The organism is Nostoc sp. (assembly GCF_036919555.1).
Taxonomy (GTDB): domain Bacteria; phylum Cyanobacteriota; class Cyanobacteriia; order Cyanobacteriales; family Nostocaceae; genus Nostoc.
Genome location: NZ_JBALCS010000091.1, coordinates 57,672 through 115,342, shown reverse-complemented (window position 1 = coordinate 115,342; position 57,671 = coordinate 57,672). Strand labels below are relative to the sequence as shown.

At 43.2% G+C, this 57,671-nt stretch carries 54 protein-coding genes and 4 pseudogenes (1 of these 58 only partly in view); 34 read left to right on the top strand and 24 right to left on the bottom strand.

What is annotated here, in order from left to right:
- The 8 genes from topA to V7K36_RS25445 all read left to right on the top strand — a co-directional run.
- On the top strand, positions 1–751 hold the final stretch of the coding sequence (gene topA / locus V7K36_RS25475; protein ID WP_335120466.1) for a type I DNA topoisomerase. 1,901 nt of this gene lie to the left of the window's left edge; only the last 751 of its 2,652 coding nucleotides appear in the window; its start codon lies beyond the left edge, outside the window; the stop codon is at positions 749–751.
- Positions 752–1,173: 422 nt separating this feature from the next.
- Entirely contained in the window at positions 1,174–1,314 is a 141-nt protein-coding gene (locus tag V7K36_RS25470) for a hypothetical protein (protein WP_300411872.1), read from the top strand.
- A 22-nt stretch (positions 1,315–1,336) separates the two neighbouring features.
- Positions 1,337–1,783 (top strand): type II 3-dehydroquinate dehydratase, encoded by a 447-nt coding sequence (gene aroQ, locus V7K36_RS25465; protein ID WP_335120486.1) that lies wholly within the window; start codon positions 1,337–1,339, stop codon positions 1,781–1,783.
- A gap of 86 nt (positions 1,784–1,869) precedes the next feature.
- On the top strand, positions 1,870–2,814 hold the full coding sequence (locus V7K36_RS25460; protein WP_335120464.1) for an ADP-ribosylglycohydrolase family protein: 945 nt from the start codon (positions 1,870–1,872) through the stop codon (positions 2,812–2,814).
- A 138-nt stretch (positions 2,815–2,952) separates the two neighbouring features.
- Positions 2,953–5,673, top strand: coding sequence for an HD family phosphohydrolase (locus V7K36_RS25455; RefSeq protein ID WP_335120462.1), 2,721 nt, complete (start codon positions 2,953–2,955; stop codon positions 5,671–5,673).
- A gap of 115 nt (positions 5,674–5,788) precedes the next feature.
- Positions 5,789–5,965, top strand: a complete 177-nt coding sequence (locus V7K36_RS34305) for a DUF6888 family protein (RefSeq protein ID WP_442946547.1) — start codon at positions 5,789–5,791, stop codon at positions 5,963–5,965.
- Positions 5,965–6,189, top strand: coding sequence for a DUF6887 family protein (locus V7K36_RS25450; protein ID WP_335120460.1), 225 nt, complete (start codon positions 5,965–5,967; stop codon positions 6,187–6,189). The genes V7K36_RS34305 and V7K36_RS25450 overlap by 1 nt, the downstream gene beginning before the upstream one ends.
- A gap of 5 nt (positions 6,190–6,194) precedes the next feature.
- Complete coding sequence (locus tag V7K36_RS25445; RefSeq protein WP_335120458.1) at positions 6,195–6,482, top strand: hypothetical protein; 288 nt, start codon at positions 6,195–6,197, stop codon at positions 6,480–6,482.
- A 290-nt stretch (positions 6,483–6,772) separates the two neighbouring features.
- On the opposite strand, the gene V7K36_RS25440 is transcribed toward V7K36_RS25445, so the two are convergent.
- The 3 genes and pseudogenes from V7K36_RS25440 to V7K36_RS25430 form a co-directional block, all read right to left on the bottom strand.
- Positions 6,773–7,216, bottom strand: coding sequence for a DUF4145 domain-containing protein (locus tag V7K36_RS25440; protein ID WP_335120456.1), 444 nt, complete (start codon positions 7,214–7,216; stop codon positions 6,773–6,775).
- A 123-nt stretch (positions 7,217–7,339) separates the two neighbouring features.
- Positions 7,340–7,579 (bottom strand): annotated as a pseudogene (locus V7K36_RS25435) (type II toxin-antitoxin system VapC family toxin); the annotation flags it as partial.
- Complete coding sequence (locus V7K36_RS25430; RefSeq protein ID WP_335120492.1) at positions 7,576–7,746, bottom strand: hypothetical protein; 171 nt, start codon at positions 7,744–7,746, stop codon at positions 7,576–7,578. The pseudogene V7K36_RS25435 and the gene V7K36_RS25430, both read right to left, overlap by 4 nt.
- Positions 7,747–7,827: 81 nt before the next feature.
- On the opposite strand from V7K36_RS25430, the gene V7K36_RS25425 reads away from it, so the two are divergent.
- Positions 7,828–7,980: a hypothetical protein gene (locus tag V7K36_RS25425; protein WP_335120454.1), complete on the top strand. Its 153-nt coding sequence runs from the start codon at positions 7,828–7,830 to the stop codon at positions 7,978–7,980.
- Positions 7,981–8,056: 76 nt separating this feature from the next.
- Complete coding sequence (locus V7K36_RS25420) at positions 8,057–9,421, top strand: cytochrome P450 (protein ID WP_335120452.1); 1,365 nt, start codon at positions 8,057–8,059, stop codon at positions 9,419–9,421.
- Positions 9,422–9,655: 234 nt separating this feature from the next.
- Here V7K36_RS25420 and V7K36_RS25415 read toward each other — a convergent pair whose 3' ends face one another.
- Together V7K36_RS25415 and V7K36_RS25410 are read right to left on the bottom strand one after the other, a co-directional pair.
- A complete protein-coding gene (locus tag V7K36_RS25415; protein WP_335120450.1) occupies positions 9,656–9,859 on the bottom strand; it encodes a hypothetical protein in 204 nt (67 codons plus the stop codon).
- Positions 9,843–10,109 (bottom strand): hypothetical protein, encoded by a 267-nt coding sequence (locus V7K36_RS25410; RefSeq protein WP_335120447.1) that lies wholly within the window; start codon positions 10,107–10,109, stop codon positions 9,843–9,845. The genes V7K36_RS25415 and V7K36_RS25410 overlap by 17 nt, the downstream gene beginning before the upstream one ends.
- 420 nt (positions 10,110–10,529) lie before the next feature.
- Between V7K36_RS25410 and V7K36_RS25405 the strand changes: the two genes are divergently transcribed.
- On the top strand, positions 10,530–11,105 hold the full coding sequence (locus tag V7K36_RS25405; protein WP_335120445.1) for a Uma2 family endonuclease: 576 nt from the start codon (positions 10,530–10,532) through the stop codon (positions 11,103–11,105).
- A 73-nt stretch (positions 11,106–11,178) separates the two neighbouring features.
- Here the strand turns inward: V7K36_RS25405 and V7K36_RS25400 are convergent, their stop codons facing one another.
- The 3 genes from V7K36_RS25400 to V7K36_RS25390 all read right to left on the bottom strand — a co-directional run bounded on the left by V7K36_RS25400 (position 11,179) and on the right by V7K36_RS25390 (position 14,305).
- The gene (locus tag V7K36_RS25400) at positions 11,179–12,414 is read right to left on the bottom strand and encodes a DUF445 domain-containing protein (RefSeq protein WP_335120443.1); all 1,236 of its coding nucleotides are present in this window, start codon (positions 12,412–12,414) and stop codon (positions 11,179–11,181) included.
- A 141-nt stretch (positions 12,415–12,555) separates the two neighbouring features.
- Entirely contained in the window at positions 12,556–13,260 is a 705-nt protein-coding gene (ubiE, locus tag V7K36_RS25395) for a bifunctional demethylmenaquinone methyltransferase/2-methoxy-6-polyprenyl-1,4-benzoquinol methylase UbiE (protein ID WP_335120440.1), read from the bottom strand.
- An 88-nt stretch (positions 13,261–13,348) separates the two neighbouring features.
- Positions 13,349–14,305: a response regulator gene (locus V7K36_RS25390; RefSeq protein ID WP_335120438.1), complete on the bottom strand. Its 957-nt coding sequence runs from the start codon at positions 14,303–14,305 to the stop codon at positions 13,349–13,351.
- Positions 14,306–14,734: 429 nt separating this feature from the next.
- Here V7K36_RS25390 and V7K36_RS25385 point away from each other — a divergent pair, with 429 nt between their 5' ends.
- The 4 genes from V7K36_RS25385 to V7K36_RS25370 all read left to right on the top strand — a co-directional run bounded on the left by V7K36_RS25385 (position 14,735) and on the right by V7K36_RS25370 (position 20,568).
- Positions 14,735–15,823 carry a RuBisCO accumulation factor 1 gene (locus tag V7K36_RS25385; protein ID WP_335120436.1) on the top strand — a complete coding sequence of 363 codons (1,089 nt, stop codon included), beginning with the start codon at positions 14,735–14,737 and terminating at the stop codon, positions 15,821–15,823.
- Positions 15,824–16,261: 438 nt separating this feature from the next.
- Entirely contained in the window at positions 16,262–17,299 is a 1,038-nt protein-coding gene (locus V7K36_RS25380) for a calcium-binding protein (RefSeq protein ID WP_335120434.1), read from the top strand.
- 402 nt (positions 17,300–17,701) lie between these two features.
- Positions 17,702–20,134: an ATP-dependent helicase gene (locus V7K36_RS25375; RefSeq protein WP_335120432.1), complete on the top strand. Its 2,433-nt coding sequence runs from the start codon at positions 17,702–17,704 to the stop codon at positions 20,132–20,134.
- Positions 20,135–20,400: 266 nt separating this feature from the next.
- Positions 20,401–20,568: a hypothetical protein gene (locus tag V7K36_RS25370; RefSeq protein ID WP_335120430.1), complete on the top strand. Its 168-nt coding sequence runs from the start codon at positions 20,401–20,403 to the stop codon at positions 20,566–20,568.
- 143 nt (positions 20,569–20,711) lie between these two features.
- On the opposite strand, the gene V7K36_RS25365 is transcribed toward V7K36_RS25370, so the two are convergent.
- On the bottom strand, positions 20,712–21,380 hold the full coding sequence (locus V7K36_RS25365) for a DUF1345 domain-containing protein (protein WP_335120428.1): 669 nt from the start codon (positions 21,378–21,380) through the stop codon (positions 20,712–20,714).
- Positions 21,381–22,089: 709 nt separating this feature from the next.
- Between V7K36_RS25365 and V7K36_RS25360 the strand changes: the two genes are divergently transcribed.
- A complete protein-coding gene (locus V7K36_RS25360) occupies positions 22,090–22,245 on the top strand; it encodes a hypothetical protein (RefSeq protein ID WP_335120426.1) in 156 nt (51 codons plus the stop codon).
- Between the two features lie 845 nt (positions 22,246–23,090).
- Positions 23,091–24,239 carry an alanine--glyoxylate aminotransferase family protein gene (locus V7K36_RS25355; RefSeq protein ID WP_335120424.1) on the top strand — a complete coding sequence of 383 codons (1,149 nt, stop codon included), beginning with the start codon at positions 23,091–23,093 and terminating at the stop codon, positions 24,237–24,239.
- A gap of 171 nt (positions 24,240–24,410) precedes the next feature.
- Here the strand turns inward: V7K36_RS25355 and V7K36_RS25350 are convergent, their stop codons facing one another.
- On the bottom strand, positions 24,411–25,496 hold the full coding sequence (locus tag V7K36_RS25350) for a WD40 repeat domain-containing protein (protein ID WP_335120422.1): 1,086 nt from the start codon (positions 25,494–25,496) through the stop codon (positions 24,411–24,413).
- A gap of 872 nt (positions 25,497–26,368) precedes the next feature.
- On the opposite strand from V7K36_RS25350, the gene V7K36_RS25345 reads away from it, so the two are divergent.
- Entirely contained in the window at positions 26,369–26,701 is a 333-nt protein-coding gene (locus V7K36_RS25345; RefSeq protein WP_335120420.1) for a nucleoside triphosphate pyrophosphohydrolase family protein, read from the top strand.
- Positions 26,702–26,777: 76 nt separating this feature from the next.
- Positions 26,778–26,957: pseudogene (locus V7K36_RS34300) on the top strand (DUF3850 domain-containing protein); the annotation flags it as partial.
- A 219-nt stretch (positions 26,958–27,176) separates the two neighbouring features.
- On the opposite strand, the gene V7K36_RS25340 reads toward V7K36_RS34300, so the two are convergent.
- The 3 genes from V7K36_RS25340 to V7K36_RS25330 all read right to left on the bottom strand — a co-directional run bounded on the left by V7K36_RS25340 (position 27,177) and on the right by V7K36_RS25330 (position 28,706).
- On the bottom strand, positions 27,177–27,617 hold the full coding sequence (locus V7K36_RS25340) for a hypothetical protein (protein WP_335120418.1): 441 nt from the start codon (positions 27,615–27,617) through the stop codon (positions 27,177–27,179).
- Positions 27,618–27,654: 37 nt separating this feature from the next.
- Positions 27,655–28,179 (bottom strand): tyrosine-type recombinase/integrase, encoded by a 525-nt coding sequence (locus V7K36_RS25335; RefSeq protein WP_442948516.1) that lies wholly within the window; start codon positions 28,177–28,179, stop codon positions 27,655–27,657.
- Positions 28,180–28,562: 383 nt separating this feature from the next.
- Complete coding sequence (locus V7K36_RS25330; RefSeq protein ID WP_335120417.1) at positions 28,563–28,706, bottom strand: hypothetical protein; 144 nt, start codon at positions 28,704–28,706, stop codon at positions 28,563–28,565.
- An 88-nt stretch (positions 28,707–28,794) separates the two neighbouring features.
- Here V7K36_RS25330 and V7K36_RS25325 point away from each other — a divergent pair, with 88 nt between their 5' ends.
- Both V7K36_RS25325 and V7K36_RS25320 read left to right on the top strand, forming a co-directional pair.
- Complete coding sequence (locus V7K36_RS25325) at positions 28,795–29,028, top strand: EF-hand domain-containing protein (RefSeq protein WP_335120415.1); 234 nt, start codon at positions 28,795–28,797, stop codon at positions 29,026–29,028.
- 497 nt (positions 29,029–29,525) lie between these two features.
- Complete coding sequence (locus V7K36_RS25320; protein ID WP_335120413.1) at positions 29,526–30,248, top strand: class I SAM-dependent methyltransferase; 723 nt, start codon at positions 29,526–29,528, stop codon at positions 30,246–30,248.
- A gap of 8 nt (positions 30,249–30,256) precedes the next feature.
- On the opposite strand, the gene V7K36_RS25315 is transcribed toward V7K36_RS25320, so the two are convergent.
- The 3 genes from V7K36_RS25315 to V7K36_RS25305 all read right to left on the bottom strand — a co-directional run bounded on the left by V7K36_RS25315 (position 30,257) and on the right by V7K36_RS25305 (position 32,604).
- Complete coding sequence (locus tag V7K36_RS25315) at positions 30,257–30,814, bottom strand: YidH family protein (RefSeq protein WP_335120411.1); 558 nt, start codon at positions 30,812–30,814, stop codon at positions 30,257–30,259.
- 337 nt (positions 30,815–31,151) lie between these two features.
- A complete protein-coding gene (locus tag V7K36_RS25310) occupies positions 31,152–31,814 on the bottom strand; it encodes a hypothetical protein (protein WP_335120409.1) in 663 nt (220 codons plus the stop codon).
- 79 nt (positions 31,815–31,893) lie between these two features.
- Positions 31,894–32,604, bottom strand: coding sequence for a cadmium resistance transporter (locus V7K36_RS25305; RefSeq protein WP_335120407.1), 711 nt, complete (start codon positions 32,602–32,604; stop codon positions 31,894–31,896).
- 200 nt (positions 32,605–32,804) lie between these two features.
- Here V7K36_RS25305 and V7K36_RS25300 point away from each other — a divergent pair, with 200 nt between their 5' ends.
- Positions 32,805–33,767: a LysR substrate-binding domain-containing protein gene (locus V7K36_RS25300; protein ID WP_335120405.1), complete on the top strand. Its 963-nt coding sequence runs from the start codon at positions 32,805–32,807 to the stop codon at positions 33,765–33,767.
- Between the two features lie 115 nt (positions 33,768–33,882).
- On the opposite strand, the gene V7K36_RS25295 is transcribed toward V7K36_RS25300, so the two are convergent.
- The 3 genes from V7K36_RS25295 to V7K36_RS25285 all read right to left on the bottom strand — a co-directional run bounded on the left by V7K36_RS25295 (position 33,883) and on the right by V7K36_RS25285 (position 34,988).
- The gene (locus V7K36_RS25295) at positions 33,883–34,251 is read right to left on the bottom strand and encodes a pentapeptide repeat-containing protein (RefSeq protein ID WP_334945237.1); all 369 of its coding nucleotides are present in this window, start codon (positions 34,249–34,251) and stop codon (positions 33,883–33,885) included.
- The gene (locus V7K36_RS25290) at positions 34,241–34,555 is read right to left on the bottom strand and encodes a hypothetical protein (protein WP_335120485.1); all 315 of its coding nucleotides are present in this window, start codon (positions 34,553–34,555) and stop codon (positions 34,241–34,243) included. Before V7K36_RS25290 ends, V7K36_RS25295 begins: the two co-directional genes overlap by 11 nt.
- Before the next feature lie 109 nt (positions 34,556–34,664).
- Positions 34,665–34,988 (bottom strand): hypothetical protein, encoded by a 324-nt coding sequence (locus tag V7K36_RS25285; RefSeq protein WP_334823795.1) that lies wholly within the window; start codon positions 34,986–34,988, stop codon positions 34,665–34,667.
- Between the two features lie 16 nt (positions 34,989–35,004).
- On the opposite strand from V7K36_RS25285, the gene V7K36_RS25280 reads away from it, so the two are divergent.
- A complete protein-coding gene (locus tag V7K36_RS25280; RefSeq protein ID WP_335120403.1) occupies positions 35,005–35,442 on the top strand; it encodes a hypothetical protein in 438 nt (145 codons plus the stop codon).
- Here the strand turns inward: V7K36_RS25280 and V7K36_RS25275 are convergent.
- Positions 35,426–36,022: a hypothetical protein gene (locus V7K36_RS25275; RefSeq protein WP_335120401.1), complete on the bottom strand. Its 597-nt coding sequence runs from the start codon at positions 36,020–36,022 to the stop codon at positions 35,426–35,428. The genes V7K36_RS25280 and V7K36_RS25275 overlap by 17 nt on opposite strands.
- A gap of 203 nt (positions 36,023–36,225) precedes the next feature.
- Positions 36,226–37,578 (bottom strand): helix-hairpin-helix domain-containing protein, encoded by a 1,353-nt coding sequence (locus V7K36_RS25270; protein WP_334823790.1) that lies wholly within the window; start codon positions 37,576–37,578, stop codon positions 36,226–36,228.
- Positions 37,579–38,141: 563 nt separating this feature from the next.
- On the opposite strand from V7K36_RS25270, the gene V7K36_RS25265 reads away from it, so the two are divergent.
- The gene (locus V7K36_RS25265) at positions 38,142–39,107 is read left to right on the top strand and encodes an SGNH/GDSL hydrolase family protein (protein WP_335120399.1); all 966 of its coding nucleotides are present in this window, start codon (positions 38,142–38,144) and stop codon (positions 39,105–39,107) included.
- Between the two features lie 51 nt (positions 39,108–39,158).
- Here V7K36_RS25265 and V7K36_RS25260 read toward each other — a convergent pair whose 3' ends face one another.
- The 3 genes and pseudogenes from V7K36_RS25260 to V7K36_RS25250 form a co-directional block, all read right to left on the bottom strand.
- On the bottom strand, positions 39,159–39,548 hold the full coding sequence (locus V7K36_RS25260) for a response regulator (RefSeq protein ID WP_335120397.1): 390 nt from the start codon (positions 39,546–39,548) through the stop codon (positions 39,159–39,161).
- Positions 39,549–39,604: 56 nt separating this feature from the next.
- The gene (locus V7K36_RS25255) at positions 39,605–40,714 is read right to left on the bottom strand and encodes a response regulator (protein ID WP_335120395.1); all 1,110 of its coding nucleotides are present in this window, start codon (positions 40,712–40,714) and stop codon (positions 39,605–39,607) included.
- Between the two features lie 2,035 nt (positions 40,715–42,749).
- A pseudogene (locus V7K36_RS25250) lies at positions 42,750–43,115 on the bottom strand (hypothetical protein); the annotation flags it as partial.
- A gap of 1,382 nt (positions 43,116–44,497) precedes the next feature.
- On the opposite strand from V7K36_RS25250, the pseudogene V7K36_RS25245 reads away from it, so the two are divergent.
- From V7K36_RS25245 to V7K36_RS25200, 10 genes and pseudogenes are all read left to right on the top strand, one after another.
- Positions 44,498–45,861, top strand: a pseudogene (locus tag V7K36_RS25245) (LLM class flavin-dependent oxidoreductase).
- Between the two features lie 111 nt (positions 45,862–45,972).
- The gene (locus tag V7K36_RS25240; RefSeq protein ID WP_335120393.1) at positions 45,973–47,340 is read left to right on the top strand and encodes an LLM class flavin-dependent oxidoreductase; all 1,368 of its coding nucleotides are present in this window, start codon (positions 45,973–45,975) and stop codon (positions 47,338–47,340) included.
- A gap of 143 nt (positions 47,341–47,483) precedes the next feature.
- A complete protein-coding gene (locus V7K36_RS25235; protein WP_335120391.1) occupies positions 47,484–49,022 on the top strand; it encodes an amidohydrolase family protein in 1,539 nt (512 codons plus the stop codon).
- A gap of 89 nt (positions 49,023–49,111) precedes the next feature.
- Positions 49,112–50,554, top strand: a complete 1,443-nt coding sequence (locus tag V7K36_RS25230) for an FAD-dependent oxidoreductase (RefSeq protein ID WP_335120389.1) — start codon at positions 49,112–49,114, stop codon at positions 50,552–50,554.
- A 168-nt stretch (positions 50,555–50,722) separates the two neighbouring features.
- A complete protein-coding gene (locus tag V7K36_RS25225; protein WP_335120388.1) occupies positions 50,723–51,427 on the top strand; it encodes a dienelactone hydrolase family protein in 705 nt (234 codons plus the stop codon).
- Positions 51,428–51,433: 6 nt separating this feature from the next.
- Entirely contained in the window at positions 51,434–52,108 is a 675-nt protein-coding gene (locus tag V7K36_RS25220; RefSeq protein ID WP_335120386.1) for a methyltransferase domain-containing protein, read from the top strand.
- A gap of 77 nt (positions 52,109–52,185) precedes the next feature.
- Positions 52,186–53,184: an aldo/keto reductase gene (locus tag V7K36_RS25215; protein ID WP_335120384.1), complete on the top strand. Its 999-nt coding sequence runs from the start codon at positions 52,186–52,188 to the stop codon at positions 53,182–53,184.
- A gap of 155 nt (positions 53,185–53,339) precedes the next feature.
- Positions 53,340–53,978: an ABC transporter substrate-binding protein gene (locus V7K36_RS25210; RefSeq protein WP_335120484.1), complete on the top strand. Its 639-nt coding sequence runs from the start codon at positions 53,340–53,342 to the stop codon at positions 53,976–53,978.
- 358 nt (positions 53,979–54,336) lie between these two features.
- Positions 54,337–56,217 (top strand): ABC transporter ATP-binding protein, encoded by a 1,881-nt coding sequence (locus tag V7K36_RS25205; protein ID WP_335120381.1) that lies wholly within the window; start codon positions 54,337–54,339, stop codon positions 56,215–56,217.
- Positions 56,218–57,400: 1,183 nt separating this feature from the next.
- Entirely contained in the window at positions 57,401–57,658 is a 258-nt protein-coding gene (locus tag V7K36_RS25200) for a type II toxin-antitoxin system RelN family antitoxin (protein WP_335120379.1), read from the top strand.
- The last annotated feature ends 13 nt before the right edge of the window (positions 57,659–57,671 follow it).

Below are 57,671 nucleotides of genomic sequence, written 5' to 3'. Positions count from 1 at the left end.
AGACCTGACACCAGCAGACCTCGACCCCAAGCAGGTAGAAGTATTGCTGCGACAAAAAATCACAGGCCCTGACCAAGTAGGTCGGCATCCCGAAACTGGCGAACCGATTTATGTGAAAATTGGCGCTTATGGGCCCTATGTCCAATTGGGTGACAAAACCGACGAAAACCCCAAGCCAAAACAAGCCTCCCTACTCAAAGGTGTCACCCCGGAAACCGTTACCCTGGAAATGGCTGTTGGTCTGTTGGCATTACCCCGGACATTGGGAGTTCATCCAGTCACTGGTGGCAAAATCCAAGCAAGTTTGGGGCGCTTTGGCCCTTATGTTGTTCATGACCAGGGTAAGGAGGGGAAAGACTACCGCTCCCTGAAAGTTGCTGATAATGTATTGACAATTAGCCTAGAGCGTGCAGTGGAATTGTTGTCCGAGCCAAAAAAGGGACGCAGTTCCACCAACAGCAAGTCCAAGGCAGCCTTACGCGAATTAGGCCCACATCCAGAGGACGAGGAAACAATCAACATCTATGATGGTCCTTATGGACCTTACATTAAGCATGGCAAAACTAATGTGAGTATCCCAGAAGGTGAATCGGTAGAAGATATAACGCTGGCTGCGGCGCTGAACTTGTTGGCAGCTAAGGCATCGACAGCGAAATCGACTCGCAAAACGAGTAAATCAACGAGTTCCAAATCGAAGTCAACTGCTAAGTCATCAACGACTGCTGCGAAAAAAAAGGCCACGGAAGGTTAATTGCAAGTCAAACAATTTTAGATTTTAGATTTTAGATTTATTTCGCCTACCTTTCTCTACGAGACGCTCTGCGTAGCTTGCCTCCCTGTAGGGGTACGGCAAGCTCAGGGCATCGCAAAGGGCGGGGCATGAACCCCAAAATTCTTTTAATCCAAAATCTAAAATTAGTAGTCAAGAGTCAAAAGTCTGACCCTTTACTCTTGACCCTTGATCTCCATCCTTGATAGGATGAAGTTCGGTAGGTTGCAAGTGTGATACTCTAAAAAGTAAGGGAGAACACAACGCCAAATTTTAGAAGTGACTTATATCCCAAATAAGGGATTGTATTTCAGTCAGGTTGGAAGCCAGAGGTGCGGAAATATACCATTTTCTGCGTACCTGTTAATCAAAAATTGAGGTAGTATCTCAGGAGCGGTCAGTTCATGGACTATATAGAAAAGGTGCTGGAAAAGCTTAAGGAGTTAGCACGTAGACTAATTGAGAGCTTGTTAGGGCCAGAGGTTGAGCCAGAACCGGAACTGATTCCGATTCCTGTAAACGATCGCTCGCGCCGTCGCCACTAGCCCCAAAGTGCTGAACTCGACGTTGCAACCCTTAAGCATTCTGGCACTGCATGGGCCAAACTTAAATTTGCTAGGACAGCGAGAACCAGGAATTTATGGTTCGTTGACACTAGCTGAAATTAATCGCCTGTTAGAAGAAGAAGGATTCAAGCTACAGGCGAAAGTTTTTTCTATGCAGTCAAACCATGAAGGAATTTTGGTGGATACTATTCATGGCGCATTAGGACAATATCAGGGAATTTTGATTAATGCCGGGGCATATACCCACACAAGTGTGGCATTGCGAGACGCGATCGCTGCCGTTAACTTGGCCACAGTAGAAGTACATCTGAGTAATATTTACCGCCGGGAAGATTTTCGCCATCATTCGTATATCGCCCCAGTCGCGATCGGGCAGATAAGTGGTTTTGGTGTCCAAAGTTACCTATTGGGCTTACAAGCACTAGTGAATCATTTAAGAAGCAGTTAGGAATTAGGAGTTAGGAATTGGTAGTAAAGTTAGGAATTAACAATCTTTAATTAACTCCTCACTCCTCACTTTTAACTACATACTTTATGCGTTACTCTCCTATAAGTCGGTTTAGAGGTACTTTGCTGGGAGCATTTCTGGGGGAAAATTTAGCCTCTGGTGGTGAAATACTATTTCAGAGTTACCTAGATTTGGGCAGAATGGCGGTTCTGGGTACCCAGAGTTTGATTGCGTTGGGTAGATTAGATTTAGATGATTGGATCGGGCGTCAGCAACAAGAATCTCTTCATTTAGTAACAACTGATGATATATCAATAAAAATAATTATTGCCACACTACCAGTAGCACTTTTTTTTCACGAAAATCCAATTAAGCTCCGACAAAACTTGCTGCATGTGCTAAAAATCTGGGAGGATGACCCAGTAGTACGGGATGGAACACTAGCAGTGGGATATGCGATATCTCTTGCCCTCACTGAAAAACTCGACCCCTCAACCCTCATCCCGCAAATAATTTCTTTTATCGGAGAAACACCGACATCAATACCAAAAAATTTATTAAGAGTCCAGAATTTATTAGAGCAAGGGGCTGGATTGTCAAGGGCGCAAGCTGAGTTTGCTAGGGAAGAAAAACTCAGTAACATTATTCCTATGGCATTCTACTGCTTTTTAAGTACCTTGGAAGACTTTCGCCTTGCAGTTTTGCGGGCTACTGACAATGGCAATTTTAAAGTGCAAGATGCTACGCCTCTAAGCTCACAGGCTACAGGTGCAATTACTGGTGCTTTATCAGGAGCATATAACGGTAGAGGTGGAATTCCCATAAATTGGCAAGTCTTACTCTTGCAGAAGAATTCTCCAGTATGGGGACTAACTAGCTTTTCCCAAATGTTAAAATTGGCTGATGCATTTGTGGCGGTATGGTCAGGAGTGTATGATCTTACCTTAAATCCAAGCGAGTTAACAGAGGAGGGATCTGAGGTGGCTTTGCTTTCAGTTTATGCAGCTCCTCGCGTTATTCGGTCGCGTTAACAATAATTACGAATTACGAATTACGAATTACGAATTATGAATTAGCCCCGCCACCCTAGTTGCAACAGCCGCAGAGCAAACTTCCCTGATGATTGTCTTTTTTTGAGCTATCAAAGTCGGCAATTGCAGGCAAAGATAATGAAAATGCAGCAATTTTTGCAGTTCTTCACCCAGCAATTGACTAACTGGCGGCGACAATACAAAGCACTACGCCGTAAGGGAAAGTTAATGAGAAGTCCCAAAAGTATAAGCCATAGAAGGGAACTTCTAAGGACTATGCTGAAGAATGTACTTCTGTTTTTATCAAAAACCAATGATAAAAGCGTAGGCGTAGCCCGCCGTACACATCGCCGAAAACAAGAAAGAGCGCTCCAGTCAAAAGCAAAATTGGTCAAAACTAAGAATAGTATTTATGTAGTCTGTTTAGACTGGATGCATGAACAACGTTCTTCGGTAATTTTGGCGATCGCTATAGTGTCCCTCACTGGTGTTATTGGGCATAAATTATACAACCAGACTCAACTCCAAGTAGGAAATCTCGCACTCCAGACAATTAGAGCGCCTTACACAGCTAGCATCGAAGATCAGAAAAGAACACAAGCCGAGCGCAAAGCCGTCAGTAATAGCTCCTTACAAATGTTGATGGTTGATGCGCGCATGAACGAACAAATTAACAAAAATTTGCAAGAACTTCTGGATGATGGCAACAAAATTCGCTCTATTGCTGGAGCTTTTCCTTTTTTTGATCCTGTAGTTTTGTCCATCTCTACTCAACGTTACCTCCGCTCTTGTCCTGACTCGGAATGGCAAGCATTGCTATTGGCTATAGAAAATAGTAAAAATCAGCAGAAGAAAGGAACAAGACGAACCACCGCGTCATCCCGTCCATCATCTATAGCTGCACCTAATCAGGAACGCAAAGAGCGCACAACACCAACGCCACAGAAGACACAGCCAGTTGATTTTTCTCAAAACACCGGCTTTACTCAAGCAGTAGCAGAACTAGAATCTTACCGCGTTACAACTTCTGAAAAAAACTTGTCCTTACTGATTGCCAAAATTTTTCAAACACGCCAAAGATACACCCAAGCTACTGGCAAACTTTTACAGTTAGAGACTGTTAACCCAGAAGCAGTATACGAGGAATCTGTCCTCTTGAATTTGTTGGATGTGGATTGGGAAAAAACACAAATGGGAATCCATCAGAGTACAGAGCGGATTCTCACCCAAGGTATCCCACAAGGACTGCCAAAAAATATCTTACAAGATGCGGTGAGTTTACAATTACAGACCTTTGTACCAGAAGACGCTGAAACTTTGGCAAGCAAACTGTTGTTAGCTGTACTGAAGCCGAATCTGCAAAAAGATGAAGAACAAACGAGACAAAATGCTCAAAAGGATGCTGCTGGGGTGCCAACCGTGATGGTGAAGGTAGGGTATGGTGAGGTGATTGTCAAAAAAGGAGAGCAGATTACTGCATGGAACTTTGAGGTGCTGGAGTATTATCACCTGATTCGCCGAGAGGTAAAATGGCTGGAGTTGGTGAAGTTAAGCGGCATTATTGCGATCGCCATTGGCATTTTTGTCTGGGTAGAACGGCATATCGATTACGAATTGCGAGAACGCGATCGCCTATTGGTATTATTGCTGACTTTGAGTGTGCCCGGAGTGATCACGATCGGATTGCCTTATACAACCTGGAGTGCCCTTAGTTTATTGTTGGGAAGCTTCTACGGCCCGACTTTGGGGTTGACAGTTGTCGGACTGCTGTTGCCGATATTAGGCATTAGCTTGGATATGAGCAAGGCTGCCCTTTTAGCTGGTGTCGGGGGAGGAATATTAGGTAGTTACATCGCACAACGATTGCGATCGCGTGAAGAATTGGCATTATTAGGTATTGCGATCGCCTTAACTCAGGGCGGCATTTACCTGGTTGTTAAAATCTTAATTGGTCAAGCATTTGGTTCAACCTGGTATATCGTTTTCCGAGAAGCCGCGTTATTTGCTTTATCAGGTTTAGGCTGGAGTGTTGTAGCTTTGGGCTTGAGTCCTTATCTAGAAAAAGTTTTTGATTTAGTCACTCCAATCCGCCTAGCAGAACTGGCGAACCCTAACCGCCCTTTATTAAAACGACTCGCTACTGAAACTCCTGGAACTTTTCAACATACGTTACTTGTGGCTACCCTTGCCGAAACTGCTGCCAAAGAACTAGGATGCAATGTTGAACTAGTCAGGGCTGGTACATTATATCACGATATTGGCAAAATGCACGACCCCCTTGGCTTTATTGAAAATCAAATGGGGGGGCCGAATAAACATGATACTGAGATTAAAGACCCTTGGAAGAGTGCAGAAATTATTAAAAAGCACGTAACTGAAGGGTTGGTGATGGCGCGTAAACACCTTTTGCCCACGGCGATTCAAGATTTTATTCCAGAGCATCAGGGAACGATGCTGATTGCCTATTTCCATCACAAAGCCCAGCAAATGGCTCAGGAAGATCCAAGTTTAACGGTAGACGACGCAGATTTTCGCTACGATGGTCCAATTCCCCAATCACGGGAAACAGGAATTGTGATGTTAGCAGATTCTTGCGAAGCGGCGCTGCGATCGCTGCAAGCATCGACTTCAGCAAAGCATTTGGGAGAAAAGCGATCGCTCAAAGATGTCTCGACTGAACAAGCTTTAACAATGCTGAATAATATTCTGCGTGCCAAATGGCAAGACAATCAACTCGTAGATTCAGGACTAACACGAGAAGAAATGTCACAAATTGCCCAGATATTTGTGGATGTTTGGCAGCAATTTCATCACAAACGGATTGCTTATCCGAAATTGAAGGCTAGTAGCACTCTCTGACAGAATAGAAATAACAGAGCTTGTAGCGCGATGATGCAAACATCCACATAATTTGCGAGAAAAAGCTTAAAGCAGTTATGGAATAAAATAAAGAGGTGTTGAGTGAGTGCCCTGAATGCCGACTGATGCCCAATTGAGAGGTCTATATCGTCTTAGCTACTGGCTAACGTATATTACGCTTCAGCCCATACATCTTGTATGCATAGATGATCGAACTAGCAATCTTTATGTTTTGGCTGGAAGCACTGAGAATCTTGAGTTCCAAATTACGCCGGATGGAGAGGTGTTCTAATGAGTCAAGTCAATTATGCAGCTATGTCTGATGGGGAATTGAGGCAATATTTTCTCCTACATCGTGAGGACAAAATAGCTCTTCGAGCATATCTCGATAGACTTGGCGATCGCCCACGCAATATTATAACAACTGTAGATGATCCCGACTTTGATGCCAAAATCCAAGCAGCAATTCGAAAGCAGATGCAAGCAGCAGGCAATAATGGTGAGACGGCGGTCTAACAATCTTGGTGCAGCAAACAGTGGAGAAAAAAACACAACTAAGCAAAAGTGTTGCGAGGTGTGGCTTAATCTCCCCCAATTACCACATCTACGACGGGCTATTCGGCGTCGTATATCTGTTGATAATCTTGGTGAACTACTCAGACTTGCCTGCGGCTGAAGTTGATCGCTCCCAATTCATCGGGAATAGCCATCAATTACTCCGTAGTTTTTTTGGTCTGACATTCCCTCCTCTTGTCAGGAGTCCTGGTTCCCAAGACCCAAATCTTTCTCTTGCTACATATACCTATTAGCTTGGTTTTCGCTTGTGGCATTGATGGTCAAGACATTACCTATCTTACCAGAAAATCCTGGGGATTCGTCATACATCCAGAAGAGAGTTTTTACTCTTCGTTTAAAATCAATTCCAGATGCAATCCTAAAAGCTTGGCTCACAATCCCCACTTGTGCGTGTACATTGAGGGCGAGGACTTCCGCGTTACGTTAAGAGGTTTTTTTGAGGTGCGATCGCGTATCTCCTAATTTAGCGATCGCTTTCATCTTCTCATCCACTGTTACCTCGACTTACCCCAAAAAATCAAGATTATTTCTCTGTCGTAGGGTCAGTATCGTGAGTGGGTAAAGAATTTTTAGATTTTTTCCTTTCTATAAATAAAATAATTTTTTCTCTATAGGTAAAAACATATTCAATTATGGCATACGTAAATTCAATAATATCTTCAGCATCTTCCAAAGAAAAAGTAACATCTAAATCATGAGCAGCATGGTTACCAGAAAGCCTTAAAGCATCCGCCCAATAAAAAATATTTTGGTCTATTATTCCCTCTTTTTTCATTAAGATTAGTTTGTCTTTAAGATTTCCCTTTTCAATTTTATGTTCTTTACATACACCTTCGATAGCTTTTCTACATATAATCACACCTGCTGTAAATGTTTTGTTTTCAAAACAACAAAGAGCTTCATCAAATGCTTTTTTTATAGAAATAGATACCTCTGAATTAATAGTCTTATCAGATACGGGATACAAAGTTATAAATTTTAATTTTTAATTTTCTAAATTCATGCTCATAGTCATTGTTGTAAATTAAACAATTAAGAAAAGGTTTCAAACATAAAGGACATTTTAAAAATGTATATTCTTCATATGTAGCAGTGTCAAATTTAATAGCTGTACTCCTAGATAAGCCAAAGCTGTTTCCAGCCATTCATTAACTTAACAAGAAAAAACAAGTCGATTTTTCTCGACTAATTTGGCGACCTCCCAACAAGAAACAATACTTACTCCTAAACCCTGAGATTGATATGCTTCTATATATTCCCGATATTTTTTAGTTAATCGCTCGTTATCGTCAACCCACCAAACCCAGATATGTGTATCAAGTATAATCATTGCAAAACTTCCCAATCTGACAAAGCGACGGGTTCTGTTGGGTCATCATAACGGAGTAGTTTCCCGCGCATTGGATAAAGATTGGTTTCTAACTGGCTAGGTGGTGCTTCTTGAGGCTGTGGAGTTTTAGCTTCGAGAATAATTTTGGTGATATTGCTCAAATTCATATTCTCTACCCTGAAACAGAAAAAATCACCAAGACGTTTATTTTGATGTATGCCAAAGTAGTCAATCCTTTAATGAAATTTATGTTTAAAAATTCAGTTTTACAAGTAGCATCGACTGTTATTGAACAGGATACAGGTGTAGTTGAAAGTTTGTATCCTCGGCAAAAATCAAAAATTAGATTGCCAAATGAAGAGATCATGTTCTACGCAGAAAAACTGTACCGTGATTGGTAATTTGGATTTATAAAGCCTAACTGCGCTTTACAATTAAGTAGATACTGTAGCTAATTACTGCTGGAGGTACTCAAATATGCGGCAGCTAAAATCCGCCGAGTCAATGCCTGGTAGCTATGGCTTGCCCATCTTGGGGGAGACTTTAGAAATATTCCGGGATTTAGAACTGTATATATGGCAACGATTCCAGCAACATGGTTCAGTTTTTAAGACGAGCGTCATGGGACGTAAACGTGCTTATTTAATTGGCCCTGATGCTAATCGGCTGGTGCTGGTGGAACAAGCGGAAAATATGTCGTCGCGGATAGGGTGGTATTTCCTAGAATCAACATTTGGCAACAATATTTTATTACAAGATGGGGAAGAACATCGGCTAACTCGCCGCTTAATGTATCCAGCATTTCACGGAAAAGCGATCGCGACATACTTCGACACGATTCAAAATATTGTGCAAGACTTCCTCAAAGATTGGGGAGAGCGGCGAACGATTCCCTTAAATTCTAGTTTCCGCCAGCTTACCTTGATGGTTGCAACTCGCCTCTTTTTGGGAAGTCAAAACAAGAGCGAAGTTGAGCAAACCAGCCAGTGGTTTACACAACTGATAGATAGCAGTCTGGCAATATTCAAATGGAATGTCCCTTTTACTTTATATGGTCGTGGTCAAAATGCTAGGGGTAAGTTAGTGGCTTTCTTGAATCAAGCGATCGCCCAACGTACCCAGCAGGGTAACTTAAAGGAATCAAAAGATGTTTTGGGATTGCTGCTAGCAGCTGTTGATGAAGACGGCAATAAGTTGAGCGAAAAACAAGTAATCAACGAGGCATTACTACTGCTGTTTGCTGGACATGAGACGACAGCCTCCTTGCTGACTTGGGTAATATTTGAATTAGGTAATCACCCAGAGTGGCGAGAGCGACTGCGTGAAGAACAATTAGCAGTTGTGGGAAATAATCCCCTTAGCCTGTCCCATCTCAAACAACTTCCACAGTTAACCAACGTGCTAAAAGAAGCAGAAAGGCTCTATCCCCCAGTGTATGCCTATAATCGTGGCGTCCTCAAGGATATTGAGTATGCAGGCTATCGCATCCCAGCCGGTTGGTTTGTGACTATTTCGCCGATGTTGACTCACCGCTTACCAGAACTGTACACAGATCCCGATCGCTTCGACCCCGATCGCTTTGCACCACCTCGTGAAGAAGATAAGAAACATCCCTTAGCACTAGTAGGTTTTGGTTATGGTTCGCACAGTTGTTTAGGCATGGAATTTGCCCAGATGGAAATGAAAATTGTGCTTTCCACACTGCTTCGCCATTATGACTGGACAGTAAAACCGGATTATTCTGCGATCGCTCCAGTTCGTCAGCCTTCTAAAGTTAAAGATACTCTACAAGCATATATTGAGCCTTTGGTGACAAAGCATCCCTTGCAGAGTCAAACATAAATCTTTGATGAAACAAATCGATTTTCCACATCTAGCATGAAGTCATAAGTATTTAGAAAATCAGAACTAAAGGAGCCGAGCTACTAAAATTGCTATAATTTGTTGTTTCCAAGAACAAGCTTTGCAGAATAGCAATTTCAGCTATTGTTGTTTTTCCTAAACCTGTAGGGGTACAGAGCGCAAATGATTCTGCTGTTGCTAGTCGTTCAATTCCACAAATTTGAGAACGCCATGCTAAAGCTTTCGGTTTTGATAACTTTGGCGTAAATAACGCCCCAAGAAAGTTTTACCACTTTGGGTAATCATCTGATAAAGTGCTTCTAGATGATGTCGTAGAGAAGTTTCTATAAATACAGAAGCAACTTCAGCACATAACTTACCTAAAAGCCAAGAATAAGTGTCATGTCCATGAAGAAGCACCTTAGCAATAATAGCCATCGCTTGGAGCGTTGTCTGAAAAATCTCCAAATGGAGTCAGAGAATTTCCTGCTAACTTACGAAGGCGATATCGAGCATCTTCATGGACTTTTTGAACGATTAATATTAATTCATCGATAATTACATCTCGTTGGCTTTTATCTTCTGTTAGTAGACGATGTGTGTATCGCTTATCTTCAGATTCACTAACTGAGTTAGATAACCACTTTGATATTCCGTTAAACCTAGTGATTTTTTGCCTTTCTTTCATTTAATATACTCTCTAATATTAATCAGATTTACAATATAAGCCTTTAACTAAGATAATTCTAAACTATATGTAAGATTTAATACTAAAAGAGTAATAGCATAGGAAAATGATGTCATAAGCATTGAACGATAGCTATAATGCTTTCTCTGTTTTACTTTTGGGCGAGGGTAGGTTCTGAAACTTAGACCTAATTCCCCAAGTGAATAGAACAATAATATAGTGTGATTAAATACATCATTCGGTTAGTATAAGCTGAGAGAAAAAACATCACCTCTCATCTGCTGTTATCAGACAGATAACAGTGAAACAAATTTTTATATGACTGAAAATAGCTCTCTACTAAGCATGGTAATTATTAGATGGTCAACCTACTATGTTAACCAAGTGCTACCCTACAGTTAGCAAGATTGAGAGGCAACTATGACTGCCCTGATTCTGAACCTTAGCCCCACCATTGAACTAACAGATGAGCAGTTCTTCCAACTGTGTCAAAATAATCGAGATTTGAGACTTGAGCGCACGGCAGAGGGAGAATTAGTTATCATGCCACCAACTGGATGGGAAAGCGGAAATCGCAATAGTAGACTGACACAGCGCTTAGGTAATTGGGCTGATGCTGATGGCACAGGTTTGGCTTTTGACTCCTCAACTGGCTTCAAGCTTCCTAATGGTGGAAATCGGTCTCCTGATGCATCCTGGGTGAGCCGGGAGCGATTAGAAGCCCTGAATCCAGACCCCGCAACATTCCAACCACTCGCTCCCGATTTTGCGGTAGAATTACGCTCTGCTTCAGACAGCTTAAAGACTGTACAACAAAAAATGCAGGAGTACATTGACAACGGTGTGCGTCTGTGCTGGCTGATTGACCCCCAGAACCAACAGGTGGAAATTTACCGCCCAGGACAGGATGTCGAGGTTTTGCGCTCGCCAACTAGCTTATCAGGAGAGGATGTATTGCCTGGGTTTGTGCTGGATTTAGCACAGATTTTGAGTTAGGCGATCGCTCAATTTCAGAATCTAAGCAACTTAAAACTATAATTTGATAAAAATTTACAGGAAAAACAAAAAATTAATATTTACTTAATATTAAAAACACTGTCTGCAATAACCCGATGACAAGACCCAAAACACCGCCTAAAGTCACAATCGCCTGCAATTCATTTTTGACAATTCCCTCAATAGCAGCTTCTAACTCAGCCGGTGAAGTTGATTTTACACGGTCAACTATCATTTCATCGATCGACAAGATCGGAATCACCTGCGCCACAATTACTTCTAAATCTTTTTCCAAATATTTATCTAAAATTAGAGCCAACTCTTGACTCATCACTTCTAAAGAAGTACTGACAACAGGTGAAGTACTAAGACGATTCAGCAGCACTCCAGCAATATTTTCCCAATCAACAGAATCAGTTAATCCTTGTAAAAAATCGCTGCTACTGTTTTGCAGGTAATGGCGGACACTTTCGCGGGTGGTCTTTCGTAGTTGGCGCACCGTACCCATTGGCAAGTTTTGTAATGATAAATTTTGCAGTAATTTCCTAATGCGATCGCGCATTTTCAAATCTTGAGTCAATTCCTGCAAGCGACTATTGGTAGCCTCCTTTTCATCCAAGCAAAAAGTTCGTAACCGCGTCAGAGTATTACGTAAGCCAAATAAATTCGCTACTACCCAATAAGTACCACTGGTTTTTTCGCGGAAGCCTTCATCAATAATTTGAATTGTGCGATCAGTCAAAAAATCGACTATCGCTTGGCGTAGTACATCCGGCGGTAGAACTACTTGCAACAACCAATCAGCAAGCCGCGTGGCTTGTTCTTCACTCAGTTGAAATTCCAGCAATATCTGGTCAAAAATTTGATTGATTTGCGCTTCCAAAAAGTCTTCACGTCGTGCTAAAACCTTGAGTAATCGTGGCAAGGATTCCCCTAGTAAATCCCGTAAAATTCCCGCCACAATTTTGGCACTTTTTTGGTTTTTATCCGTTTTGATTTGTTCAATTGCCAGCCGTAACAACCAGAGAATTGCTGCTTGCACGCGTTCTGTTTGCAACAACCGCCGCGCCAGATTTTGCAATTCTTCTGGCGTCAGCAGTGACTTCATGATTGTATCAGAAATGTTCTTAGCTAGACGTTCCTGGTTGCGGGGAATCAATCCAGGGGTGAAGGGTACTCTTCGCCCAGCAATGTAAATTGCTCGGTAAGGACGGAACAACATTTTTATCGCTATATCATTTGTGAAATAGCCAATAATTCCACCCAGTACCGGGGGAGACACATAAAGCCAAAGGTGAGACCAGTCCACAGGGAAGAATTAAAAAAGTTAGGAGTTTAGAGCTGAGAGTGAGGAGTGAGGAGACGCGATTAATCGCGTCTGTACAGGAGTTAGGAGTTAGGAATGATAAATTTTAAATGAGAATTTATCACTACTCATAATTCATAACTTTTAACTAATAACTCCTAACTTACTGACCACTAGCACTCCCATCATACCGTTCGCAATGGGGTAGTGTGTGGCAACAGCAAAACCAACTTGATGAGCTAACTCTATTTGCTCTTTCCCGATGGGAAAACGGTCTAAGCTGGGACTGATGTAAGCATATTCTTCTTTTAAGCCTAAATAATTGGCGACTGGCACCACAAAACCGTCCAGATACCACTGCTGAAAGGTACGTAGCTGAAAATTACTCGGTCGATGAAAGTCTAAAATTGCGGCTTTAGCACCCGGCTTCAAAACACGGTATAACTCTTGGAGACTGCGGGGAATATCTTTAACATTTCTTAAACCATAGCCCATTGTTGCGGCATCAAATTGGTTATCGTCAAAGGGTAAATTTAGCACGTCGGCTTCTACCCAGGCGATCGCCGGTTGGGGGTACTGTCTTTGGCAGCGTTCTTTAGCAGTTTTTAGCAGGTTTTGGGAAAAATCTACTCCATACACCTGTCCTGTTGCTCCTACACGCCGCGCCAAACGTAAGCCTAAATCACCACTACCGCAACACAAATCTAATGCAGTATCACCCGATTTAGCTGCGCTCCATTTCACTGCCATTTCCTTCCATATTCGATGCTGTCCCAAACTCAACCAGTCGTTCAACTGGTCATAAACTGGAGCAATACGGTTAAAAATGGACTGAATTTCGTTAGTCATTTGTCAATAAGTCATTAGTCATTCATTGGTCATTAGTCATTCGTCATTTGCCAAGGATAAAGGACAAATGGCAAATGACTAATGACAACTACACAATGGTTTGATGGGAGCGACTACTAGTAAGAGCGATCGCTACCAGTTGCGCTAATAAATTAATTAGCACTAATTCATCTTCTCGCAAAGTGCAGGGTTGTTTCCACTGTAACGACAATACGCCCAAAAGTTCATTGCGGTAGCTAATTGGGATAACTAAATGTGCTTCCACACCCGTATTTTGGTAGTGAATAGCATCAACTAGTTTAGTGTCTTTAAGTACATTTAAGGAAACTTGCATTTGCCCGGTGGCGATCGCTTCCCTTGTTAGTGGGTCAAGAGATAGCCAATTCTCTATTCTACCTGTATCGCTGTAAGTTCCTTGAGTCGCAATCAGAGTGTTTCCATCTGTAAGTTGTAGGATACAGCCTTCTGCTCCAAAAGTCTGACTCACAGCCCTAACAATTGGAGCCAGAGTTTCCTCTAAGCTAGAAGCTGCTTGAGTTACCTGTACCAAAACACTCAGCAGCGCCATTTGAGCATGAGAACGGCGTAATTCTTCTGTGCGTTGCTTGAGCAAGTCGTAGGTTTCTGCTGCTCTTTGCACCACTGCCTTCAGTTCCCCTGGGTCCCAAGGCTTGGTGATATATTTGTAGACCTGCCCCGCATTAATCGCCTCTACCAAGTCTTCAATATCAGTAAATCCGGTGAGAATTATTCTTACCGTATCGGGGAACTGAGGTACAGTCTTGCTGAGAAATTCAGTTCCTTTCATTTCTGGCATCCGTTGATCGGAGATAATCACCGCTACCTCCCCTTCTGCTGCCAAAACTTCTAGGGCGTTCACCCCACTATCAGCTTTCAGAACATTAAAGTCGCGTCGAAAGGTGCGATAAAGCAGATCGAGATTATCTGGCTCATCGTCAACTACCAGGATTTTCAGCTTTTTTGGTCGTTCAAGAGTCATCACTTGATGTTGGAGTTTATCAATTTCGAGACTGGGATTATCCATAAGATATTTCCTTTAAATATTCACTCTATTGTTATATTCCATACCAAGTTTAGTTGAGAATAGCTAAAACTTATTAAGTGTTTTAACTTACTTAATTTGCATTTTTAAATACAGTAGTTATGAATGCTACAGAGGATATTTGCCTGTCCAAATATCTGAATTAGAAAAAATGCCCTAGAAAGATTAACTAAATCAGCCTAACGATGGCAGTTTTGATCGTGGATCAGGTACGTTAACAAACCGACTTTGGATGCAACGCGCAGTAAGAGCGCACATCTGTGCTAACCTACGATCTCAAAATTAAAGTCGAGATAAGTCTTCACAGATGAACTCAAGGCAGTAGGTCTGGGTAGTTAATAGAATAGATTAGAATAAGACTTGCTCATGAGGTGTTAATCAACCTCTCAAGTTCAAGCCTACACTCCGATTATGACTGATCTACCACCCAACGCTCAGAATCCCGAAGAAAATGCTACCAACGATGTAGCACAAGAATTACTGCGAAAGCTGAGGCAAAAACAAGGCAACTGGGTGGAATGGGGAATGGCGATCGCCTCGTTGCTAAAAACCGGTTACAATCCCCAAGAAATTTTTGAGGCGACTGGATTTGAGCCAATTCAACAAAATCAGGTGGTTGTTGGTTCTCAAGTTTACAATTCTTTGGAAAAATTTGGCGCTTCGCCAGCAACGCGATCGCACTATGCCATACGCGGCAGTGATATTTTATATGAACTGCGTTTGCTCACCCAAGAAGAACGCGCCAGCGCCGCCGAACTGATTTTCGTCCAGAAAGTCGATGCCGATGAGGCGCGGGAAGTGGCCAAAGCAATTAAAGAGTTCTCCTATTTCCGCATTTTACCAGAAGGGTTTTCTGCCCATCCTGGGGATGCAGTTGCTCACCAAGTTTGGAAACGGGCACGCCAAAATACAGATTTGCAACAGCGATCGCGTCTGATCGCCAAAGGTTTGCGCTTTGCTCACACGCCAGAAGCAAGGACAAAAATCGAACAGCTATTGACTGATTTTACTACCGTTCCCCAGCGTCCGGCTCCAATTTTACCTTTTTACCGCCTGGAATCTGAAGAACAATTACCCCGAATCATTCCCGTAGTCGGTGAGTTGCCATTGTCACGGCAAGACTTACAAGCTGTGCCCATAGTGACAGAAATTGAACCATTTCGCATGGTCAAGTTTTCTGGAGAGCAAGCTTGGATACCGTTACCGGGTTGGCAAGTGCTGTTGGCAGCAGAAGATCCAGTGGTAATTATAGCGAATAGCGATCGCTTCCCCATCCAAAACCAAAGTCGAATAGAACCCGTAGTAGTAGTCATAGATCGTGCCCAACGAGAATGGGATATCTCCAACTACTTTGTTGTTGAAAATGGTGGTGAATTAGATTTTCAGTGGTTTGAAACTGAGCCGGAAATTCCTCTACTAGGACAAATTATTATGATTGTGCGTCCGAAGAAAATCCTGGATGAAGAATTAACTAAGGATTCATGGCAGATTGACGAATAAATTTTAATAGAACGCACTAGATCAAGAATCTCAACAGATGTAAGTAGAACTGCGTTAATAATTAAAGGTTTGTAGTCAGGGCTTCAGCCCTACTTTGATGGCTAAAACTCTGACTACGAGCCAACTTCTATTTTTTAAGATTACTTAATATAGTTTGATTTATTCTCGCCTACTTAACTTATCAGGAGAGCAAAATGCTTAAGAAATTAAGCATTTTTTTTGTGATTTTAGCTTTTGCGGTATCTTCATATTTTATAACCAGAATTATTGAGCCAAAAACAAGTTCCTGTTTTTTCGATTTAGTTTCCTAACGAAATATAATTCTGCAAAGCAGTACTAGCCTGTAATTTTCCCTTGTTCTAGGAGTTCCTTAAAAGGGGCAATACTTAAATCGGCTTTGTACCTATAATCATTACTGACAAATTCAGGAGAGATAAAATGGCAATTATTTTCGGCAAGGATAGCGTCCAGTCTTCTGTCACCTACACACTGGGTGCCAATGTGAAGAACTTGAAGCTGCTCGGAACTAACCCTATTAACGGGACGGGTAACAATCTTAACAACTTCGTCTTTGGTAATAGTGCTAACAACACTCTGAATGGGAGAGCAGGCAATGACACACTAGACGGTAATTTTGGTAATGATATCCTCAATGGTCAGGACGGCAATGATAGTCTACAGGGCGGGCCTGGCAATGACATACTCAATGGGGGACTTGGAAACGATATCCTCATCGGTGTTTATCCTGGTAGTCTGCTTCCACCTGGATTAGGGGAGATTGATACTTTGACTGGCGGGGCTGGGGCAGATACATTTGTCCTGGGGGACGCTGTAAATGTTTTCTACGACGATAACAACAGTACGAGTTCTGGTTTTGGGGACTTTGCTCTTATTACTGACTTCCAGTCTAGCCAAGATCGAATTCAACTCAAAGGAACTCCACAGGACTACCGCTTGCAAGCTGTTGGAGGCAACACACGAATATTCTCAGAGCAATCGGGAGCGGTAGATGAGCTCATCGGTATTGTGCAGGGGAAAAACAATCTCCAACTTCGTAGTGATGACTTCCTTTTCTATGAGCGGGAAGATGCTGGACAAAGTACAAACAACACACTGGGTAACGCTGAAGGGTTAGGTTCCTTATCATCAGGCTCAAAAGTTAATATTTCAGGCGAGTTAGCAACCCCTCAAGCGGCGGGCAATCCCGATGTTGACTTTTTTACATTTTATTTACCAACTTCAGGAACCGTCACTATCAACACAGTGGCATCGGGAAAGGCAAATATCGGACTGTTTAAGGATTATGGGACTTTAATCACCAGTCAAGATTCCTCATCAATCACCGGTTTACTGGGTGCAGGTACGTACTCCATTTCAGTGAGTAAAGATTCTTTCTTGCCTCAAAATAATGGAACTTTCTTTGGTACCAACTCTGAACCTGATTTGTCCTATACGCTAGGAGTTAGTTTTAAATAAGAACGTATTACAGCTATTTTCAGGTAAATAGACCACGCAGTAAGGGCACAGCAATGCTGTGCCCCTACGGCAGATGTGGTTCAAATACTTGAATTCTGCTGTAACTTAAACATCAGAAGGCAGATTCAAGGACACTTTTCCTGCTGATTAGGAGGACACCTTGCCGTGTCCCCCTCAGAACAGATTAGCCAAGCGTTATTTGTTCTATTCAAGGGTTTCTCTTGGGGTTGCCTCTGTTATTTCAAAGGAATCAATCTGTAAAACTGGATGCTATTTACCACTTCACATTTTTACAGACTCTATCAGCAATCTAGTAATTTGGGATTAATAATCACCGAAGATTATTCATATCTGCGGATTGGGAATTACATTCAATATCTATTTAAAATATAAAAGTTTGATATGTCCGACTCTAATTTTACTGCTGCTGTGCCTCAAGAATCACTCCACTCAGAATTGTCTGTACGATCGCCTATTCTTCCTTTACGGGAGAAGATTCTCGCAATCCGCAATAGTCTACGCCCTGGACAGCAACAAATGGCTGACTGGCAATCTGGCCCCCTGGCTATTTCTGCCGTTCCTGGTGCAGGCAAATCTACTGGTATGGCAGCGGCGGCGGCGATCGCGATCGCCCGTCAATATGAACGTTCATCCCCCCGCCGTCACTTGGTAGTTGTGACTTTTACTCGCTCGGCTGCTGCCAATATTAAAGCGAAGATTCGCAAATTTTTACGAGATGATTTATCTCTACCTCAGATGGGCTTTTTTGTCTATACGCTACATGGTCTGGCGTTGAACATTGCCAGCCGCCATTCTGATTTCTCAGGTTTGCAGTTAGAAAATGTCACATTAATTACACCAACCCAAAGTCACCGCTTGATCAGAACAGCCGTAGAGCAATGGATTGCAAATAATTCAGGAATATATTTGCGGTTATTAGAAGGTCATCAATTTGATGGAGAAGAGACAGAGAGGTTGCGTCGCCAATCGGTGCTGCGAACAGAAGTATTGCCGGAATTGGCTAATACGGTAATTCATGAAGCAAAAAGTTCTGGGATATCCCCAGAAAAGTTGCGGGAGTGGAGTAAACAAACCACAGACGAATATGCAATTTTGAGCGTAGCGGCGGGATTGTATGAGCAATATCAAAACTTAATGCGATCGCGTGATTTCATCGATTATGACGATATGATTTTAGCAGCACTGCGCGTTTTAGAAAATGACAGTGCCCGTCGCATCGAGCAAAACCAAGTTTTCGCCGTCTTTGAAGACGAAGCCCAAGATTCTAGCCCTCTTCAGACGCATCTGTTAGAAATTTTGGCAAGTGATGGGGACAAGACAGATAACTCCTCAGAAACGCGATTAATCGCGTCTCTACTCCCCACTCCCCACTCAGCACTCAATCTAGTGCGAGTTGGCGACCCCAACCAAGCGATTAACTCCACATTTACCCCAGCTGATCCGATTTATTTTCGGCAATTTTGCGAAGAGTGCGATCGCATTAAACAATTGGCAACGATGGATCAAGCTGGTCGCAGTACTAGAATTATCATTGAAGCGGCTAACTTTGCCCTCAAATGGATCAATAATCAGTGGTTAGCAGCAGCCAACAACAAACAACGGACTCCTATCAACCGAGAAGTACCATTTCGCTTGCAGACAATTCGCCCTGTTGAAGTTGGTGATCCACAAACTAACGCCAACCCCGCACCAGTCGGACAAGGATTGGAACTTTATACACCGCGTGACATTTATCACACCGTTGAATTGTTATCTCAAAGGGTGATTGAATTATTTGGCGAAGACCCAACAAAAAATAGTGCTGCGATTTTAGTCCGAGAAAATCGCCAAGGACGATGGTTAGCAGAGGCTCTGACACCTGTGTGCAAAGAGCATAATATTACACTTTACGATGTGGGAGAACGCGATCGCCGTTCCCATGTCCCCCAAGAAATTTTAGCATTACTGCAATTTTGCGATCGCCCCCACTCTCCCGATTACCTCAAAGCCGCATTAGAAGCATTAGTACAGCGCCAATTAATTCCTACCCAAGACCTCAACGCCCTTACTAGTCTCCCAGAAGAATTTTTGTATCCTGGACCCCTAGCGGCACCCCAGCCAGAAACAGTCCAAAAAGCCGCTCGCTTATGTCGCAGCTTACTCCGCGCTCGTTTAGAATTGCCCCTGTACCAGCTAATTTCCTTTCTCGCCTTGACCTTAAATTATGACCAGGCAGAATTGGCAACTGCTGACAAACTCGCAGAACGGGTAAACCAGCAGATAGCTGGCAATAGTTCGATGGGGGAAATGCTGTCAGCTTTAAGTGAAATCGTCAGTTCCGAACGGTTTGAACCAGTGGAAACCGAGGATTCGGAAGAACGTTACACTCGTCGCGGTCAACTGACCATTATTACCATGCACAAAGCCAAAGGGCTGGATTGGGACTATGTGTTTCTTCCCTTTCTCCACGAAAACTTAATTCCTGGCAGATTTTGGGTTCCTCCCCAAAGCCAGTTCTTAGGGGATTTTACCTTATCAGAAGTAGCTCGCGCCCAAATTCGTGCTGCTCTCCACGGAGAATCTACCATACCAGATGTCACACAAGCATGGGAACAAGCAAAGCACTTGAAAATATCTGAGGAGTACCGTTTACTCTACGTTGCGATGACACGAGCAAAGCGTCTGGTGTGGATGTCAGCAGCACAGAAAGCCCCCTTTACTTGGAGTAAGCCGGACAATTTACAAGAACAAGCGCCTTGTCCCGTGTTTCCAGCATTAAAGCGTCAGTTTCCTGAATGTGTAGTGAATTTAGCCGTAATGACTAAACAAGCGTGAGCAAAACTCTAAAGAAATTGGATGGAATCCACAGTTACTAGTACAGCAGGCGCGTAAATCCAGCTATCATCTCAATTAATAAGACTTGGGGCTTAACAAGGGGCAAAATTCCCTTGTTAAAGGTAGGCAAACTTCGGACCCAGTGTACTAGCGATCAGATTGTCCCAGAATATTTGTCCGAAATAAGCTATCTAAAGTGAAATTTGTCGTTTGACAATTGATGTTATAGATTGGTGCTCAGGTTTTAATCAGAAATTTATTTACCAATGGAAACCCAACAGTTCAGTTCAACGACACAAGAAAATAGACCCACCAAGACGAAAAAACAGTCTTTTCCTGGGATGAATATTGGTACTTTTAAAGTACCATTCCGTAAATGCAAGAAAACAGCACAACAGCATGAGTTACTCAGTGACTGGGAACACGCAAGTTAATTTAGTGACATGCTCCTATTCTCGCGTTTAAATTCGCAAGTCTCAAACATGCATTAAATTTTGGATTTTGAATCTTCTTTTCCATTATCCAAAATTTAAATATCGTAAACTCGGTCAATACTTTTGGCTGAGTCAAGGAATTTTTAAATCAGCGATGCAACGATATTAATAGTCATAGCTAAAATGGTGGTATTGAAAAAGAAGGATAATATGCTATGTAACAGAGTCAAGCGCCTCATATCGCGTGATGTCGTCTCCACATCTGAAACTTGACTAGTCATGCCAACTACAAAAGAATAATATAAAAATTCCCAATAGTCTGGACAGTCGTTATGAGGAAAATCTAAACCTCTGGTGATTTCTTCACTATTATTACGATTAATGTATTTGTAATAGCTGTGTGCATATTGCACTGCAAACATCGTATGCACTAGTAACCAGGAACCGACAATGGTCATAATTGAAAGTATGACATGTAGGTTAAGCAGAAGTTTGGACACCCCTTTTTTATCAGTTAATAAAAACACAATGGCTAAAACACTAGCACAAGCCGCAGCTATCATCAGCATGAATATAGCAAAATGTCCTTCATATTCATTCTCAGCATAACGGCGAATTTTTTCTGGGGTAGCCTTGATCATCTTCCACCACGTTACGGCTAAGAAAAAGTCGACACCGGAGTTCCAAGCGCAGAGAATGCGAGTGGGTAAGTGCAGCCAAGGCGGAAGGATTACTGAAACTAATACAGCGAGTCCGACAGCAAAGATTAGTCGGGGTCGAGGGTCAAAGTTTTTAAATAAATTAAGTCTCACAAATATCTTGCACCAAGTCATAGAGATTAGAAATTGTACTCCAGTTGCGCTACCCTTTGGAGAACCCGAACCTTAATTTTTACGTTTTTTCCCCAAAATTTGTGGTTTACTGATTTTTGTCTTGAGCAAAATTTGATAGCATAATCTCCGTTATAATACAAGTCTTTTTGGGTAAGTTAAATAGGAAAATATCACTTGTTTAGAGGGGACATAATGAATGAAGCTGCTCATCAGTGGCGTTTAGCGATCGCCAAAATTATTCAACCATATCGCCCTAACATAATGCAACGACGGCATTTCATGAAGCTTTCTGGCGAATGGTGGCTTAAATAGCGTTGGCTCTGCCCACACTTCTCTACGAGACGCTGCGCGAACGACAAGGCTCAGTGACCGCCGCAGGTATCGCGCTCCAATTTAACCCTCTAAGAAATTGAAACCTATAGGAGAATACTTACTTTAACTTGGCTCTAATCGTCTCTATTAGTTGACGATTTACACCCAAATCGCTCTCAATACGGTTCGGATATAGATCCCCCCGCCTACGGCGACCCCCTTAAAAAGGGGGTAAATAAGGAAAATAGCAAGCCAATTTATCGGGGGGTTGGGGGGATCTTCGAGTGATAAACAAGCTAACCGAACCGTATTGAAATCGCTTTGATCCAAGCCAGAGAAACGCTACCACTGGAGAACTTAACTGCTACCAAAAGTAGTGAAGCGTAAAGACAAAAATAAATCATCCCCTGGTCAAATGAAATTACTTTGGGATGATTGGGAAGTTGCTGATTCGGAAGTCATCAAGGTAGCCCTTAAGTTTGTAATGGCTAACTGCTACGACCCCAAAATAGCTATGCAGTTATTCACGTAATTACGAATTAACCTCGGGTTCGACGCCGTGCCAGGGACTCGATGCCGTGCCAGGAATCGAAACCGATGTCGCCTAATGTGCGTCAATTCAAAGAGGCGAATCGAACGCCACAAGGTGTGGTGTGGAAAAAGGCTTTTGACATGAGGAACGGTCTGTGGTAAATTCAGACGGATGGTTGGTCGGGTCATCGGTCGTAACTAAACTAATCCGGTCTCTTTGTGAAGAGTAAATCCAGTTTGTCCTTGCTGCCGGGAGGGAAAGGCTGAGGCTGGATGCCCCCCTGAATTTTGCCCTCCGTAGCCGGTGAGAGTTCAGAGAACTAATTTGACTTCCGGACTCTTTTGTTTTTGGTTGTTTTTCTTCATTTTCAGATTTTTTCACTCAGGACTAGGACTACGCGAGGACTCGACTGAGCGATGATTGGTCATTGCGAGGCAAACGCAGTTGAGATTGCTTCTATTCGAGACGCTCCGCGAACGCTTCGCTCGCAATGACGGAAATACGTTCCGTTCTGCGTAAATCCACAAAAACACTTTAATATGAGACTCCAAACATTTCCGCATCCTTCTAAAAAATTAACATCTAATAAGACTCCAAACATTTCCGCATCCGTCTAAAGAATTATTATACCCAGACAACATTTTTCAATTTCTTAGTATCCAGACAATATTTTCTATTTTCATGATTAAAATCAAATATCGCTCAGGGGTGGGACTCAGAACGCCCAAAAATTCATGTGATCACTCCCGATTTGCGGTGAACAGAGGCAACATTCGGTTCAGGTAAAACATCGGTGATGCGATCGCTCTATGATCCGGTAAGTATTGTCTAAGCGAAGACAGATTATGACGCAAACAATTTCAATTAACGACTCTGGGCGCTTGCAACTCACACCGCTAGAAATTCCATCCCGTCTACTGTTAGGGCCTGGACCTTCCAATGCTCATCCTACAGTTCTCCAGGCGATGAATACTTCACCCGTTGGGCATCTTGACCCAGCTTTTCTCGCACTCCTGGATGAAATTCAGTCATTGCTACGCTACGTATGGCAAACTGAAAATCCACTCACCATTGCAGTCAGCGGTACGGGAACAGCCGCAATGGAGGCAACCATCGCCAATGCCGTTGAACCCGGTGATGTGGTTTTAATTGGTGTAGCTGGTTACTTCGGTAATCGCCTTGTGGATATGGCTGGACGTTATGGCGCAGATGTGCGAACCATTACCAAACCTTGGGGACAAGTCTTCAACCTCGATGAACTTCAAACAGCCTTAAAAACTCATCGTCCAACTATTTTAGCTCTAGTTCATGCCGAAACCTCTACCGGCGCACGTCAACCGTTGGAAGGAGTCGCTGATTTGTGTCGTGAATTTGGCACTTTCTTACTAGTGGATTCAGTCACAAGTTTGGGTGGCGTCCCCTTGTTTTTGGATGCTTGGGGAGTTGACCTAGCTTATAGTTGTAGCCAAAAAGGGTTAGGTTGCCCACCTGGTGCTTCACCCTTTACCATGAGTGCGCGTGCAGTTGAGAAATTGCAACAGCGCCAAACGAAGGTTGCAAACTGGTATTTGGATATGCTGTTGCTGGGCAAGTATTGGGGGCCTGAACGCACCTATCACCATACAGCACCGATTAATTTATACTATGCATTGCGGGAAGCACTACGTTTGCTTGCAGAAGAGGGGTTAGCAAACTCCTGGCAGCGGCATCAAAAGAACGTAGAATATCTCTGGGAAGGGTTGGAGAACTTAGGACTGAGTATGCACGTTGAGCAGGAGTATAGACTGCCAACGCTCACCACTGTCCGCATTCCAACAGGGGTAGATGGGAAAGCGATCGCTCGGCAGTTACTCAATGAACATAATATTGAAATTGGCGGTGGTCTTGGCGAACTCGCTGGTAAAGTTTGGCGCGTAGGATTGATGGGCTTTAATAGTCGTAAGGAAAGCGTTGACCAACTTTTAGCAGCACTAAGGCAAGTTTTGCCTAAGTAGTTTTGGCCTAATTAGGTGCGTTAACAGTAGTGTAACGCACCTGATACAAAAGGCGTAGCCCAACCTAGGCATCGCGCTAACATTGTTTGAGAATTAAAGGAAAATGAAAATCGATACTTCACTCTATCCAAAGTGAATCAGTGGATTACGTCGGAAAAAATCGTGCCTTAATTATGTTTCTACTTGCGTAAAATCGTCCAGGTTTCTCTCATTCCTAGCATGATCAACCGTGTCGCTCGGCGCAGCAAATCTCCACACTGTGATTCCGTCCTGAGTTCCAGTAATCAGGGTCTTGCCATTCCTACTAAACACCATTGCCCCCGACCAGTTGCTGTCCTTCGCCAGAGTTGCCTCCATCTCCCCCGTTGTCAGATTCCAAATTCGATATGGTTTGTATCCTCCACCGGCAATTAAAGACTGCCCATCGAGACTAAAGGCGATGGTGATCTGAGGAAAATAGAAGCCCTCAAAATCCTGCAACAATTCTCCCGTTGCCAGGTTCCATAACTTCACCTGCTTGGCACTGCCACTGGCCAGCAACTTGCCGTTGCGACTAATAGCTAAAGCGGAGACTGTACCATAGTGTACGGTCAAGGTGATGCCTTTTTGTCCAGTTGCCAAATCCCACAGGGTGATGCGATCGCCCGAATCGCTACTAATCAAAGTCTGACCATTCGGACTCAGCGCTAATGCTATCAAGGCATCCGGTGTTTCTGCCCACGTGTTCCTTAATTGTCCAGTTGCCAAATTCCACACCTTAATGGTCTTGTCGGAACTGGCACTCACAACCGTTTGCTGATCGGGCGTGATCGCGACCGCATTCACAGCCTCAGAATGCCCTTTCAGGGTGAATTTGAGTTTTCCAGTGGCTAGATTCCAGACCTTAATAGTTTTGTCAAAACTCCCACTCACTAACGTTTGACCATCGGTGTCTAGGGCAAGGTCATAGATATTGTTGGTATGTCCTTGGAGGGTTAATTGCGGTTGCTGATTGGGCAGATGCCAGACGGTAATAGTTTTGTTGCTGCTACTGATCAAGGTATGACCATCAGCACCGAGGGCAATCGCTGACGCTTCCCCGGTCAATGTCTGCACTACTGTCAAATCGCAATAGGGGGAATGCGGTTGCGACAACTTGCAGATATTCGTGGCTCGGTAACTGCCCCAGACAAATGCCCCAATCTGTGCCAGAAAAATCAGAACCGCCACACCACGCAGCAGGCATATCTGTTTTTTGCTCAACCAGTTGTCTAACATCAGTACTGTTCTCCTGAAGTAAGTGTAAGTAAGTCAGTGCAATAAAACCAAACTGTGTGAAGAAAAGTAAATAAGGCTCAAACTCTTTTTCACCCTGCTCTCTGCTTTCTGTCCCCTGCCTTATCCCAACAATAATTATTTACGCCGACCTACTTAAGTAAGTTATAAGAATTAACGTAAGTTCCAAATAAAGGAAAGGCTGTCGGATACGTTGACATTGCTAACATTCGCTTAATCGAATGACACCATGCTCAGTCTAGAAGAGTTCTTTTACGATGTCGATGACTTTTGCAAGTCCCTAAAAGGCTGGTCAGATGGATGTATAGTTGGAGCTAGTAGTCTGTCAAGCCAACAATGCCTGATGAGATGGTCGGGTATAAGCGCTCATGCAATGGCATTGTAAGTCGAAGCATTAACAATTCAGCAGCTTGGGTTACAGCAGAATTCAAGTATTTGAACCACATCTGTCCTAAGGCACAGTAATGCTGTGCCCCTACCGCGTGGTCTATTTACCTGAAAATAGCTGTAATATCAAGTTCGGATAATTACAGCAGAATTCAAGTATTTGAACCACATCTATCGTAGGGGCACAGCAATGCTGTACCCGTACTGCGTGGTCTATTTACCTGAAAATAGCTGTAATTATAATAAGGTTGAATCGTTGCAGTGGATCTATCCGAGTACCATGCCGAAATAGATTGCGACGCCGAATAGCCCGTCGTAGACATCGCCAACCACTTGAGCGAAGAAGAATTGTTAGTTGGTTATCGTCAAGCAAGAGAAGCGACAGAGCGTAGCCACTACCAAATTATTTCCATTTCCCAACATATTCACCAAAAATACAAAACCGCAAACAACTAAGAATTAATTCAATGACCCCCAAAGAATACCAAGATGAGATTATCAAAATTAGTAAACACTACCCGATATTTGGAACTGATAAAGCCTTGCCAACTTATAGCAGTGGATTATCTGAGGAAGTAGGCGAGGTAATGGGAATCATTAAACGGCATTTTAGAGGTGACGCTAAAGCTGAAAACTTCAAAGGAAATTTGACTAAAGAATTAGGCGATGTGACAGCATATCTGGTACTGCTGGCTAAAGAGTTCGATATTGATTTTGAAGATATTCTAACTATGAATATCAGCAAGTTGCAAAAGAGAAACGAAAATGGCACTCAACTAGGTAGTGGTAGCGATAGATAATTATGCAAACACACGAATTAAAAACATTGCTTGAATATTTTCAAGCTGTGGTAGATGGTAAGAAAATTTTGAAGTCAGATTGAATGACCGTGATTTTAAAATCGGAGATTGTGTCATACTCAGAGAATTCGATGCAACTACAAATCAATACACTGGTAGAGTCAGTTTTAAATATCAAATCACTTACGTTCTAGAAAACTTTGTAGGATTGCAGCCTGGATATGTTGTCTTTGGTATCTTGTGGAGTTGGAAGTGAGAACCACCTTAAGCAGCGTGTTTTTTTGGTTTGTGGAGTAGAGCGATCGCACCCCAATATATAGACATGATTGGTTCATTTGACGATATCCTTCCCTCAGAATGTAATATTCACATTACAACTAGGATCAGGAGCAAAGCTTTTATCAAAAACGAACCTAGCAGAAACGCTTCCAAAACCTCGTGAATAGCTGCCACCCAAGTAATGCTGATTATTGTCTTAGATGCCAGCATCTCCGGTATAGAATTTTTTAATGGGTAGGGTTGCTCCGTCACTATAACTAACATTTGCTTTATTTCCGCCTCTATTTCTTCCCTTGTTAATTATATAGTTGACTCTTATTATTGAGCTTGCATTTCTTCCGACACCTTGATTGTAATCGACTCGAATTGTGCCTCTAAAACCTCCAGCACTACATGAATAGTCGCGAATAACGGCATCAGCAGTAGCTGGAGTTAAAGCAATGCTACTGCAAGCAACAGCCATTGCAGCAGTACCAATAATAAAACGGTTTGTTGTCTTTCTAATTTGACAAGCAGTCAAACTATTAACCATCTCTAACTCCCTTTTTGATTCAGTTATACTTTGCATTGAGTAAATTAAAATCAATAAATACCATAAATTTTTAACGCTAATACAAAAATTTAAAAATCTTTTCATAGCAATTATTATCGCAAAAAATAATATTGAGGATGATTTAATCAATGGGATACATACTCCTTGCTTCAATTTCTAGCTTTTTATCAGTGTCTAGCTCTACACCACTTCTAGCCACAGGGGATAGCATAGCCAAGCTAGCCGCCGCCCCCAATACCTGCTCATCGCTCACTTCCAAATATTTCTGCAACTGCTCTAAATTCCGATGCCCTGAGATTTCCTGAATTACCCGCAGTGGAATATTAGCGTTACTCATCTGGGTGAGCGCGGTGCGCCTAAAACTGTGCGTCGATACGCCAATTACCCCAGCTTGTTTGCAAGCTCCTCTCAAAATCCTAGCGGCTGAGTCTTCGCTGATATCACCTTCACTGCGACCGGGAAACAGATAAATCTCTCCTGCCAGTGGGTAGTATTCACCCAATAACCGCCGTAAATCTTCAATCACTGGGATTGACCTAGTAGCTAGCTTCCCCTTGGTGTTTGACTTCCTAATAATCAGCCGTGGTCTAACAAAACCTTTGGGTGTGTAAATGTCTTGAGTTTGTAGCGTACAGCATTCACGGATTCTACAGGCACTGACATCCTAAAATGGCTAGAAAGGAGTACAGAGTAAATCTGTGGGGTTTTTGGTTTATGGAGAGGTACGATCGCGACGATGGGGAATTTTCATTTGTGGGGTTATCTCCGTATAAAATAGGGTTTTTATATTATAAAAAGTTATTTAACCTAAGTAGAGTTATGATTATGGTAATTGCACAAATGTCTGCGAGGGCGCAGGAAAAGGGGATAAATCTAGCTTGGAGACTGGCAATCGCCTAGCTTTGACTACTCCTAAATCTTGATTTTCTTATGTTTGCTTTCCTGATAATCAGCCGGGGACTGACATTGCCCTTGGGTGTGTAGATATATTGAGTTTGTAGCGTACAGCATTCACGGATTCTACAGGTACTAAACAGGCAGACACCAAACAAAGTGCGATCGCGGTCGTTGTCGAGTCCGTGACTGAAAATTAATTGTATCTCTTGCTGTGTGAGAATCTTGGCTCGGCCGTGCCGATTGATTTTCATTGTCAGACTGTAGACCCTGTATCACAGCGTACACCTTAACTGTCTTAAGTGTCCTTGCGTCTTTGTCAAGATTTTGAGATATTAAATTGAAAAATTAATTCAGATAGAAACTTATGACAACCGAGCAAGAGCTTCAATCTCTTTTTAATACCTTAGATAGCGATCAAGACGGCAAAGTCTCCATTAATGATCTTTTTTTAAGTCCTGGCTTAAGTGCAATCATCTCATCAGAAACAAATACCAGTAGTCCCCAGGAGTTACTAGTACAGTATGATTCAGACAAAGACGGTAGTATTACTTTTGAAGAGTTAAAGCAAGCTGTTGAGAAAGCAAGTAATTTAAACTAGCAGTCAAAAAACAAGAGTATCAATACCCTATTATCCTCATACCCTGTAAGGTGTGAGGGTTATTCTTCTCATTGTCAGCATTTTGTGAAAAACGTCGCGAGAATACCACAGCGTATTCAATTTACATATTTTTGATTTTAGAAACTGTCCATCCCTATCCCTATATTCATCGCCCCATTTGCTTATTTCTTCCAGGGTAGTTTAGTCCCCATTTCCGTCAATGCAGAAAAGATGAGATAGAGGACGAGCAACCCAGCACCCGCAAAAAAAGCCAGTAAATTGTTATCCATCTAATCTTTACGTCTCTCAAAGAGAAATGTGATACTATTTGATGCTTTTGGATGTTGACTACACCTACGAAGTCGGACAAACTCCCGCAGGAGATTAGATTGGAGTGCGTAGACACGTTCGCGGAGCGTCTCGTAGAGAAGTGGCTTGTCAACAGACATCGCAAAGCGAATTTGACTACAATCCTTAGAAAGACCAACAGAAATATAATGTCCAAAAAGTCCGATTCGCAGTTCCAAAATCTCTTTGCTTCACCCAAATCAACCAACTGGGACGAAAGATTAGCCCAAGTAGCCTACCGCTTTAACCGAGAATATCAAGGTGAAACCTTTGAACTCCCAACAGAAGTACAGGCGATGCCAATATTCCGGGAGTGGATTGCTGGTAGTTTCTCAGGGAGAATTGCTTCCCCTTTTTGGGAAATCGCTCAACCTCAAAAAAACCAACACTGTATAGATATTGGCTGTGGTATCAGCTTTTTAATTTATCCTTGGCGGGATTGGCAAGCATTTTTTCATGGGCAAGAAATCAGTAATGTGGCACGTGATACCCTTAATTCCCGTGGACCACAGTTGAATTCCAAGCTGTTCAAAGGTGTTGAATTGGGAGCAGCCCATCAGTTAAACTACTCATCAGAGCAATTTGACCTAGCGATCGCCACCGGATTCAGCTGCTATTTTCCACTCGAATATTGGGATGCTGTAATCGCAGAAGTCAAGCGGGTGTTAAAACCAGGTGGACATTTTGTGTTTGACATCCTCAATCCAGAAAAGCCTTTAGCGGAAGATTGGGCAGTTCTGGAAACCTATTTGGGGGCTGAGGTATTTTTAGAACCTGTGGCTGAATGGGAAAAAACGATTAAGACGGCTGGTGGTAAAGTAATAGCGCAGAAATCAGGGGAATTATTTGAGTTGTATAAAGTACGGTTTTGAAAATACTATTACTCAGGGATAAGTGGACTTAATGGATCTAAAGAAGTTGTAAAAACAAAATAGATTACCCCAGTTCCGAGAATCATCACAGCGAGACTGAACAGCAACACCCATCGGTCTGTCGGTTCATAAGTATCTTCTTCGATATCACGACGGACTGCGAAATAGTGTGCAGTTGAGAGCCACACCGTGATTAAACCCACCAGCGAGAAGACTAAACCTAACTTCCAACCGTTCCCAGGATGGGGTATCAAAGGTACTTGGAAAGCACGCAAACGCACGATGACGACACCAAAACCCAAAAGAGCGATCCCTGTCCGCATCCAAGCGAGGTAGGTACGCTCATTTGCCAAGTGATCTCTAACTCTGGACGGGTTGAGTCGTCCTGGCTTTTTTTTATCTTTATCTTCTTCTGTAGGTTTCAATTTTAACTGCATCAATAACACCCTTATTCCCAAAGCGGCTCTTATCAAAAAAATGCGAAGGTAGTAGGAAATCTCTTTCCAGATGACTTGCACCCAGCGCAATAGTTGCGCTACTGAAATATGCCTGTTGTGATTGTACATTTTTTTCAAAATTTATTTTAATGCAGATATAGAAATAAAACAAGCTGACCGAATAATTCGGAATTCGTAATTAATGGTACAGAGCAACTTTGACATACTCCCCCGTTTAGAAAACGGGGGATTCTAAGCTCAAACAGCAATTGCAGTCTCGGACTGTCTGACATCACCTAACTTAATGGTTGACGCCCCAACCATGTAAGTAATAAGGGGTTCTAAAAAAACAGCCAAGATTCAGAGAGGTTTTTCACCAGTGTATGTCCTGTTTTTCCTCTGATTTTGGCTGTTACCGTATTTAAATTGAGAAGAATAATTCCAAAATAGACTATGCAGTTCTATTTCAAGCCTGATTGCTAGGCGCATTAGGAACTCGTGTCTCTATGACAGCCTGCGATATATCTGGGATAAACCAGTTAGCCTCTTTGCCGGTGATCACTTTCACAGTCGGAACATTCAATTCAATCGCAGCAGTAGCTGGATTTGTCTTAATCACCAACTGAGTTCCATCAAGGATCTTCAGAGCCACCGGCCCTCTCAATTCTTCACCTTGACCATTCGGACTAGAAGTGAAATTTGCTACCTTGACATCATTCGCTAGATAGATGCCATCACAATCCCAATTCTTTTTAGTGGACTGACCATTAGCAATAAAATACAAATTATTGTCGTATACGGCATCTTCATTGTCTTCACTATTTGGTCTTTTGCCGTAAACTGCTATGGTCTTACCTGTTTGGTTTTCGCATTGACCCCAGTTGATTCCTGTCTCTAAAGCATATTTTTGCAGTGTTAATTCCTCAGTTCTCTTTTGAATTTCTTCTGGTGTAAGACCTTCAACTTGAGTTTGGGCATCTTTTGTCTGAGACAGTTCCTTAAGAGCTTTAGTGACTTCGATATAATCAGGGTTTTTGCTAAACTTTGGTCTATCAGCAAAAGAAGGTTGAGCAAAGGCGAGATTAGCGACAATCATTAACAGAATTAGCAGAGATTTCCAGAGTTTCATGTTTTGATTCCTGTTGATAGGTAAGATATTTTGTAGTTTTAAATTCATTTTTGCGAGAAAATCCATGATGCACATCTTTCTAGATACTTAGTTTTTCTTGTTCTTCACTCAACGGCTGAGTATTGAAACCTAAAATCAATGAGAATATATAACTAGAAACTACAGATAAAAGAGTCCAAGTAACATTTTCTGTAACAATAAATACACCTAAGCCAATCAAGATACAAGGCACAAAAGTATTGCCATTTTCAGTTAAAAAGTTTGCGATCGCAGGCAAGTAGGTCAACTTATAAGCGGCATAACACCACACGCCCACTAGTGTAAAAAATACACTCAGTATCATCAGCAGACTATCTAACTCAGAATTGGCAAACAGAGGCACGTAGACACTGATATTATCACTACCATTAGCAAAGGCGATCGCAGCTACGTTACAAGTTTGCGGAGAGAGAAAACTGCTAACTATAGAAGGACAAGACGGCTCGGTTTCTTCTTCGGCTGACTCTGGTGAATCCTCTTCGCGTTTTAGTAAACTACTCACACCAATGATTATTGGCATTAAACCAAGTAGTCTAATCCAGTCTTGCGGTATGATTAGTCCACCGAAGAAACCGGGAAGGCTAGCAATGATCAATGCAGCAAAACCGAGATACTGACCAGCCAGGATGTGATGATTGCGGAACGTTTTACTTATTTGCGAAAAAAGCAACGTCAGAACCACAATATCATCGATGTTGGTGGCAGTGAATGCGGTAATCCCTGTGGTAATTGCAGTTACTAAATCGTTCATTTTTGGAAGTCCTTATTTTCATGCTTGCTAATTGGGCATGGGGCATTGGTCATTTACAAAGGACAAATGACTAATGACTAAGTAGAAAGCCTTGATTTATACTTTAGTCAAACTAACCGATAGAATCAAATGCTTTTGTTTGTCAGAATGATAAATGAAAGTGATTAAAATTTTGACACAAAGTTGTAGGGATACCATAAATGGCAGGAATGACGCTTGAGCAGCTAAAAATCTTTCTAGCTGTAGCACAGCAGTTACACTTTACTCGCGCCGCAGAGGAGCTTTATATTACACAACCTGCCGTTAGTGCAGCAATCCACAACTTAGAGCAAGAATATGGAGTGAAACTATTTCATCGGATTGGTCGCCATATCGAGATTGCTGAGGCGGGTAAATTACTGCAAGTGGAAGCGCGGAAAATTCTCGATCAAGTTTCCTTGACTGAAAGGGGATTGCGAGAATTGAACAATCTGCAACGGGGTGAATTGAAATTAGGGTCGAGTCTGACAATTGGTAACTACTGGCTACCAAGTAAGATTAGTGAGTTTAAGAGCCGATATCCCGGTATCCAGATTGACTGTAGCCTTGCTAATACAGAAGAGATTTGTGTCGGAACGGCCACAGGACAGTTTGATTTAGGTTTGGTGGAAGGAGATGTGAAGCCAGCGCTCCAGAATACTCTAGAGTACGAAATAGTGGGGAGAGATCGCTTGCAAATTGTGGTAGGTCAAAAACACCCTTGGTTTGAGTGGGGAGAAATTGACTTAAGCCAATTGACTCAAACCCTTTGGGTGATGCGAGAACCAGGTTCTGGAACCCAGCAAAGGTTTGAGGAAGCCCTCCAAAATTGGGGAATCAATCTCAGTGAACTGAATGTAATTTTAGTATTCAATAGTGGAGAGATGACAAAGGCAGCGATCGAAGATGGTGTCGGTGCAATTGGAATTTCTGAGTTGATGGTAAAAAAAGAAATACAACTAGGAACTCTGCGGGCAATTCGAGTTATTGATAATAGAGAGGGTAACGGTGCGATGCCTAGGTTGGGCTACGCCTACGCAGAAATAGTTCGACCTTTTTTCAAACTCAAGCATCGTCAGCGTTTTCAAACTGCTCTCTCCAAAGTCTTTGAACAAATGTTGATATCGTCTATGTTAAATAAGTAAGTCGGCGAGAAAAATTCAATGTATATGAAAAAATATGAGAAGGAGTCAGAAGACACAATTCAGAATACCCCACGCCTGAGTCAGGGGTAACAAATTCCCCAGTCCCCAATCCTCTTTACACCTTCTGCATATTTTTACTGATGGGGTCAAAACCTCTAGAAAACCGTGTACTTTCATCGTAGTAAGCGCCAGTCAGATTCGCTCCATACAACTTGGCATGGTTGAGTTTAGCTCCCCGGAGATTTGCTTCATTCAGTTTGACACCGCTCAAATTAGCTCTGGTAAAGTTTACTTTGGATAAGTTAGCTCTACTCAAATCTGCTCCCCAGAGTTTAGCTTTAGCTAGGTTAGCTCCACTCAAGTCAGATCCCCATAAATTAATTCCAGGCAAATAGGCTCCAATCAGCTTGTACCTACTCAAGTTGAGGGCTGGAAAATATCTTTCCCCGGCGGCAAAACGCCGTTTTAATTCCTCAGCATTCATCCGTCGCGTTGACCTTCCTTAGCAATACAGAAGTTATTTGTTCCCATTCTTGGCTTAGTTCTCCTAAAAACTCTGGCTGACCACTGCGTTGATACCAGAAACGGGCATTGTACAAATCGCCTTCTTTGCGGTGCAGGTAAGCATGAACCCAGGCACTATCGGCATCGCTGGCATTTCCAAGTATTTCATGAGCTTTGCTCCAATCACCTTTCTTCTCATACCACATTGCTTGCAGCCCTTTTGGCAGTGTCTCAGGACATGGGCGCTGCTTTTCGATTAATCGGATGAATTCCTCTGTATTCACGATCGCCATCCAACAAGAATCAAACTTCTATCTCTAAGATACTCCTCAGCTTAAGGTTAAGGTGAGCAGGGGGAAATAAACAATGTCCAATGCCCAATCCCTTTCACATCTACTTAACTGGATTAACTGGAATAAGTTCAAACTCGAAAGTACTGATCAAACGGTCATCAATATAGACCTCTATTCTATGCTTACCAACCGGATCGCCAGGAGCGATCGTCCAAAAATTCTCAATCACACCCTTTGGAGCCGGCTGTGTGCGCCGTGTCACAGATGTAGTGCCGTCTGCTGATATTGAGAAGTCTTCACCGTTATCTGTACCCCAGGTTTCTGGAGGTTTTGGTAAATGCAAGACTTCGCGCCATTTAACTTCACCTTGGTAGTCTTTGAGTTTAATTCGCCATCCGTAGGCATTTCCTTCCTGAAGTGGCACTCTTGTTGTCTGGAAAATGGTAACGTTACCTTTGGAGTCAACTCTCCTAAGCCCGAACTCGGTGTTAATAACAGTAATCTGTTTTGTATTCGTTGGCGCAGGAGATAATATAGCATTTTCTACCAAAACAGAAGTAGCGTTGATTGGCTCAGAACTTATGACCCCAGATATTAGCCAAGAAGAAGCTAACACAGCAGTAGTAGCCCAAATTCTCATTAGTATGGTTTCCTGTCAGGCTTTTGGTACTTATTCAAGTAATCTCACATGTTTTCCGGGTCAACGTTACCTATGGTTGGACAAAGATGAAATTGCTTTTAGGAATCTGGTGGATTTGGACTCGGACTTGCGACACCGAGCAGCCCAATCCAAGCATCGCTCAACAAATTCTACAAGGTTATGGGAGGCAAATCACCGTCAAAAGTATACTTGGTCAAAACTCAACCTTTCAAATTAACTTTCCCCTCAAACTTTAACCCATCTTGATAAGATGAAACTTTTTCACTACTGTGATAACTTCTTCGCCATTTTTCGAGATAATCTATAGATATTGATTTAGATGTGACGTTCACACCATTTCCTCGCCAAGCAACTTCTGAATCTGTTGTGAAAACCCCGCATTCTAATTGATCTAGCCTCATATTCCAATATTCACTAAATCGGCCTTTTAAAGTAATAACTTGCTCAAATACCTTATTTCTATGTTTATTTCTTCTTTTTCTTTCTGTAGCTCCTGTTGCTTCTGTATCAATAAACTTAGTTTCAATTAAAAACAGACTACCTTTAAAGGTCAGGAAGACAAAATCACACTTCCCTAAATCTGTATAATCTGAAATTGGGGATTTTTCAAATAACAGCAATTCAGCGCACGAGGGAAACAATTCTTTAATATTCAGAAATAAATAAGCTTGCAATAGAAGTTCCTTATCATAAGGAAACAAGATCACTCCTTCAAAAAATTTCTGAATGTCCTCCTGAGTTTGGGGTTGAATTCTTTTACAGTATGAAACAAATTTATCTAGCTCGTTTACGATCATCAAGTTCCTAACTCCTTCCCCCGGTCGCAGCCTTAAGGGTATTAGCATAAAAAGATACCACTACCTTAAGGAAAATATCATCCGCACAAGTAACTAAAAAAATGATCCCAATCCTGAATAGTTAAGGTAATTTACTGTTGACAGTTGGGCAAAACTAATTTTTAACCTGATTTTCAGTATTAGTAGATTTTTCACTTCTGGACTTACCTACCAGTCAGCGATTTTATATGAGCAGTAAAACTGGCGTTTTGCAAAGCTTGAACAGTTATTCTAGAATCTTGTACGCAAAATTGCCAACCCAAGCGAACAAGTTTACGAGAATTTTCAGTTTGGATAATTCCAATCACTGGCATTTTTGCCTTTTCTTTGTCTCCTGACTGTTCTTGCAAAATTGTTTTCAAGCGATGTAGTTCTTCGATATTACCTGCTTGTTGGGGATTTAACTCCACCATCACCATTTGTACTGTTTCTACTGGTTCTGCATCTTCAAGGATAAATTGAGTTTGCTCATCGCGTCGATCTACCTTTCCCCAAATAATCAATCTAGTATCAACTTGGAGTAGGGAACTAATGCGTTCATAGGTTTTGGGAAAGACTACAGCTTCTGTTTGTGTAGTGAGGTCTTCTATTTGCAAAATTGCCATTTGATCGCCTTTTTTCGTAACCACTTTTTTCACGTTATTCAACATGACAACTGCACAAAGCCTTATTTCTTCCTTTTGTTCTCCCAGTTGCGAAAGGTTAATTGGCGTCAAAAGTGGTGCTATTTGCCGTAAGGATTTCAGTGGATGATCTGATACATAAAAGCCTAATAATTCTTTCTCCTTCTGCAACTTTTCCTGTGGGGTAAAATCCATCACAGGTTGAGATTTGGGAGCAGTTTCAAAGGCATTATTTGCTCTTTTATTCTGAGTTGAAGAAAATCCGTCGCCTAATAAATCCAAGAGATTTCCTTGACCACTAGCTTTATCTTTAGCGCGAGATTGTGCCCAATCATACACTAATTCTAAGTCGTTAATTAACTGTTGGCGGTTGGGTTGAATTTTGTCAAAGGCTCCACAGTAAATCAGCGATTCTAGAGTCCGGCGGTTAACAGCACGTAAATCGACGCGGGAGCAAAAATCAGGAAGGGATTTAAACTCTCCTGTCTCATTTCTCGCCTCCAAAATACAGACGATCGCATTCTGTCCCACGTTACGCACCGCCGAAAATCCAAACAGAATCTTTCCCGCTATCGGCGTAAAATCAACACCAGAACGATTAATATCTGGCGGATCTATAGAAATACCCATATTTGTACAGTTAGTAATATATCTCTGTACCTTATCGGTATCGCCACTGTTAGCCGTTAACAGTGCCGCCATATATTCCAATGGATAATTAGCTTTTAAATATGCCGTTTGATAAGTTACATAACCATATGCAGTCGAATGGGATTTATTGAAACAATTGGAAGCTATTAAGCCATTTTTAATCGCAAAATTATGGTCACGCTCAACTCCAATGTCATAGACATTTTGTTTGCCTAAATACTTACGTATGGCTATTTTTATCATCTTAACCTAACCCCCGGAAAAAAAAATTGCAAAATTAATTAATTGATAAAATGATGACAATTGTAGTTGTATTAATACCTATAATATAAAATTATATCACTAGAAAACACTGCTACACTCTTACACAAAAGTAGCCTAAATATATCAAAACTTTGGCAACCTCTTAAATAGACAGTTAATAGCTATATAATTGCTGCTTTTCAAGTTTATTAAACATATTGCAATACATAGTTGATCCGCTTAGTCAGATGACTAGGGAGTGGGGAAGAAGCAGGGGAACTCTTAGAGGATGTTTGTCAAGTCTAAAAGTATACTAAAAAAACTCGCTTCCATTCCTCTAGCCGAAAGGTCAAGAAGCTTTTAAACTCCCATATTACCTTCTCTACAAGGGAATGTGGGGGTTAAGTTTAGGAGCTTTTGCTGTTAGCAATAATACTTTTAAAACATCCTCTTAGCTGGGGAGAAAAGTTTTCCCTTCTGCACCCCCCCTGTGCCTCTTTCCAATGCCGAATGCGTGAGTTACTATCGTTGAAAGGCAACTCGGTATCAGAGGGTGTGAGTAGGTGAAAGTGGCGCTGATCGTAATTTTGGCGGTGGTTATGGGATTGTTTGTGGTAGTCGAGATTGCACTGCGATCGCTCTTTGGCTTTGGTAATCCCCTGATTTACATTGGCGATGAGCAGATTGGTTATTTATTGGCTCCTAACCAGTATACCCATCGTTTTGGTAATCGCATTGAAATTAATCAGTATTCGATGCGAAGTAGTCCGATAAATAAGACACCTGCACCTTCTGGGCTGCGAGTTTTACTGTTAGGTGATTCTATTGCGAATGGTGGCTGGTGGACAGATCAGACTAATACAATATCAGGCCTGATGATGCATTCTCTGGCATCATCCACTAATAGTAATTATCAGGAAGTAGAAGTATTGAATGCTTCAGCTAACTCTTGGGGTCCAAGGAACGAGTTAGCTTATTTACAGAAGTTTAGCAATTTCAACGCCCAAGCGGTAATCTTATTAATTAATACCGATGATTTGTTTGCTACTCCTCCCACTTCTTTACCGGTAGGACGCGATCGCAACTATCCCGATAGTAAACCTCCCCTAGCATTAGTGGAAGTGTGGCAACGTTATATCGTCAAAGAAAAGCCAATTCCCGAAATGAAAGCAGTGCATAATGAAGCAGGCGATCGCGTTGGAATTAATCTGGAGGCCATCGGCAAAATTCAAGCCCTGACTCGCCAAACCAACAGTCAATTTCTATTAGTCATAACTCCCTTACTGCGAGAAATTGGTGAACCAGGTTGCCGCGATTACGAAATTAAAGCTCGCCAGCGATTAAACGATTTTACCAAAGCACAGCAAATTAATTATATAGACTTTTTACCGATATTCAATTCAACTACCAAGCCGCAAGCTTTGTATCACGATCACATTCACCTCAACTTGCAAGGTAATAAATTTGTCAGTGAAGTTATGGAGCGATCGCTTTTAGAAATACTAGGGGAGGCGTCACTTGCTCACTAATAACATGGGCTACTATACGTAACTGAACAATATTGCGTTATGTCCTATAAACTAATTTGTCGGTTTATGCGCCAATGATTGAATGACATTCAGTAGCTGCTCAGGCGTATATGGCTTAATTATATAGGCATCAGCAGCTTGCTTCTTTGCCCACAAGCGGTGAATTGCCTGATTTTTGCTGCTACAAATTAGAATCGGCACTTTTTGACTAGTCGGATTTGTTTTGATGAAGCGACACAATTCAAATCCACTCATTCCTGGCATTACTACATCAGTAACAATCGCATCTGGCTTTTCTTCTAAGATTATTTCTAGAGCTTCTTTAGCACTAGTCGCCTTAATAATATTGTAACCCCTATCGCTGAGATAATGACTAATTAATTTCAATTTACTCAGGCAATCTTCTATAACCAGAATGGTAGGTATCCAGGTAATACTCAACCTTAAATCTCCAAAAAATATGTTGGTTAAGTGGAGTTATTTTTTATATTAGGAAATTAAAAAATATGTTGAAAGATGACTTTTAGTAAATCTCCTTCTGTAAACGGCTTAGTTAAATAACCTGATGCTCCAACCATCTTAGCTTTAGCTCTATCTATAAATCCTACTTTTCCTGACACCATAATCACAGGTGTATTTTTAAAATGTGAGTGTTTACGCAGCAAAGTGCAGAGTTCATACCCGTCTAAATTAGGCATCGAAATATCCAACAAAATTATGTCGGGTTTTGTGCGAACAATTTGCATTAAAGCTTTTAAAGAATCGGTGACTCCGACAACAGAAAAGGTTTGCTCATCTAAATAACTTTTAATAACATTCAATACCGCAGGACTGTCGTCAATACAAAAGATTGTGTAGAGTTTTTTGTCAACAGGCCGTTGGATGATTCGCTGACCCCTATGATCATTAGTATTAATAGGGTAGGCTGCTGGTTTATAGCCGTTTGTTCTAGGCAACTTTGGTGTAGCTTTGGCTTGAGGTTGTAGCTGATTTATTTGGAACAATTGTGAGGGATGCGATTGAGAAGTTGGCGATGTCTGATGATAAGCCGCTTCTCTACGAGAGTCTTCGCCAACGCCAACGCTTCGGGGCGTTCGACATCGTTCAACTAATAAGCGGAGATTTAGATAACAAAACTTTGGCATATCATCCAGAAAGCTGTCAGGAATAAATTCATAACTCCCCTCTTCTAAGTTCATAAATGACTCCAGAACTTCTAGCGCTAATTGCTCTATCAGTATCGCCGCTTGAGAGAAACTGATATATTTCTGATTGACTAACCAGCAAATAGCCAGATAATCTGGATTCGGTATTGCTTGATTTTCAATACCAGTTTCAAATATCGCCCGCAACTGTTCGTCTATTCCGCGAGGGAGAGTAGAAATTTGCTGACTCAAGCGTTGCAAATTTCTGTAAAGCGGCTCAAACATTTTCTCTGAGTAACAGGCATAAATGAGTTTACCCTCATCCATATATATTGACCAAGAGCCTGAGGTGCTAAACACCTGTAAACAACCAGTAACCGACTTACCAGTAATTTTTTTTAACAGAGATAAAGGCTGAAGCTTTTGGAAAAATCTGTATCTACTAATCGGAAGTGTCTTCATTGCGATGGCTCTGGAATAAAATTAACATTTGCAGGCAAAATTAGTGAATTACCTTTTCGGAATTCACCGCGATTTTGTTGGAAGCACTGTCAGATAAATATAGCGGTCACATTTGAGTTAGTACAGAGATTCCACACCCCCCAACTCTTAATTCACCAATCTCTGTTAAGCTATAATCCACAAGTTACAACTAAAGCAATTCATGCTATTTTCCAATAGCAAAATTGCCCGACTAGTTGCCAGGATATAGTATTTCAAAAATTAGATTGGTTTTCTGTATCTTTCGCTAATCTAGCCAATCTAACAGTAACTCAAGTGTCACGCACAGACCATTGGCTCTCGCCCAGCAGTCACAAAAGCATCATTCTTATCCGTATTTTGCAGCCTAGAATTACAAATACTTTACTTCTCTTGCAAAAGTTTTTGTACCCCTAATATTAAAGTCTGGAGTGACCAAAATCTACTGTAACGTAGACGAAAATGGCTATATATCATGGCTTTTAGGCATTAAGTCCGCGCTGACAAACTATGTTTTTGTAGCCGTGACGAAAGTCGTCGGGTACTTTTCCAAGAAGTTTATTCTTGAGGGAAACTTCATCAAAAGAAAAAGTATTATTAAAAACTAAGCATCCCAAAAGTTCAATGTCTTACTTAAGTTTGTGATTATAGAGCAACTCTTAGTGTTGGGATTGGGCAGCATTATCACTTGCACAACAAGAATGGTAAACCTCCTACCAAAGATGAGTTAGCTGATAATTGCCGCCATGATGGTATGTGGTGAGATGCACAGGCGACCAGATCAGCAGAATGGAATCTCTTCATAAGTACTAGAAACGGGTTCTAATGTTGTATAGGGCTAAATAGTTACCATGTACAGTTTGGAGCGACAAATTCAAGAATTTCGCTATAAATTCTTGATTGGTAGTATATACCTGCAAAATAGCTATTTTCAGCTAGATGGTAGATAACAAGCAAAGTACTTACTAAAATTCAGGTTACTATAATTTTCAAAAAAAGTTAGCAGAAATATATAAACTTCATGATAAATAAGTAAAGCAAATATGAAAACTAATTAATAGCATCTTCCAGACAATTGTCATAAATATTTATTTTTTAGGATGCCCGGAAATGCTGAAAATGTACAGTAAAAGATAATTTTGGATGCTTATTTAATTACACTTATAAATGAGTGAATCATTTTATGATAGCAATTTGCCTGAAAAATCTCAAGTTTTAAAAATCACAAATATAAATACAAAATTGTACCTGACTTTTCACGGTATCTGGAAAACCTCTCTTTAAATCTCTCTCCTAAAAGGCTACGGTGTACACACAAGTCGAAAGAAGCTCGATTGACCATTTCTCGTTCCCATGCTCTGCATGGGAATGTCTGATTAGGGGCTGCTGCCTCCAGTCAAAATTGAGTCGGAGCCTCAATGAATGCATTCCCAGGCTCCACCTGGGAACGAGTCAAGCCTCATCAAGCTAGGTTTTTAGGACTTGTGTGTACACCGTAGCCTAAAAGGAGGAGCCACTGCGTTGGGCGGCGAGCCACTCTTGTTGCACGTGGCGTCAGAGACTTTGAATTTTCCCCCTTAGAGCGTTGGGAAGGAGGTGAGGGGGTTAGGTTTTTCGTGCGCTTTTCCACATGATGTGAAAAGTCAGAAAATTGTAGGCGTAGCCCTTCGTAGACATCGCATTCATTAACCCACAAGGTATATGTAGCAAAAAGACGCAAAGAATTTCTTTGCGTCTTGGGCGTGAAATTTAGAAGTGGACATTTTCACCGTTCTAGTTCTCCATCTACTTAAACTTGCTCCCGCCAGCACCAGCTTAAAAGTGTGCCACCAGCCACCAGCTTAACTATTTCCAGTAGCCAATAACCGCCGTGTAGTAAATTCATTGTCGATGGAATCGCAGTAGCAACTTCAAATATAGGAATCCGATTTGATTTCTGAAAACATACTGAGACTGAAAATCCCGTTTGATCAGGGTTTTATCCGAAATCTTGTTCAAAAATCAGATATGAGTCCTATAGGTTGAGTTGAACTCCTATAGTGCACATCTGCGGAGTTAATAAATAGGTGTCAAGCATAGCTATAGTTAGCAGCAACACGGATAAAACAATACTGCCAATACGCCAGTGATATTGGGTTTTGCCCAAGGCTAGCGCCCCAGTCAATACTACAGCAGTAGATAATAATTCCATCCAATTGAAGTTCCAAAAAATCGTATAGCCTGCTGTCGTAAAACCAGCTTGGCTTATCATCCCAGAAAGATAAAGGCTAAGCATAATTATTCAGTCTAAAAATAGACTAGCACTGAGCCAAAAGCCCAAAGTCAATATGATCGCGGTTCGCCAAATTGGTCGTTTGAATTCAAGGTTAGAAATAGTAGTCATAAAATAATTGCGTATGTTGTATTTCTTAGTGTCTAACTTCACCAGCAGTTTAACAAGAAATATCAACTAACCTTTACAAAGCGATCGGTCTTAATTCTTAACTCAATTCCAAGATTTCAGGACTTACGCAAACAATAGCCGAAATCCTGATTTTCTTCTTAGAGGGAATTCATATATTGCCCCTAAGCGCGTGTAGTTTTGCCTAAGTCCTCAGGACTTAGGCAAAAAGTTCTGAAGTAGCGGTAATTCATGAATTACCGCTACGACAAATTAAGTTTTTGAGACAATTTTGCGTAAGTCCTAGTCCTATTAAACTTAGTTGAGAAATATTAAGTAGGTGGGTGCAATTAATAGCTAACTGGTGAGGACTGTCATTTGTCCTTTGTCATTATTCATTGGTAAGGGTTTTAAGCCTGTTTACGTTTCAAAACAATAGTTTGGTTTATTCCCACCAACTTACTTAAGAAGTTTTAAATAGTATTTTGGAACAACCCCTTGTTAACGCAATTTACGGTTTATCGAATAGCCCAAAGAAACCTCACCCTGGTTTTGCTTCTGCAAATACCTGTCCCTCTCCTTATTAAGGAGAGGGATGTAACCTTTCACACTCCCCCCTACTTCTCAACGATAAGTCAAGAGTTTTGACCATTTTGCAGGGGGGAGTGAATAATTACAGAGGGATGTATTAAGGAGAGGGTGAGGTTGAAAAATGTACTTAATGCAAACGAGAACTGCTATATGGCAAAAACCAAAAGTGCGATCGCACTCAATCAAAGCACCTCGAAACCTAAGCCTTTGAGCAGAAGTTAGTTAGCAATACTTAATATTCGATAAACTAATAATTAGTATCTCATGATATTGTGATTTCCAACACATATTTTTTTATATTGATTGTGTAAACTCTATCTGCGGAGTCAGATTACTAGATAAATTTATGGTAATTCGAGCGCCAAGCAGTAGCATCCCTGTTCTGCCGTGGTATTAGCCTTATTTACAGTTCGGTTCATTCATTCCTTGTAGAGCAATTAGTAGGCAAGGGAAGTGCAAGTTTAGTTGCTGGTAAAGTATTCGATTATTACATTCAGTATCTAGCAAGAGGTGAATATCTGAGAGCTAGACACAAGTATCTCAAAGCTTTATGGAACAAGGATTTTATCGCTCTGCCAACTCTTGTATTTTTGGGCTAGATGTCAGTGGTTGAAAGCAAGACTGTTGTTGTCTGCTCATAAGTCGCTTGCCACGTACCTATGTGGATTTGAGCAGTTAGGAATTAGCCAAGCGATCGCAGTAGCAGTCGAATCATAACTGACGTAGCTATACGTAAATTAGCAATTAGCGATCGTAGAGCTACCGCTAACGGACTATAGAAAAGAAAAAAGCAGATGAGTAAAACACGCAAGTTTCGTTTAGGTGCATTCATTCAAGCCACTGGGCATCATGTTTCTGCTTGGCGACACCCCGATGCCCAAGCAGATGCTGGATTGAATTTCGAGCATTATAAGGTAATTACCCAGACTGCCCAACGCGGCTTGTTCGATGCAGTTTTTCTAGCAGATAGCCCAGGAGTCTGGGGTGGCGTTCCAGAAGCTCAGTATCGCAACGGTAAAATCGCCCATTTTGAGCCGGTCACTCTCTTCTCGGCCTTGTCCTCTGTTACCCAAAATATCGGCTTCATTTCCACCGCCTCGACCACCTATGAAGAACCCTACATCCTGGCGCGAAAGTTTGCCTCCCTGGACTACTTGAGTAAGGGACGGGCGGGGTGGAATGTAGTCACCACAGGCAATGAGAATGCTGCACGTAATTTCGGACTTGAGCATCACCCAGAACACAGCCAGCGTTATGAACGCGCCGAAGAGTTTGTGGAAGTGGTGAAAGGGTTGTGGGATAGCTGGGAAGACGATGCTTTTATCCGTGACAAAGAATCTGGGATCTATTTCGACCCAGATAAACTACATACACTCAACCACAAGGGCAAATATTTTTCTGTAAAAGGTCCTTTGAACGTCGGTCGTCCACCCCAAGGCTACCCAGTGATTGTTCAGGCTGGAGCCTCAGAATCGGGACGGGACTTGGCAGCACGCACTGCCGAGGTGATTTTTACCGCCAATCAAACCCTAACTGATGCCCAGGAATTTTATGCTGACGTAAAAGGTAGACTAGCACAATATGGGCGATCGCCAGATGATCTAAAAATTATGCCTGGTGCTTTCCCAATCATTGGCCGTACCGAATCAGAAGCTCAAGAAAAGTATGAATTCCTGCAATCACTGATTCATCCCGATGTCGCCTGGGGGATTTTAAAGAACTATTACAAAGGTGTGGATCTGTCGAAATATTCTTTAGATGATCTGGCTCCCGAACTGCCCAGCGACACCAACACTAACAAAAGTCGTCTCAAACTAGTCAGAGATTTGGCGACTCGTGGGACTCTCACATTGCGCCAGTTGTATCTCTCCCTTGCCACCGCACGAGGTCATCGCACCATACTTGGTACTCCCGAAACCATTGCTGACCAGCTAGAAGAATGGTTCAACAACGGTGCGGCAGATGGCTTTAATATCATGCCGCCAATCCTGCCACAGGATTAGATGACTTCGTTAACCTAGTCGTTCCCGTCCTCCAGAAACGTGGATTGTTCCGTACCGAATACGAAGGCAGTACCTTGCGTGAAAACCTGGGATTGCGTCGTCCGGGCAATCGTTTTGCCGCTAAACAAGTAGATGAGAGATTGGTGTTGGCGTAAATGAGTTTGTAATATCTGCACCGTGCTTAAGGAGACATAAAAATTCATCAGTTATACACAAATCAGCGATCGCGATCGTAATTTCCGCTAAGGCACTATAGAAAAAAGCTTATGAGTACAACACGCAAGTTTCGTTTAGGTGCATTCATTCAAGCCACAGGTCATCACATATCAGCTTGGCGACACCCCGATTCACAAGCAGATGCTGGGCTAAACTTCGAGCATTACAAGGAAATTACTCAGACTGCCGAACGTGGCTTGTTCGATGCGGTTTTCCTTGCCGATAGCCCCAGCCTACAAGATAACAGTGAACCGGAGGTACTGAAGCGCAACGGCAAATTAGCGAAATTCGAGCCAGTAACGCTATTTTCCGCACTAGCACCACTAACCAAACATATTGGCTTTGTTGCTACCGCTTCGACCACTTATGAAGAACCTTATACCCTTGCTCGGAAGTTTGCCTCCCTAGACTACCTGAGTAATGGTCGGGCGGCGTGGAATGTAGTTACCACAGGTAATGAGAATGCCGCTCTTAATTTCGGCCGTGACCAGCACCTAGAACATAGCCAGCGTTATGAACGCGCCGAAGAGTTTGTGGAAGTGGTGAAAGGCTTGTGGGATAGCTGGGAAGATAATGCTTTCATCCGTGACAAAGAATTTGGTGTCTATTTCGACCCGGATAAACTGCATACACTCAACTACAAAGGCAAACATTTTTCTGTTAAAGGCCCTTTGAACATTGGTCGTCCGCCTCAAGGTTATCCGGTGATTGTGCAGGCTGGTGCTTCGGAAGTCGGTCGTGAATTGGCGGCACAGACTGCTGAAGTTATTTTTACTGCCAACCAAACGCTAGAAGACGGGCAAGAATTTTATGCCGATGTGAAAGGCCGATTGGCTAAATATGGTCGCCAACTGGACGATTTGAAAATCATGCCGGGTGTATTTCCGGTGATTGGGCGCACTGAAGAAGAAGCCCAAGAAAAATACGAATTCCTACAATCGCTAATTCACCCATCGGTAGCATGGGGCTTACTCAAAACACGTTATAAGGGCATCCATTTATCTGGCTATTCACTCGACGATCTTGCACCACCGTTGCCTAGTGATACCAACGGTGGTAAGAGCCGCCTTAAGTTGCTGACGGATCTCGTAAATCGTGGCAACCTAACGCTGCGCCAGTTGTATCTCTCTGTCGCTACCGCGCGAGGTCATCGCACCATTATCGGTACGCCGGAATCGATCGCTGACCAGTTAGAAGAATGGTTTAACAATGGTGCAGCAGACGGCTTTAATATCATGCCGCCAATTCTGCCCACAGGGTTGGACGACTTCGTTAACCTAGTCATCCCCGTCTTGCAAAAACGTGGACTGTTCCGTACTGAATACGAGGGTAGTACTTTGCGTGAAAACCTCGGATTACGTCGTCCGGGCAATGGTTTGGCCGCCAAACAAGTGAACAAGAACTTAGTAGTAGTGTAAATAAATTTTTCACAGATGTTTAAGCCATACCTTTTAAATTGCACCTTCTGTAGATCGCCGCCCTACGGAACTTGAAAATCTTAGAGAGACGCGATTTATCGCGTCTCTACAAAAAACCCTGTAATTTTTTTAAGGAAAAAAACATGACTGAATATAGCCGCTTAAAGACTTCACGCTCCGCCGCAATCAGAGCAACCCTTGGTTATCCGGTAATCGACACCGACGTTCACACCAATGATTTCACCCCAGCTTTTGAGGATTACATCGCCAAGTACGGCGGTGTGAAACTTGTAGACGAGTTACGCAAGACCGAAGCCTCCCGTCTTAACTCCAAGAGCAACGGTAAAGACTGGTATCAACAAACTCCAGAAGAACGTCAATACAACCGCACAATCCGATCGCCTTGGTGGGCTAGAGTGACTAAAAACACACTGGATCTCGCCACTTATACCCTCCCCGGACTCCTCTATGAGCGTCAGGCGGAGCAGGGGTCAGACTATTCGGTGCTGTTTCCCAACAATGTCTTGGCACCGGCTGGAGCAAGTGCAGAGAACCGTCAAGCACTGCAACGGGCGGTCAATCACTATCATGCTGATATCTACCGGAAATATAGCGATCGCCTGACACCGGTAGCTGGCATCCCCTTAACTACTCCCCAAGAAGGCATTGAGGAGCTAGAGTTTGCCGTAAAAACACTTGGTTTAAAGGTTATTAATATCACTGGAGGTGTGAAGCGACCGATTAAAGCGATCGCTGATAAATATCCAGCCGATCAATTCCCCGAAATCGCCAAGTATGCTTCTTATATCGACTTTTACGGACTAGATAGTGAATACGATTACGATCCCTTCTGGGCGAAAGTCGTGGAACTAGGCGTACCCGTCACCACCCATTACGGCAGTCAGGGTTGGACTGGACGCTCGTCCATCAGTAACTACATGAACAACCATATCGGCCACTTCGGCGATGGTTCGCAAGCATTTGCCAAGGCACTATTCTTCGGCGGTGTTACCAAGCGTTTTCCGCAGTTGCGTGTAGCGATGCTGGAAGGTGGCGCAGATTGGGGTGCCCACGTCTACATTCATTTAGTAGATCGCTTCTCCAAGCGCAATCTAAAGGCACTGGAAAACTACAATCCCGCGCTGACAAATGCCGATGAGCTATTTGAGATATTTGAGCGCTACGGTGCGGAAATTACTCAAGGGCATTCCCTCGACAAGGACGAATTGACCAAGAGTGTACTGGGAGCTTCATTCAGCCGTCATAGCCGTGCGCCAATTGGTAGCGAATTGGACGATTTTGCAGCAGCAGGCATTGAAACAATTGAAGACATCCGCGATCGCTGGGTGAACAGTTTTTTCTTTGGTTCCGAGTCCGACGATCGCACGATCGCTGCGGCATTCAACGACAAAGCCAATCCCTTGGGAGTCAAGATCAACGCGATCTATTCCTCTGATGTTGGTCACTGGGATGTGCCAGACCTCACCTCCCCCTTAGCTGAAAGCTGGGATTTGGTGCAAGAAGGCGTTATTTCCGAAGCCGACTTCAGATCCTATGTATTCGCTAATCCCTACAAGTTTTACACCCAAGCTAACCCCGAATTCTTCAAGGGTACAGCGATCGAATCCAAAGTAGGTAACACCGAATTTAAGCAAGTAGATAAGAACTTAGTAGTGGTATAAAAGACGAGATGAGGGAGATGAGGGAGAAACATAAAAATTATTCCTCGTCATCCCCCTCATTTTTAAAGCGTTTCAGCCTGGGAGATCATATGACGATAACGACTGAACCTGATATTGAGGCTCGTGAGGCGCTACGCCTAATCGGCCCCGATCCTGATAACTGGATACCCGACCGCCCAGGCGTGGATCACAACGTGACAATTGTGGGTGGCAGTGGTAGCGGCAGCACCTTTGCATTTGCACTGAGACGCGCTGGCATCGGCGGCGTAACAGTGATCGACGCGGCCGACGACGAGTCCCATGCTGGCGTGTGGCTCAATCGAGCGCGGATGAATAAGCTACGCACACCGAAGAACTTGCCCGGCCCTGAACTGGACATCCCGGCGCTGTCGTTCCAGGCTTGGTACGAGGCGCGGCACGGTGCTGAGGCTTACGCAGCGATCGACCGCATCCCCCGCTTGGTGTGGGCCGAGTACCTCAGTTGGTATCGGCAGTTTTTGGGTATCCCGGTTCGGTACCGGACGCGGCTGGTGCGGATCGAGCCAGTAGAAGGTTTCTTTCGTCTGCACCTTGAGGTGAATGGTGTCCCACAAGTGGAAACCACGCGCAAGATTATCTTTGCTAACGGTGTGGCTGGCACTGGTGGCCCCTACGTGCCATCGGTGCTAGCTGTTCTGCCACGTACCCTGTATGCACACACCGCCGATGCCATCGACTTCAGGGAGCTACGCGGCAAGAACGTGGCGGTGCTGGGCGCTGCGGCCTCGGCTTTCGATGCCGCAGGGGTGGCACTCGAATCGGGCGCAAAGGCGGTGCATTTGTTTGCGCGGCGGCCGACGATCGCATCGCTACCAGTAAATCGCGTGCGCGGGTATCCCGGCGCATACTACAACTATCCAGAACTGCCCGATGCAGCTCGCTGGTTCCAGGCTTGGCGCTTTCGTCAAGTTGGTTCTACGCCCCCAGCCGACGCGATTGAACGGGCGATCGCGTTCCCGAACTTCCACCTGCACTTGTCAGGGACGTGGAGATCAGCGCACGAGCAGGGCGGGCGCATCGTCGCCCAGGTGAACGATGATGTTTTCGAGTTCGATTTTGCGATCGCAGGTACAGGCTATTTCGTTGATCCGACAAAGCGGCCTGAACTAGCCAACTTCGCAGATCAGATTGCACTTTGGCGCGATCGCTACAAGCCACCAACCGACCAGCGTGACGACGAACTGGGCACGCACCCCTACCTTGGCAGCGCCCACGAATACCAGGAAAAAGTACCCGGTAGCGCACCCTACCTGAAGGATATCCACGTCTTCAACCCGGCAGGCTTTGTGAGTTTCGGCTTACCAATCGGCGACGTACCCAGCATCCGGCGCGACGTGCCGGCGGTGGTGGCACGCATCAGCCACGACTTGTTCTTCGCCGACTGGGCGCTACACGAGGCACGCATCACAGGCGACAATATCGCCCCGGACTTCGATGCTTCACTGTACACCGCCGCAGTGTGGAAACAGCCGATCAAGGCTGCGGTTAGCTGATTCTGCCTAGTCCACCCGCGATTGAGGAGACGGGAGCGGGGATAGGGGAGATGAGAAAGAAAAGGCCAGGGAGCAGGGAGCAGGGAGAAGAGGGGAAAGAGATAATTTGAATTCTCCCCCTTGCCCCCTGCGCCCTGCCCCTCTGCCTCTTGCAATGCCCAATGCCCAATGCCCAATGCCCAATATAAATTAGGAGTCAAGACTATGCCTATCCAACAACGCTCTCACGACACCAATAATGGTTCCTTGCCTTATCTTTTCTCGCCTGTTTCTGACAATGCCAAGCAACCTGCACCCTTAGTGCTTTTTTTGCACGGAGGACGCGATCGCGGAACAGATTTAAACGTGCTACTGAAATGGGGTCTACCTCGTTTCGTGGATTTATCCGACTCATTACCTTATGTCTTCGCCGCACCCCAGATTCTGGCTGAACAGACTTGGGCAGATCGAGCAGATGATGTACTTGCTTTGCTTGATGAACTGATCGCTTCCCAGCCCGTCGATCCAGCGCGGGTGATATTAGCCGGTTTCAGCTTAGGCTCGGCGGGGATCTGGCATATCGCTGCTTTGCATCCCGATCGCTTCGCAGGTCTGGTACCTGTGTCTGGACGTGTACCCAAGACATTAGGAGAAAGCCAACTAGCTGCACTCAAAGACATTCCCGTTCAGATATTCCAAGGTGGACAGGACAAAAATCTGCCGATTGAGGATACAGAGAATTTTGTTGAGCGTTTACGCAAAGTCGGGGGGAAAGTCGATTTAACAGTGTTGCCAGAAGGTGATCATTTTATTGCAGATGCAGTATACGGCGATCCGAAGTTGCAACAGTGGCTGGTTTCACAGAGTCGTCGTGAAACTTCTGTAGTTGTCTAATGGATTATGTCTTATGCACCATCTGATCACTGGAATCAAGTCTTCGCCAAATGGAAGGATGCTGGCACCGATCTAGATTGGGGAACCCAATGGACAAAAGTTCACCTTCCGTTCCTCAAGTCCGCCAATGTTAAAACCGTGCTTGACCTTGGGTGTGGGACAGGGAACGACGTGTTACGTCTTGTACGGCAAGGTTTCACAGTAATTGGTGTGGATTTTTCAGATGAAGCAGTGCGACAAGGACGCGAGAAAGCAAAAAAGCTAGGACTAAGCACGCAGTTTGTAGTTGCGGATATGGCAAAACCTTTGCCTTTTGATAGTGCAACATTGGATGCGGTCATGTCCAATGTTGCCATCCATATGTTTTCAGATCAGATTACACGCGAGTTGTTTAAAGAAATTCGACGAATAGTACGCCCCAACGGATTATTTGCTTTCCACGTTAATTCTACAGAAGACGCTTTAGTTCGGGCAGAACGCCACCCACCTATACGCGAAATCGAGCCAAATTACTTTCTAGAACATGATGGACAAACTATGCATTTTTTCTCTAAAGAATATTTGCTAGACCTTTTATCTGACTGGAAAGATGTAGAGCTAAAACATTACGAAATATTGCATGAGCAAACAGGCAAGCCGTTTAAAAGAGTTTGGTGGGGTAAGGCAATACAGCCTGACTAATCTTCAATCGCAATCTTTACCGAAAAAACCCAGTTTCTAAATTCTGCTTTTTTCAATCAACAACGACGAAAACCTCCATGACCTTACCAACTACTAATCTCGGTAAAACTGGATTGACCGTTTCGCGCCTCTGTCTCGGTACCATGACCTTTGGATTGCAGACCGATGAAGAAACTTCCAGGCACATCCTCGACACCGCAGCCGATGGCGGAATCAACTTTTTGGATACAGCCGACGTTTATCCCCTCGGTGGCGGGCTTGCCACTGCTGGACGTACCGAGGAAATCGTTGGGCGCTGGCTGAAAAGCAAACGCGAACATTTTATCTTGGCTACCAAGTGTGTCGGCCGGGTTGGCCCTGCACCTTGGGATCAGGGGGCTTCGCGCAAACACATTCTGGATGCGATCGATGCTTCCCTGCGGCGGCTGGGAACCGATTATATCGACCTATACCAATTGCATTCCGACGATGCTTCCACCCCCCTCGATGAGACTCTGGAAGCGCTGGATGCGGTAGTTCGTGCTGGCAAGGTACGCTACATCGGGGTTTCCAACTTCTTGGCCTACCGACTCGCCCGTGCCTTGGGTCGCGCCGAGACGCGCAATTTAACTAGGTTCATTTCAATTCAGCCCCGCTACAACCTATTATTCCGCGAAATTGAGCGAGAACTATTGCCCCTAGCGAAAGAAGAAGGACTGGGTGTAATTTCCTACAATCCCTTGGCGGGTGGTCTGCTTACTGGCAAACATATTCTCGATCAAGGCCCCACCTCCGGTACACGTTTCACGTTAGGTGCTGCCGCAGAACGTTATCAAGATCGCTACTGGCACGATCGCGAGTTCAATACTGTCGAGGCTTTACGCACAGTAGCGGAACTCGCCGGATTTTCTCTCACCACCCTAGCGGTGGCTTGGGTTTTATCTAATCCGATTATCACTGCCCCGATCATTGGCGCTAGCCGCCCAGAACAACTTGCTGACAACCTGAAGGCAGTGGAACTAAAACTCGACGACAGTTTGAAACAAAAGTTAGACGACCTAACCGCCGAATACCGAAAGGGAGATTCTCTTCGTTAGTTTCAACTGATTTTCATAATTACGAATTACGAATTAAAAATTGGAGAGGCTTGTAAACTTAAAGATTTAAGCCCAATTTTTGCCCAAGTGGCTGGGTCAGACCTGGTTTATGTAGTCGGGACACAAAGAAACCAAAGTACAGGGAAAATAGTGTTATTGCTGTTCCGCCGGAGTCTTTACTTCAGAAGTTTGAGGATATCAAGGGTCAAGAAGTTTACTTTCAAAAAGGCTCGGCATCACACTACTTTATTATCAGAGCGTTGCAGGCAATCGGCTTGACCCTTAAAGATATTAAAATCAAAAATCTGGCGACTATCGAGGCGCGGGATGCTTTTCTCGAAGGTAAAATTCCAGTTTGGATGACATCAGATCCGTACTATGCGATCGCTCAAAAGATGGGTCGAATTCGAGTCCTCAAAGATTCTGTTGGGCTAGATTCTCCTGGTGCTTATTATATTGCTGACAGGAAGTTTGCCGAAGAAAATCTTGGCTTGCTAAAAATTATCATTGAGGAACTTAATAAGCTCGACAAGTGGGCAGAGGCAAATCGAGGCGAAGTTGCCAAATTGATGATCACTGAACAAAAGCTCGAGCCAGATGTGGTAGAAAGGGTGATGTCTCGTCGTATTTTTGTAGGACGTAGAGGACTCAGCCCTGCACTGATCAAAGAACAACAGCGTGTGGCAGATTTATTTTTTAAAGAGGGTGTAATCCCAAAGGAAATCAATATTCAGGATGCGTTACTACCGCCTAATATCTATAATGCGATCACACCGCCAGAAATTATGATCTAGTGATGTATAGCAAGGAACAAACTTGAAAGTATTTTGGTAATTTGTTTTCTCATTAGTTTATGTCCTAATCTACCTGGTAACTGCGATAAGTCTTGCTAAAGGACACGCATCAAGCTTTTAATTTGCATAATCTTGGATAGTATTTTGCCCAGCCACAAAAAAAGTTTTCCTTCTAGCTTATGTGCAAATTCAATGTCCAAAAGCTTATTAATTAAGCGAGTAAGTAAGTCGGCTACAACCAAACAGCAAAAGTTTTTAAAGAGTGCTGCCAGAAGTCCTTAATACCATCGGACGGCTTATACAGTCGTCCATTTTTATCTTTCAGAAAAGCCAAAATGATGCTAGTGGATCGACTTTCATGACGAAAAAGGCCAGACAATCCAAATCCTTTCAACGTGCTGCTGATGCACCAAACCTGCCATCAACTCCATTCAGGTTCATTTTGTATTTCGTTAACCAGTTCCGGTGGTGGTATGTGTTAATGGTGATCCTGGAGATGATACACGCAACCTGTGGCATTATGTTGCCCTATGCCATTGGCGAGATCATCCGGGGCGTGACGAAATCTACGGGCGACAGCAAACCCATTTTTGATGCTATGAGGCAACCCCTAATGCTGTTCACCGCTTTGAGTGTGGGTGAAGTAATATTCGGGCGATCAGCTGGACTCTTGCAAACCATCCTCCATCCGATTCACCGACAGCACATCGTCCGAGCGCTATATGCCTACTTGCAGCACCATTCACATCGTTACATGAGCAGCAGTTTTTCCGGGGCATTGGCACATCGGATTAGCGAAACTTCTCTGGGTGTTACTCAGACGATGCAAATGCTGATTACTGAATTTATGCCAGTAATCGTTGTGTATACCGTCGCCACGACAATACTGTATCGCGCCTATCCTCCACTGGCTGCACTCGTGGGAATATGGGCAGTTTTCTTCATTATTATTTCGTTCTGGTTGGCAACTCGCTGCCGAATTTACTCCCGGAAAGCCGCAGCTGCAAGAAGTGAGACAACTGGCATCATCGTAGATGCGGTAACAAATCTCACCAGCAGCCGATTGTTTGCTCGCTTGGGTTTTGAACGACGCTATTTGAATGAGCAATTAAGCCGCGAAATCAAAGAGGTAAGAAATTCCAATTGGTATTCGGAGCGAATTCGCTGGTTTCAGTTCATCTCGGCAGCCATTCTGAAAATTAGCACCCTGTATTACTCGCTTTCCCTCTGGAGTCAAGGGAAGATAGCTACTGCTGATTTCGTTGTGGCAACCAGTCTGTCGTTGTTGATCATCAGTGAAGCCCGCAATTTAAGTAAACGCTTTCTCGAATTTTTTGAACATATCGGTAATGTTGCTAATGGTGTCTTCATCATCGTTCAACCCCACGAGTTGATTGATCGCGATCGCGCGATCGCACACCCAATTACCCAAGGTAAGATTGAATTTCGCCGCGTGAATTTCAACTACACAGATGAGAAGAAAGTTTTTAACAACCTTTCTGTTACCATCCTACCGGGACAGCGTGTTGGACTGGTGGGCTTCTCTGGTTCTGGAAAATCCAGCTTTGTCAATCTAATTCTGCGTTTGTTCGACCCACAATCTGGACAGATTATCATTGATGGGGTCGATATTCGAGATATGACTCAGGATGCCTTACACGCTCAGATTAGCTTGATTCCCCAAGATCCGTCTCTGTTCCATCGCACGCTGCTAGAAAATATTCGTTACGGACGCTTGGATGCAACCGATGAGGAAGTGTTCGAGGCGGCGCGAAAGGCTAATGCTCACGATTTCATCATCCAAAGTCAGGATAGTTACAATTCTCTGGTGGGCGAACGTGGTGTTAAGTTATCTGGAGGGCAAAGACAGCGCATTGCGATCGCGCGGGTAATTCTCAAAGATGCGCCGATCCTGATTTTGGATGAAGCCACCTCTAGCCTTGATTCAATCACCGAAAAAGCGATCCAAGATACCCTCAACTTAGCAATGAAGGGGAAAACGGTCATTGTGGTGGCTCATCGGCTATCTACCATCGTCCATCTAGACCGGATTTTAGTGTTCGACAAAGGTCGCATTATCGAAGATGGTTCTCACACCAAACTGCTGGCACTCGGCGGCGCTTACCACAGGTTATGGAAAATGCAAGCAGGTGGATTTCTACCGGAAAATCTCGGCGAGGAACGCATACGCGAGGCTCGCACTGGCACAGATAACGTCGAAGAAGGAATGATTGCGTGAACTACTCAGACTTGCCTAAGGCTGAAGTTGATCGCTCCCAATTCATCGGGAATAGCCATCAATTACTCCGTAGTTTTTTTGGTCTGACATTCCCTCCTCTTGTCAGGAGTCCTGGTTCCCAAGACCCAAATCTTTCTCTTGCGACATGTACCCTTACGGGTTCGGCACTTCCTTCAAGTCGGGGAACCGCAAGCGCGGAGTGCCTCACCTAAAAGCTCGTGGTTTTCGCTTGTGGCATTGATGGTCAAGACATTGCATTGAGGCAGTGCGATCGCAAGTTGCTACGTGTCTACCCTTGATCTTAAGTCCGTCAAATTGCCCAGAATAAATCAACCTCTTCTTGCCTGTAGCTGACGCTAAAAGGATGTTTTAAAAGTATTATTGCTAACATCAAAACCTCAAAAACCTAACCCCCCTAGCCCCCCTTCCCTACAAGGTAATGGGGGTTTTAAAGCCTCTCCCCGAAGCGGAGAGAAATGGGAAGCGGGGTTTTTGGTATACTTTACGACTTGTTCATTCATCCTCTTAGGCTCCCCTCCTCTAGCAGGCACTTTTTAACACCAGTTGTCGAGTTAAAAAGGCGTAGGCGTAGCTCGTTGGAGACATCGCTCGTTTATTTGGTAAGTAAACTATTCTAATCTTATTCATCTTAACGGTATGCGATCGCTTGTTGTTGAGGATGCGATCGCCACAAATTTTGTAACCACCTGATAGTAAGTTTAAGACTTACGCATCAAATACGAAATGTAGAGGCAATTCATGAATTGATGTGTTTGGGGATATCGATGCAGTACGAATCGCATTAACATTGTAAGCCAACGCATTGACATTGTAAGCTAACGTATTGGTATTGTAAGCTAACGCATTGGTATTGCAGAGTATTGCCAAATTTAATTTGCTACAAATTACTGTATTACAGCTGTTTTCAGGTAAATAGACCACGCGGTAGGACACAGCATTGCTCATGCGTGTCAACTTAAGCGGGGTTAAATCCTCGTTACAAAACGTAATTGCGAATGGGCGAAAAAGCGAATTGCGAATTGGTTTAACTGGCTCTTTGAGCATCTCCCAACACAAGCATCGTGCCAATCACGTTTTAATTTTGCCATAATATGAACTAGATTCTTCTCACTACTGCTGATTTGGTTCAACAGTAGTCAATGCAAAACGCACTGGAGGAGCGATGAAAGCTATTGAAGTTATGGGAAATGTTGATAAACAAGGTCAACTTTCTCTAGATGTACCATTGACTGTAGACCAGCATACCCGCGTCAGAGTTATTGTACTGCTATCAGAAAACGCTGACGAAGAAAATAACCAACACGAGGATAAGGAAATATCTGAATCTGCGATCGAAAGTTTTCGTCACGGTTGGGATGATGCCATAACAGTAAACATTTTACCTGTATCTCAACTGTGGGAAGGAATGGATGTAGAATAACCAAATAATTACT

Excerpts from the sequence above, each read along its gene's own strand:
- V7K36_RS25470 (WP_300411872.1), top strand. The coding sequence starts at position 1,174 with ATGGACTATATAGAAAAGGTGCTGGAAAAGCTTAAGGAGTTAGCACGT.
- V7K36_RS25460 (WP_335120464.1), top strand. The coding sequence starts at position 1,870 with ATGCGTTACTCTCCTATAAGTCGGTTTAGAGGTACTTTGCTGGGAGCA.
- V7K36_RS25455 (WP_335120462.1), top strand. The coding sequence starts at position 2,953 with ATGAAAATGCAGCAATTTTTGCAGTTCTTCACCCAGCAATTGACTAAC.
- V7K36_RS34305 (WP_442946547.1), top strand. The coding sequence starts at position 5,789 with ATGCCGACTGATGCCCAATTGAGAGGTCTATATCGTCTTAGCTACTGG.
- V7K36_RS25450 (WP_335120460.1), top strand. The coding sequence starts at position 5,965 with ATGAGTCAAGTCAATTATGCAGCTATGTCTGATGGGGAATTGAGGCAA.
- V7K36_RS25430 (WP_335120492.1), bottom strand. The coding sequence starts at position 7,746 with ATGAATTTGAGCAATATCACCAAAATTATTCTCGAAGCTAAAACTCCA.
- V7K36_RS25425 (WP_335120454.1), top strand. The coding sequence starts at position 7,828 with ATGTTTAAAAATTCAGTTTTACAAGTAGCATCGACTGTTATTGAACAG.
- V7K36_RS25420 (WP_335120452.1), top strand. The coding sequence starts at position 8,057 with ATGCGGCAGCTAAAATCCGCCGAGTCAATGCCTGGTAGCTATGGCTTG.
- V7K36_RS25415 (WP_335120450.1), bottom strand. The coding sequence starts at position 9,859 with ATGGCTATTATTGCTAAGGTGCTTCTTCATGGACATGACACTTATTCT.
- V7K36_RS25410 (WP_335120447.1), bottom strand. The coding sequence starts at position 10,109 with ATGAAAGAAAGGCAAAAAATCACTAGGTTTAACGGAATATCAAAGTGG.
- V7K36_RS25405 (WP_335120445.1), top strand. The coding sequence starts at position 10,530 with ATGACTGCCCTGATTCTGAACCTTAGCCCCACCATTGAACTAACAGAT.
- ubiE (WP_335120440.1), bottom strand. The coding sequence starts at position 13,260 with ATGACTAACGAAATTCAGTCCATTTTTAACCGTATTGCTCCAGTTTAT.
- V7K36_RS25390 (WP_335120438.1), bottom strand. The coding sequence starts at position 14,305 with ATGGATAATCCCAGTCTCGAAATTGATAAACTCCAACATCAAGTGATG.
- V7K36_RS25385 (WP_335120436.1), top strand. The coding sequence starts at position 14,735 with ATGACTGATCTACCACCCAACGCTCAGAATCCCGAAGAAAATGCTACC.
- V7K36_RS25380 (WP_335120434.1), top strand. The coding sequence starts at position 16,262 with ATGGCAATTATTTTCGGCAAGGATAGCGTCCAGTCTTCTGTCACCTAC.
- V7K36_RS25375 (WP_335120432.1), top strand. The coding sequence starts at position 17,702 with ATGTCCGACTCTAATTTTACTGCTGCTGTGCCTCAAGAATCACTCCAC.
- V7K36_RS25370 (WP_335120430.1), top strand. The coding sequence starts at position 20,401 with ATGGAAACCCAACAGTTCAGTTCAACGACACAAGAAAATAGACCCACC.
- V7K36_RS25355 (WP_335120424.1), top strand. The coding sequence starts at position 23,091 with ATGACGCAAACAATTTCAATTAACGACTCTGGGCGCTTGCAACTCACA.
- V7K36_RS25350 (WP_335120422.1), bottom strand. The coding sequence starts at position 25,496 with ATGTTAGACAACTGGTTGAGCAAAAAACAGATATGCCTGCTGCGTGGT.
- V7K36_RS25345 (WP_335120420.1), top strand. The coding sequence starts at position 26,369 with ATGACCCCCAAAGAATACCAAGATGAGATTATCAAAATTAGTAAACAC.
- V7K36_RS25340 (WP_335120418.1), bottom strand. The coding sequence starts at position 27,617 with ATGAAAAGATTTTTAAATTTTTGTATTAGCGTTAAAAATTTATGGTAT.
- V7K36_RS25325 (WP_335120415.1), top strand. The coding sequence starts at position 28,795 with ATGACAACCGAGCAAGAGCTTCAATCTCTTTTTAATACCTTAGATAGC.
- V7K36_RS25320 (WP_335120413.1), top strand. The coding sequence starts at position 29,526 with ATGTCCAAAAAGTCCGATTCGCAGTTCCAAAATCTCTTTGCTTCACCC.
- V7K36_RS25315 (WP_335120411.1), bottom strand. The coding sequence starts at position 30,814 with ATGTACAATCACAACAGGCATATTTCAGTAGCGCAACTATTGCGCTGG.
- V7K36_RS25310 (WP_335120409.1), bottom strand. The coding sequence starts at position 31,814 with ATGAAACTCTGGAAATCTCTGCTAATTCTGTTAATGATTGTCGCTAAT.
- V7K36_RS25305 (WP_335120407.1), bottom strand. The coding sequence starts at position 32,604 with ATGAACGATTTAGTAACTGCAATTACCACAGGGATTACCGCATTCACT.
- V7K36_RS25300 (WP_335120405.1), top strand. The coding sequence starts at position 32,805 with ATGGCAGGAATGACGCTTGAGCAGCTAAAAATCTTTCTAGCTGTAGCA.
- V7K36_RS25295 (WP_334945237.1), bottom strand. The coding sequence starts at position 34,251 with ATGAATGCTGAGGAATTAAAACGGCGTTTTGCCGCCGGGGAAAGATAT.
- V7K36_RS25280 (WP_335120403.1), top strand. The coding sequence starts at position 35,005 with ATGGTAACGTTACCTTTGGAGTCAACTCTCCTAAGCCCGAACTCGGTG.
- V7K36_RS25275 (WP_335120401.1), bottom strand. The coding sequence starts at position 36,022 with ATGATCGTAAACGAGCTAGATAAATTTGTTTCATACTGTAAAAGAATT.
- V7K36_RS25270 (WP_334823790.1), bottom strand. The coding sequence starts at position 37,578 with ATGATAAAAATAGCCATACGTAAGTATTTAGGCAAACAAAATGTCTAT.
- V7K36_RS25255 (WP_335120395.1), bottom strand. The coding sequence starts at position 40,714 with ATGAAGACACTTCCGATTAGTAGATACAGATTTTTCCAAAAGCTTCAG.
- V7K36_RS25240 (WP_335120393.1), top strand. The coding sequence starts at position 45,973 with ATGAGTACAACACGCAAGTTTCGTTTAGGTGCATTCATTCAAGCCACA.
- V7K36_RS25235 (WP_335120391.1), top strand. The coding sequence starts at position 47,484 with ATGACTGAATATAGCCGCTTAAAGACTTCACGCTCCGCCGCAATCAGA.
- V7K36_RS25230 (WP_335120389.1), top strand. The coding sequence starts at position 49,112 with ATGACGATAACGACTGAACCTGATATTGAGGCTCGTGAGGCGCTACGC.
- V7K36_RS25225 (WP_335120388.1), top strand. The coding sequence starts at position 50,723 with ATGCCCAATGCCCAATATAAATTAGGAGTCAAGACTATGCCTATCCAA.
- V7K36_RS25220 (WP_335120386.1), top strand. The coding sequence starts at position 51,434 with ATGTCTTATGCACCATCTGATCACTGGAATCAAGTCTTCGCCAAATGG.
- V7K36_RS25215 (WP_335120384.1), top strand. The coding sequence starts at position 52,186 with ATGACCTTACCAACTACTAATCTCGGTAAAACTGGATTGACCGTTTCG.
- V7K36_RS25205 (WP_335120381.1), top strand. The coding sequence starts at position 54,337 with ATGACGAAAAAGGCCAGACAATCCAAATCCTTTCAACGTGCTGCTGAT.
- V7K36_RS25200 (WP_335120379.1), top strand. The coding sequence starts at position 57,401 with ATGAAAGCTATTGAAGTTATGGGAAATGTTGATAAACAAGGTCAACTT.